The sequence below is a fragment of the Zoogloea ramigera genome (assembly GCF_006539865.1).
Lineage (GTDB): Bacteria > Pseudomonadota > Gammaproteobacteria > Burkholderiales > Rhodocyclaceae > Zoogloea > Zoogloea ramigera.
In genome coordinates this window covers 1-50428 of sequence record NZ_BJNV01000035.1, presented here as the reverse complement: position 1 = coordinate 50428, position 50428 = coordinate 1, and the positions used below count along the sequence as shown (strand labels likewise).

General features: G+C 69.6%; 40 protein-coding genes and 3 tRNA genes. 39 read left to right on the top strand and 4 right to left on the bottom strand.

From position 1 onward, the window contains the following. Positions 1 to 132 precede the first annotated feature (132 nt). The 27 genes from ZRA01_RS11060 (at position 133) to ZRA01_RS10935 (ending at position 29783) form a co-directional block, all read left to right on the top strand. Complete coding sequence (locus tag ZRA01_RS11060; protein WP_141352122.1) at positions 133 to 597, top strand: hypothetical protein; 465 nt, start codon at positions 133 to 135, stop codon at positions 595 to 597. A 488-nt stretch (positions 598 to 1085) separates the two neighbouring features. Beyond that, a complete protein-coding gene (locus ZRA01_RS11055) occupies positions 1086 to 2465 on the top strand; it encodes an AAA family ATPase (protein ID WP_141352120.1) in 1380 nt (459 codons plus the stop codon). Further along, the gene (locus tag ZRA01_RS11050) at positions 2462 to 3196 is read left to right on the top strand and encodes a retron system putative HNH endonuclease (protein WP_141352118.1); all 735 of its coding nucleotides are present in this window, start codon (positions 2462 to 2464) and stop codon (positions 3194 to 3196) included. Before ZRA01_RS11055 ends, ZRA01_RS11050 begins: the two co-directional genes overlap by 4 nt. 96 nt (positions 3197 to 3292) lie before the next feature. Continuing rightward, complete coding sequence (locus ZRA01_RS11045; protein ID WP_141352116.1) at positions 3293 to 4693, top strand: FAD-binding oxidoreductase; 1401 nt, start codon at positions 3293 to 3295, stop codon at positions 4691 to 4693. A 135-nt stretch (positions 4694 to 4828) separates the two neighbouring features. Next, positions 4829 to 5311, top strand: coding sequence for a DUF3015 family protein (locus ZRA01_RS11040; RefSeq protein WP_141352114.1), 483 nt, complete (start codon positions 4829 to 4831; stop codon positions 5309 to 5311). Positions 5312 to 5418: 107 nt separating this feature from the next. Beyond that, positions 5419 to 7317: an Lnb N-terminal periplasmic domain-containing protein gene (locus ZRA01_RS11035; RefSeq protein ID WP_141352112.1), complete on the top strand. Its 1899-nt coding sequence runs from the start codon at positions 5419 to 5421 to the stop codon at positions 7315 to 7317. A 101-nt stretch (positions 7318 to 7418) separates the two neighbouring features. Then, positions 7419 to 10988 (top strand): indolepyruvate ferredoxin oxidoreductase family protein, encoded by a 3570-nt coding sequence (locus ZRA01_RS11030; protein WP_141352110.1) that lies wholly within the window; start codon positions 7419 to 7421, stop codon positions 10986 to 10988. 399 nt (positions 10989 to 11387) lie between these two features. Further along, complete coding sequence (locus ZRA01_RS11025) at positions 11388 to 12899, top strand: hypothetical protein (protein WP_141352108.1); 1512 nt, start codon at positions 11388 to 11390, stop codon at positions 12897 to 12899. Positions 12900 to 12965: 66 nt separating this feature from the next. Beyond that, positions 12966 to 14411: a hypothetical protein gene (locus ZRA01_RS11020; RefSeq protein ID WP_141352106.1), complete on the top strand. Its 1446-nt coding sequence runs from the start codon at positions 12966 to 12968 to the stop codon at positions 14409 to 14411. A 52-nt stretch (positions 14412 to 14463) separates the two neighbouring features. Next, complete coding sequence (locus tag ZRA01_RS11015; protein WP_141352104.1) at positions 14464 to 14850, top strand: hypothetical protein; 387 nt, start codon at positions 14464 to 14466, stop codon at positions 14848 to 14850. Positions 14851 to 14932: 82 nt separating this feature from the next. Beyond that, positions 14933 to 15550 (top strand): PEP-CTERM sorting domain-containing protein, encoded by a 618-nt coding sequence (locus ZRA01_RS11010; RefSeq protein WP_170182950.1) that lies wholly within the window; start codon positions 14933 to 14935, stop codon positions 15548 to 15550. A gap of 88 nt (positions 15551 to 15638) precedes the next feature. Further along, entirely contained in the window at positions 15639 to 16427 is a 789-nt protein-coding gene (locus tag ZRA01_RS11005) for a class I SAM-dependent methyltransferase (protein WP_141352100.1), read from the top strand. A 123-nt stretch (positions 16428 to 16550) separates the two neighbouring features. Then, positions 16551 to 17237 (top strand): P-loop NTPase family protein, encoded by a 687-nt coding sequence (locus ZRA01_RS11000; protein ID WP_141352098.1) that lies wholly within the window; start codon positions 16551 to 16553, stop codon positions 17235 to 17237. A gap of 130 nt (positions 17238 to 17367) precedes the next feature. Continuing rightward, on the top strand, positions 17368 to 17982 hold the full coding sequence (gene ccmA / locus ZRA01_RS10995; protein WP_141352096.1) for a cytochrome c biogenesis heme-transporting ATPase CcmA: 615 nt from the start codon (positions 17368 to 17370) through the stop codon (positions 17980 to 17982). Beyond that, entirely contained in the window at positions 17979 to 18644 is a 666-nt protein-coding gene (ccmB, locus tag ZRA01_RS10990) for a heme exporter protein CcmB (protein WP_141352094.1), read from the top strand. The genes ccmA and ccmB overlap by 4 nt, the downstream gene beginning before the upstream one ends. Positions 18645 to 18693: 49 nt before the next feature. Further along, a complete protein-coding gene (gene ccmC / locus ZRA01_RS10985; protein WP_141352092.1) occupies positions 18694 to 19431 on the top strand; it encodes a heme ABC transporter permease CcmC in 738 nt (245 codons plus the stop codon). Then, a complete protein-coding gene (gene ccmD / locus ZRA01_RS10980) occupies positions 19428 to 19631 on the top strand; it encodes a heme exporter protein CcmD (RefSeq protein WP_141352090.1) in 204 nt (67 codons plus the stop codon). Before ccmC ends, ccmD begins: the two co-directional genes overlap by 4 nt. Before the next feature lie 36 nt (positions 19632 to 19667). Next, a complete protein-coding gene (ccmE, locus tag ZRA01_RS10975) occupies positions 19668 to 20108 on the top strand; it encodes a cytochrome c maturation protein CcmE (protein WP_141352088.1) in 441 nt (146 codons plus the stop codon). 43 nt (positions 20109 to 20151) lie between these two features. Beyond that, positions 20152 to 22107: a heme lyase CcmF/NrfE family subunit gene (locus ZRA01_RS10970; protein WP_141352086.1), complete on the top strand. Its 1956-nt coding sequence runs from the start codon at positions 20152 to 20154 to the stop codon at positions 22105 to 22107. After that, positions 22104 to 22694, top strand: a complete 591-nt coding sequence (locus ZRA01_RS10965; RefSeq protein WP_141352084.1) for a DsbE family thiol:disulfide interchange protein — start codon at positions 22104 to 22106, stop codon at positions 22692 to 22694. Before ZRA01_RS10970 ends, ZRA01_RS10965 begins: the two co-directional genes overlap by 4 nt. Then, positions 22691 to 23185: a cytochrome c-type biogenesis protein gene (locus ZRA01_RS10960; RefSeq protein ID WP_141352082.1), complete on the top strand. Its 495-nt coding sequence runs from the start codon at positions 22691 to 22693 to the stop codon at positions 23183 to 23185. The genes ZRA01_RS10965 and ZRA01_RS10960 overlap by 4 nt, the downstream gene beginning before the upstream one ends. Then, a complete protein-coding gene (gene ccmI, locus ZRA01_RS10955; RefSeq protein ID WP_141352080.1) occupies positions 23182 to 24420 on the top strand; it encodes a c-type cytochrome biogenesis protein CcmI in 1239 nt (412 codons plus the stop codon). Before ZRA01_RS10960 ends, ccmI begins: the two co-directional genes overlap by 4 nt. A 279-nt stretch (positions 24421 to 24699) precedes the next feature. Further along, positions 24700 to 25017: a cupin domain-containing protein gene (locus tag ZRA01_RS10950; RefSeq protein ID WP_141352078.1), complete on the top strand. Its 318-nt coding sequence runs from the start codon at positions 24700 to 24702 to the stop codon at positions 25015 to 25017. 58 nt (positions 25018 to 25075) lie between these two features. Continuing rightward, complete coding sequence (locus ZRA01_RS10945; RefSeq protein WP_246093640.1) at positions 25076 to 25855, top strand: MBL fold metallo-hydrolase; 780 nt, start codon at positions 25076 to 25078, stop codon at positions 25853 to 25855. Continuing rightward, positions 25856 to 26050, top strand: a complete 195-nt coding sequence (locus ZRA01_RS21025; RefSeq protein ID WP_246093639.1) for a hypothetical protein — start codon at positions 25856 to 25858, stop codon at positions 26048 to 26050. It begins immediately after the preceding gene. Positions 26051 to 26148: 98 nt separating this feature from the next. Then, on the top strand, positions 26149 to 28410 hold the full coding sequence (locus ZRA01_RS10940) for a hypothetical protein (protein WP_141352076.1): 2262 nt from the start codon (positions 26149 to 26151) through the stop codon (positions 28408 to 28410). A 14-nt stretch (positions 28411 to 28424) separates the two neighbouring features. Next, the gene (locus ZRA01_RS10935; RefSeq protein ID WP_141352074.1) at positions 28425 to 29783 is read left to right on the top strand and encodes a metallophosphoesterase family protein; all 1359 of its coding nucleotides are present in this window, start codon (positions 28425 to 28427) and stop codon (positions 29781 to 29783) included. A 15-nt stretch (positions 29784 to 29798) separates the two neighbouring features. On the opposite strand, the gene metK is transcribed toward ZRA01_RS10935, so the two are convergent. Continuing rightward, positions 29799 to 30965 carry a methionine adenosyltransferase gene (metK, locus tag ZRA01_RS10930; protein WP_141352072.1) on the bottom strand — a complete coding sequence of 389 codons (1167 nt, stop codon included), beginning with the start codon at positions 30963 to 30965 and terminating at the stop codon, positions 29799 to 29801. A 258-nt stretch (positions 30966 to 31223) separates the two neighbouring features. On the opposite strand from metK, the gene ZRA01_RS10925 reads away from it, so the two are divergent. Beyond that, positions 31224 to 32117: a lysophospholipid acyltransferase family protein gene (locus tag ZRA01_RS10925; protein ID WP_141352070.1), complete on the top strand. Its 894-nt coding sequence runs from the start codon at positions 31224 to 31226 to the stop codon at positions 32115 to 32117. Next, positions 32114 to 32986: an LpxL/LpxP family acyltransferase gene (locus ZRA01_RS10920; protein ID WP_141352068.1), complete on the top strand. Its 873-nt coding sequence runs from the start codon at positions 32114 to 32116 to the stop codon at positions 32984 to 32986. The genes ZRA01_RS10925 and ZRA01_RS10920 overlap by 4 nt, the downstream gene beginning before the upstream one ends. Here ZRA01_RS10920 and ZRA01_RS10915 read toward each other — a convergent pair. Beyond that, positions 32980 to 34038, bottom strand: coding sequence for an RNA methyltransferase (locus ZRA01_RS10915; RefSeq protein ID WP_141352066.1), 1059 nt, complete (start codon positions 34036 to 34038; stop codon positions 32980 to 32982). The two genes, ZRA01_RS10920 and ZRA01_RS10915, sit on opposite strands and share 7 nt — an antisense overlap. Positions 34039 to 34209: 171 nt before the next feature. Between ZRA01_RS10915 and ZRA01_RS10910 the strand changes: the two genes are divergently transcribed. The 3 genes from ZRA01_RS10910 to ZRA01_RS10900 all read left to right on the top strand — a co-directional run bounded on the left by ZRA01_RS10910 (position 34210) and on the right by ZRA01_RS10900 (position 39512). Further along, positions 34210 to 34701, top strand: a complete 492-nt coding sequence (locus ZRA01_RS10910) for an SRPBCC family protein (RefSeq protein ID WP_170182949.1) — start codon at positions 34210 to 34212, stop codon at positions 34699 to 34701. Between the two features lie 76 nt (positions 34702 to 34777). Further along, positions 34778 to 36001 (top strand): glycosyltransferase family 4 protein, encoded by a 1224-nt coding sequence (locus ZRA01_RS10905; RefSeq protein ID WP_141352062.1) that lies wholly within the window; start codon positions 34778 to 34780, stop codon positions 35999 to 36001. A gap of 112 nt (positions 36002 to 36113) precedes the next feature. Further along, the gene (locus tag ZRA01_RS10900; RefSeq protein WP_141352060.1) at positions 36114 to 39512 is read left to right on the top strand and encodes an ATP-binding protein; all 3399 of its coding nucleotides are present in this window, start codon (positions 36114 to 36116) and stop codon (positions 39510 to 39512) included. Between the two features lie 37 nt (positions 39513 to 39549). Here ZRA01_RS10900 and ZRA01_RS10895 read toward each other — a convergent pair whose 3' ends face one another. Further along, positions 39550 to 40662: an NADH:flavin oxidoreductase/NADH oxidase gene (locus ZRA01_RS10895; RefSeq protein ID WP_141352058.1), complete on the bottom strand. Its 1113-nt coding sequence runs from the start codon at positions 40660 to 40662 to the stop codon at positions 39550 to 39552. Positions 40663 to 41076: 414 nt separating this feature from the next. Between ZRA01_RS10895 and ZRA01_RS10890 the strand changes: the two genes are divergently transcribed. The 7 genes from ZRA01_RS10890 (at position 41077) to ZRA01_RS10860 (ending at position 49813) form a co-directional block, all read left to right on the top strand. Next, positions 41077 to 43863: a response regulator gene (locus tag ZRA01_RS10890; RefSeq protein WP_170182948.1), complete on the top strand. Its 2787-nt coding sequence runs from the start codon at positions 41077 to 41079 to the stop codon at positions 43861 to 43863. Between the two features lie 13 nt (positions 43864 to 43876). Beyond that, positions 43877 to 44716: a PstS family phosphate ABC transporter substrate-binding protein gene (locus ZRA01_RS10885; RefSeq protein WP_141352054.1), complete on the top strand. Its 840-nt coding sequence runs from the start codon at positions 43877 to 43879 to the stop codon at positions 44714 to 44716. Further along, the gene (locus ZRA01_RS10880) at positions 44713 to 47220 is read left to right on the top strand and encodes a hybrid sensor histidine kinase/response regulator (protein WP_141352052.1); all 2508 of its coding nucleotides are present in this window, start codon (positions 44713 to 44715) and stop codon (positions 47218 to 47220) included. Before ZRA01_RS10885 ends, ZRA01_RS10880 begins: the two co-directional genes overlap by 4 nt. Before the next feature lie 144 nt (positions 47221 to 47364). After that, entirely contained in the window at positions 47365 to 49305 is a 1941-nt protein-coding gene (locus ZRA01_RS10875) for a GGDEF domain-containing response regulator (RefSeq protein ID WP_246093638.1), read from the top strand. A 217-nt stretch (positions 49306 to 49522) separates the two neighbouring features. Further along, a tRNA-Gly gene (locus ZRA01_RS10870) sits at positions 49523 to 49598 on the top strand. A 50-nt stretch (positions 49599 to 49648) separates the two neighbouring features. Beyond that, a tRNA-Met gene (locus ZRA01_RS10865) sits at positions 49649 to 49725 on the top strand. Between the two features lie 11 nt (positions 49726 to 49736). Next, positions 49737 to 49813, top strand: a tRNA-Val gene (locus ZRA01_RS10860). A gap of 164 nt (positions 49814 to 49977) precedes the next feature. On the opposite strand, the gene ZRA01_RS10855 is transcribed toward ZRA01_RS10860, so the two are convergent. Beyond that, a partial coding sequence (locus ZRA01_RS10855; RefSeq protein WP_141352050.1) for an outer membrane lipoprotein occupies positions 49978 to 50428 on the bottom strand: 451 nt, incomplete at its 5' end.

The following is a 50428-nucleotide window of genomic DNA, read 5'->3' as shown; positions in this document are numbered from 1 at the left end:
GACCCGACCCGACCCGACCCGACCCGACCCGACCCGCAGATTACCCAAAAAGCTTAGCATTAAGTAATATTCTCCTGCGCGCCAGAACCGCCGCATTCCAAGCCCTTCCATTCCAAATTCAGGAGCACCGCCATGGCCCAGAACCTCATCTCCCTCGACCTCACCGATGAATTGCCCAAGTTCGATGCCGCGCTCGACGCCATCGAGCAGCTGATGGACATCTTCGTCTCCCTCACCCCGGAGCAAATGCGGCGGCTCACCAAGATCGGAGAGCGGAGCGAGACTTTCTGCCGGCAGACCACGGCGATCCTCGAGCAGAACCAGCAGGCGCTGCCGCCGGGCTTCGACCTGAAAGAGCTGAAGCGCGATCTGGCCGCCTACGACGCGCTGCGCCCGCGGCTGCTGCGCCTGCAGGCCCTGACGGCCAAGTGCGCCGACACCCGGGTGGCCCTCGGCAGCGACATCCAGACCGCGTGCTACGACGGCTATGACCTGCTCAAGAAGTACGGCAAGGCCGACAACGTGGCGCCGCTACAGGAGAGCATGCGCTCCAACGTGCGCCGCAGCAGCCCGGCCAAGGTCGACGACGCGGCCTGAACCCGGCCCGGGCGTCTCCCCGGCGGGGGGGTGATTGTTGATCGACGGAGGGTCCGGCCGACCCTCCATCGCCTCATTTTGAGGCGGTGCTGCCTCATTATTAGGCGACGCCGCCTAAACTTTAGGCAGCGTCGCCTAAACTTTAGGCAAGCGAGGGTCCCCGCCACCCTCGGCCGCCTCATTTTTAGGCGATGTCGCCTCATTTTTAGGCGCCCGAGGGTCCGCGGGAGGGTCGGTCGCCTCATTTTTAGGCGGCAGAGGGTCAGCGGGACCCTCGGCTGCCTCATTTCCAGGCAACATCGCCTCAAAATGAGGCGACCGAGGGTTCCCCCAAGCCGCCAGTGCCACGCCCACCCTGTCTCCTCCAACGGCTGATAGTCAACGCCTGGAGCCGGCGGGCCTGGTCGAGATTTCCGTCTACGTCCTTCATACTCCGCAGCCTTGGTTCAAGAAATTTGAACGACTTACTCCGCAGGGAGCCATGCGCCATGCACCTGAAGCAACTGACCCTTGGCAATTACCGCTGTTTCGAATCCTTGCAGATCGACTTTCACCCCGAACTGACCGTCCTGATCGCCCCCAACGGCAGTGGCAAGACCACGGTGCTGGATGCGGCGCGGGTTGCTCTGTGGCCCTATGTGAAGGGCTTCGACCTGGGAAGCCAAGCAGGCAAGAGTGCCACGATTCAGATCGCAGACGTTCGCCTGGCGCCGCAAGCCGATGGCAACATGGAGCCGCAACTCCCGAGCAGGATCGAAGCCATCGGCACCTGGGAGACAGACTCCACCGAACGCACATGGGTGCAAAGCCGGGAACGCGTAAAACCCGGCACCAACACTCTGGCTGACGCCGGCGCCAAGCAACTGACCGCCTTCGCCAACCAGCTTGAGCAGCAGCTGCGCGGCGCCAATAACACTGTCACGCTGCCCCTCGTCAGCTACCTCGGCACATCACGCCTGTGGTTTGAAGGGCGCTTCACCTCGACCGCCGAGGATGTCGTGCTCAACACTAGCGATTACTCCCGCAGTTCGGGCTATCTGAATTGCCTCGCTTACTCGTCGAGCTTCAAGGCCTTCACCGCATGGTATGGCTGGATCTTTCGCAGTTATCGTGAAGAGCAGATCCGGGCGCTTGAACAAGGCCGCCCGCTGGACGAGACCGGGCAGCGTTTCGCGACGATCATCGACGTCATCACGCGCGCCGTCGATACGCTCGTCAGCGAAACTACCGGCTGGCATGGGCTGGAATACAAGGCCAGCCAGCATCAGCAGCTGGTCATGCACCACGCACAGTTCGGCAGCATGCCGGTGGACATGCTGAGCGACGGTGTGCGCAACGCCATCGCGATGGTGGCCGACCTGGCTTATCGTGCCTACAAGCTCAATCCACATCTGGGGGCCGATGCGGCCCTCGAGACACCCGGGGTCGCGCTGATCGACGAGGTCGACATGTTTCTGCATCCATCCTGGCAGCAGACCATCGCCGGTGCCTTGCGTAGGGCTTTTCCACGACTGCAGTTCATCGTCACCACCCACAGCCCGCAGGTGCTCAGCACGGTCCGCCGCGAGAACATCCGGGTTCTAGGGCCCGATCCGAGCGGCAACATCATCGCCACGGAACCCTTGGCTCACACCTACGGCGAGCCCAGCGGCGATGTGATGCAGAGTGTGATGCTCGTCGACCCCCAGCCGCCGGTCGCCGAGAAGGCAGATTTGCAGCGCCTGACCGAATGGGTGGATCAGGGCCGTTATCAGGATGACGCCGCCGTCAGTCTCCTGAGCCAGCTCACCCAGGCGCTGGGCGAACAGCACCCTCAGCTTCAGCGCCTCCGCCGCAGCATCCAGCGGCAGGAGGCTTTGAGGCGATGAGGGCGATTCAAAAACAAGGCTCGGGTGGTTTTCACCTCAAGCAGTCGAACACCAATCCGCCCCAAACACCCGATCAAGCAAAAAGTCGCTGGAAGAACTTTCACCACAAGGACGAAGTGCTGCAGCACCTGCTCGCCGAGCAGTTTCATCTGTGCTGCTACAGCGAACTGCGCGCTGACGAGGAAGGGCTGGGCTATCACATCGAGCACGTCGAGAACAAAGCGCAGAATCCGCTTCGCACCCTCGACTACGCGAACCTTGCTGCAAGTGCCCTGCACAGCACCAATGACCTGGGCACATTCAAGGCTAAGGGCGACGAACTCTTTGGCGGCCATGCCCCCGGCAAACAAGACGAGCAGCGCCCGGTGGACATGCATCGCTTCATTTCACCGCATCAACCCGACAGCGGTCGCTTCTTCGCCTACCTGTCCGATGGGCGCGTGACACCGACCGATGATCTCGATGCCCCGGCACGGGATCGTGCTCAGTACACCATCGACACACTCAACCTCAACAGCCCTTTCCTCGTCACCCGGCGGCGCCAGTGGTGGGACGAACTCGACGAATTGTTTATTGAGCACACCGAGAGAGGCTGGAGTCTTCCCGATCTGGTCGCGGTTGACCTTGTGCCATCCTCAGGCCGGCTCAGCCGCTTCTTTTCCCTGACCCGACAGTTCTTTGGCCCGGTGGCCGAGGAAACGCTGCAACGGCAGGCGCCCGCGCTCCGATGACCCCGACCTGCGGGGCACCCCGGATGGAGATCAGCGGCGAAGCGCGCTAACCTGACGCCCACTCCCCACTCCCCACTCCCCACTCCCCACTCCGCCATGCCCCTGCCCACGCCCTTCACCGCCGCCCTCGCCGAGCGTTTCGGCAAGCGTTTCTCCACCGCCGAGGCGGTGCGCACCCACCACGGCCACGACGAATCCCACTTCTCGGATGCGCTGCCCGACGGCGTGGTGTGGGCCCACTCCACCGCCGAGGTGGTCGAGATCGTGAACCTGTGCCGCGAGCACCGGGTGCCGCTGATCCCCTACGGCGCCGGCAGCTCGCTGGAGGGCCACATCCTGGCGGTCAATGGCGGGCTGTGCCTCGATCTCTCCGAGATGAACCAGATCGTCGCCATCCACGGCGAGGACATGGACGCCGTGGTGCAGCCCGGCGTGTCGCGCAAGACGCTCAACGCGGCGCTGCATGGCACGGGCCTGTTCTTCCCGATCGACCCGGGCGCTGACGCGTCGCTGGGCGGCATGGTGTCGACCCGCGCCTCGGGCACCAACGCCGTGCGCTACGGCACGATGCGCGAGAACACCCTGGGCCTCGAAGTGGTGATGGCCGACGGGCGGGTGATCCGCACCGGCGGGCGGGCCCGCAAGTCGTCCGCCGGCTACGACCTGACCCGCCTGTTCGTCGGCTCGGAGGGCACGCTGGGCGTCATCACCGAGGTCACCGTGCGCCTGCACCCGCTGCCCGAGGCCATGTCGAGCGCCACCTGCGCCTTCCCCGACGTGGCGAGCGCGGTGCAGACGGTGATCCAGACCATCCAGCTCGGCGTGCCGGTGGCGCGCATCGAGCTGCTCGACGCCCTCACCGTGCACGCCGTCAACCGCTACAGCAAGACCACCCTGCGCGAGGCGCCGATGCTGTTCTTCGAGTTCCACGGCTCGCCCACCGGCGTCGAGGAGCAGGCGCAAACCGTGCAGGAGATCGCCCGCGACAACGGCGGCGAGGGCTTCGAGTGGGCCACCCGCCAGGAAGACCGCAACCGCCTGTGGCAGGCCCGCCACCAGGTGCTGCACGCCAGCATCAACCTGGTGCCCGACTGCAAGGCCATCTCCACCGACGTCTGCGTGCCCATCTCGCGCCTCGCCGAGGCGATCACCGGCACGCAAGACGACATCGCCGCCAGCGGCCTGATCGCCCCCATCGTCGGCCACGTGGGCGACGGCAACTTCCACGTGGTGATCCTCACCCACCCCGACCAGCCCGAGCAGGTGGAGGCCGCCGAGGCGCTCGGCCGGCGCATCGTCGAGCGGGCGCTGGCCCTCGACGGCACCTGCACCGGCGAGCACGGCATCGGCATCGGCAAGCAGGACTTCCTGCTCGCCGAGCACGGCGACGCGGTGGCGGTGATGGCCAGCCTCAAGGCCACCCTCGACCCGCTCAACCTCCTAAACCCCGGCAAGGTGCTGCCGCCGGGCGTGGTGCAGGCGGCCTACCGGGCGTGATGCCCCCGGAAGCCGGGCGTGCGCGAAAGCAACACGCCCGCGCACCGCGCTGGCAAGCCGCACGAATTGGGTTAAGATCGCATTGGCATTGCACCGGCAGTGCCCGAACAGGAACACAACCTTGAGGATCGGATAATGAAAAAAATTCTTCTCGCAGCGCTCGTGTCTCTCCCTGTCACCGCCTTCGCCGCGGCCAACAACGTCGGCTCCTGCGGCCTCGGCTCCAAGGTTTTCGAAGGCCAGAACGGCATCGCGCCGCAGGTGCTCGCCGTCACCACCAACGGCACCTTCGGCAACCAGACCTTCGGCATCACCTCCGGCACCCTGGGCTGTACCCAGGACGGCGTGGTCAGCTCCAACTGGAAGACCGCCCTGTTCATCGACGGCAACAAGGCCCAGCTGGCCCGCGACGCCGCCTCCGGCCAAGGCGAAACCCTGGATGCGCTGGCTGCGCTGCTGAAGGTCGACGCCGCCGACAAGGCCGCCTTCGTCAGCCTCACCAAGGCCCGCCACGCCGAGATCTTCGCCTCGGTCGAGTCCGCCGACAGCATCGCCGCCCGCCTGAAGGCCGCCCTGCAGTCCGACGCCCGCCTCGCCAAGTACGCCGAAGCCGTCTGATTGCCGCAGCATTGCGGGCCCTGGCCAGCCCACGGCCCGCAGCAAGCCATAGCCCTGTGCCCGCACAGGGCTTTTTAACGCCCGCCGGCCGCTCCCGCCTTCATCCCATGCGAACACTGCTCGCCCTCGGCGCCACCCTGTGCCTGTCCACGGCCGCCCTCCCGGCCCGGGCCGACGGCCCCGGCGACCTCCAGGCCCAGGCCCGCAGCCTGCACCTCGCCGACGACCCGGCCTGGGCTGACCTGCTCCAGTACGAAGCCCACCCGCTCACCCGCCGGCTGCGCAGCCTGGCCGACGACCCGGGCTTCTTCAACGCCCCGGACGGCGCCAGCAACCCGGCCGCCGAACTCGACGCGACCCTCGCCCGCCTGTTCGACCCGGCCCGCCCCGACGACCCCGACAGCCACCCCCAGTGCCGCTTTCCGGCCCGCGTGCACTGGCTGCGCACGCGCCTCGGCATGAGCACCGCCACCCTGCCGGCCCAGCCCTGCCCGCGGCTCGAGGCCTGGATGGCGGCGATCAACCCGGCCGGCGCCACCCTGGTCTTCCCGTCGGCCTACGTGAACAGCCCGGCCTCGATGTTCGGCCACACCCTGCTGCGCATCGACGCCGTCGGCCAGACCGAGGCCACCCGGCTGCTCGCCTACACCATCAACTACGCCGCCAAGGCCGACGCCAGCGACGGCTTCAGCTTCGCCCTCAAGGGCCTCACCGGGCTCTACCCCGGCATGCTTTCCAGCTCGCCCTACTACGTGAAGGTGCGCGAATACAGCGACATGGAAAGCCGCGACGTGTGGGAATACCAGCTCAACCTGAGCACCGCCGAAACCCGCCAGCTGCTGCGCCACGCCTGGGAGATCGGCGCCACGCGCTTCGACTACTGGTTCTTCGACGAGAACTGCTCGTACATGATGCTGCGCCTGCTCGACGTGGCGCGGCCGGGCCTGCGCCTCTCGCAGCAGTTTTTCTGGACGGCGATCCCGGTGGACACCGTCAAGGGCGTGGTGGCCGCCACGCCGGGGCTGGTCACCGACATCCACTTCCGCGCCTCGGCGGGCACCGAACTCGCCCACCGCGCCGGCCGCCTCGCGCCGGCCCAGCTGGAAGCCGCCATCGCCGTGGCCGACGGCGGCACCACGCCGGAGAGCCTGGGCGACAGCCCGCTGGCCATCGAGCAGCTCGAGTTCGCCGACCGCCTGGTGTCCTTCCGCGGCCACGGTGGCAAGCTCGGGCAGGACGAGGCCCTCGCCCGTCTGAAGGCCATCCAGACCCGCCGCAGCACGCTTCCGGCCATCGACACTGGCACCGTCCCCGTGCCCGAGCGCCCCGAGAGCGGCCACGCCTCGGCACGCGCCGGCCTCGCCGCCGGCAGCCTGGCGGGCGACGCGGCGCTGTTCCTCGAGCTCCGCCCGGCCTACCACGATCTCCTCGACCCCGAACGCGGCTACGCCCGCGGCGCCCAGATCCGCTTCGGCGACCTGGCCGCCAGCCAGCGCGAAGGCCGGGGCTGGCAGCTCGACCGCCTCCTGCCGGTCGACATCGTCTCGGTGGCGCCGCGCCGAGCGTGGTCCCAGCCGCTGTCGTGGAAGGTGCGCTTCGGCTGGGAGCGCAGCCTGGGCGCCACCCGCCCCATCGCCCCGATGCTCGCCGGCGGCCCCGGCGCAGCGTGGGAATGGAAGCTTGGCCAGAGGCCGCTGCTGGGCTACGTGTTCCTAGAAAACCAGCTCCTCAGCCACGCCGGCCTGCAGAAGAACTGGGCCATCGGCACCGGCCCGCTGGTCGGCGTGCTGCGCGACCTGGGCGAGCACAGCCGGGTGCAGATCGAGGCCGGCCGCCAGTGGTACATCGACCGGCGCCTCGAGCGCAGCAGCTTCCGCGCCCGCCTGCGCAGCCGCGTGGGCCCGCACAGCAACCTGGTGGCCGGCTACGAGTGGACGCAGCTTGAACTGCCCGACACACGGAGCACCGAACGCAGCATCCAGCTGGGCTGGCAACTGTATTTTTGAGGAACCCGCGCGCCGCTGCCGCCTCAAACAGGGCAGGCAGCGGCGCGCGGCGGCAGGCTTGTCGCGCAGATCGATCCACCGATTTTTGCGAGGGCAACACCATGGCCGAGCAGGATCCCCGCCCCGTCCGCAGCGCAAGCCTGGACGACAAATACACCACCGAATCCGGCCGGGTTTATCTCACCGGCTACCAGGCGCTGGTGCGCCTCTTGATGATCCAGCGCGAGCGCGACCGGGCCGCCGGGCTCAACACCGCCGGCTTCGTGTCGGGCTACCGGGGCTCGCCGCTGGGCGGGCTGGACCTCAGCCTGTGGAAGGCCGCCGAGCACCTGGCCGAGCACGACATCGTGTTCCAGCCGGGCATCAACGAAGACCTGGCCGCCACCGCGGTGTGGGGCACCCAGCAGCTGGCCCTGTCGCCCAAGGCGCGGGTGCAGGGCGTGTTTGCGATGTGGTACGGCAAGGGGCCGGGGGTCGACCGCTGCGGCGACGTGTTCCGCCACGCCAACGCCGCCGGCAGCAGCAGGTTTGGCGGTGTGCTGGCGATCGCCGGCGACGACCACGCGGCCAAGTCATCCACCCTGCCCCACCAGACCGACCACTTCTTCAAGTCGATGATGATGCCGGTGCTGGCCCCGGCCGGGGTGCAGGAATACCTCGACTTCGGCGTGCATGGCTGGGCCCTGTCGCGCTGGTCGGGCTGCTGGGTGGCCTTCAAGGCGCTGGCCGACACCGTCGAGACGTCGGCGTCGGTGGATGTGGACCCGATGCGCGTGGTCACCCGCGAGCCCACCGACTTCGTGCTGCCCGACGGCGGCCTCAACCTGCGCTGGCCCGACCCGCCGCTGGTGCAGGAGAAACGCCTGCTCCACCAAAAGCTCTACGCCGCGCTGGCCTACTGCCGCGCCAACGGGCTCAACCGGGTGGTCATCGACTCGCCCCAGCCGCGGCTGGGCATCATCACCGCCGGCAAGAGCTACCTGGATGTGCGCCAGGCCCTCGACGACCTGGGCATCGACGAGGCCCTCGCCGCCGAGATCGGCATCCGGCTCTACAAGGTGGGCATGGTGTGGCCACTTGAGGCCGACGGCGTGCGGCGCTTCGCCGAGGGCCTCGACGAGATCCTGGTGGTGGAGGAAAAACGCCAGCTCATCGAATACCAGCTCAAGGAAGAGCTCTACAACTGGCGCGAGGACGTGCGCCCGCGGGTGGTGGGCAAGTTCGACGAGAAGGGCGAGTGGGCGATGCTCCGCAGCACCGGCGCCGATGGCCGCAGCTGCGTGGACCACGGCGACTGGCTGCTGCCGGCGGCCGGCGAGCTCACCCCGGCGATGATCGCCCGGGTGATCGCCGGGCGCATCGGGCGCTTCTTCACGTCGGAGCACATCGAGCAGCGGCTGGCCTTCCTGCAGGCCAAGGAGGCCCTGCTCGGCCACCGGGTGTTCGCCATCGACCGGGTGCCCACCTTCTGCCCCGGCTGCCCCCACAACACCTCGACCCACGTGCCCGACGGCAGCCGCGCGCTGGCCGGCATCGGCTGCCACTACATGGCCAGCTTCATGCCCGACCGGCGCACCGCCACCTTCAGCCACATGGGCGGCGAGGGCGTGCCGTGGGTGGGCCAGGCGCCCTTCACCGACGAGCGCCACATCTTCGCCAACCTGGGCGACGGCACCTATTTTCATTCCGGCATCCTGGCCATCCGCCAGGCGGTGGCGGCCTTCAACCGACCCCGCCACCACCGCCAGCCGACCAGCGGCATCACCTACAAGATCCTCTTCAACGACGCGGTGGCGATGACCGGCGGCCAGCCGGTGGATGGCGAGCTGACGGTGCCGCGGCTGCTGCACCAGCTGCAGGCCGAAGGCGTGGGCAACATCGTGCTCGTCACCGACGGCAGCGACACGCCCTGGCGGGTGGCCGACATCCCCCACGGGGTCAGCGTGCGCCACCGGGACGAGATGGACGTGATCCAGCGCGAACTGCGCACCCTGCCCGGCGTGTCGATGATCGTCTATCACCAGACCTGCGCCGCCGAGAAGCGCCGCCGCCGCAAACGCGGCACCTACCCCGACCCGCAGACCCGCGTGTACATCAACGAGGCGGTGTGCGAAGGCTGCGGCGACTGCGGCCGCGAGTCCAACTGCATGGCCATCCTGCCCGTCGAGACCGAGTTCGGCCGCAAGCGCCAGATCGACCAGTCGGCCTGCAACAAGGATTATTCGTGCATGAACGGCTTCTGCCCGAGCTTCGTCACCGTCGAGGGCGGCCGCCTGCGCCACGGCCGCGCCCAGGCCGGCAAGGGCGAGCGCTTCGGCCCGCTGCCGGCGCCGCGGCTGCCCGCCACCGGCAAGCCGTGGGGCATCCTCGTCACCGGCGTCGGTGGCACCGGCGTCGTCACCATCGGCGCGCTGATCGGTATGGCCGCCCACCTCGACGGCAAGGGCGTCACGGTGCTCGACATGACCGGCCTGGCCCAGAAGGGCGGCTCGGTGTTCAGCCACATCCGCATCGCCGACCGGCCCGAGGATCTCCACGCGGTACGCATCGCCACCGGCGAGGCCAACGCGGTGATCGGTGGCGACCTGGTCGTCACCGCAAGCGTCGACGCCCTCGCCAAGATGGCGGTGGGCACCACCCACGGCGTCGTTAACTGCTTCGAAACCCCCACCTCGGAGTTCACCCGCAACCCCGACTGGGCCTTCCCCCAGGACAAAATGCAGGCCGCCATCGTGGAGGCCGTCGGCAAGAAGAACTTTGATTTCCTCGACGCCGGTAGCCTGGCCACCAAGCTGCTCGGCGACGCCATCGCCACCAACCTGTTCCTGCTCGGCTACGCCTGGCAGCGGGGCTGGGTGCCGGTGAGCGAGGCCAGCCTCGACAAGGCCATCGAGCTCAACGGCGCCGCCGTCGAGATGAACCGCCAGGCCCTGCTGTGGGGCCGCCGCGCCGCCGTCGACCTGGCCGCCGTGCAACGCGCGGTGAGCCCGGCGCCGGTGATCCGCCTGCGCCCCGAAAGCCTCGACGAGCGCATCGCTCGCCGCACCTTTGAACTCACCGCCTACCAGGACGCCGCCTACGCCCGCCGCTACACCGACTTCGTCGCCCGCGTGCGCGCCGCCGAGGCCCCGCTGGGCAGCGAGGCCCTCACCGACGCGGTGGCCCGCAATTACTTCAAGCTGCTGGCCTACAAGGACGAATACGAAGTCGCCCGCCTATTCGCCGACCCGGCCTTCCGTGCCGGCCTCGACGCCCGCTTCGAGGGCGGTTACACGCTGCGCTTCCACCTCGCCCCCACCTTCCTGGCCCGCCCCGACCCGGACAGCGGGCGCATCAAGAAGATCGTCTTCGGCCCCTGGATGGAAAAGGCCTTTAGCTGGCTGGCCCGCCTGCGCCGCCTCCGCGGCACGCCCTTCGACCCCTTCGGCTACCACCCGGAACGCAAGGCCGAGCGGGCCCTCATCGCCCAGTACGAGGCCGACATCGGCGCGCTCCTCGACGGCCTCGACGCGGCGCGCCTGCCCCGCGCCATCGCCCTCGCCCGGCTGCCGGAAGACATCCGCGGCTTCGGGCACGTGAAGGCCTGGTCGATGAAGAAGGCCGCCGAGAAGCGGGCCGCCCTGGTGGCCCCCGCCAGACCGGGCCACCAGGGCGGGGCGCAGGTGGCTTGAAGCGGCAGCGCCAGTTCAATGCCCGTGGAGCCCCGGCTCCGGCTGCACGTGCGTCGTCACGCCGTTGCGGGCGACGGAGGCCGCCGCTGAGCGCCCCCAGGGCCGGGCTCCACCCAGCCCAGCCCCCGTGGGGACAAGGAAACTTCGGGCTGCCCTGCGTTTCCAGGAGAGGCTGCCTTGGGTCGCCCAGGCACATCGACGCGTTTCAGCCCCGCAGACGATGACAAAAGGGAAAATTGAAAGGCATACGCTATGAATTTTTATATATAATTTTATACAGCTATCGGCCACATGCTCTGCCAGCCCCGCCACCCGGGCTGCTGGCACGCCGATTGCACGAGCCGTGCAGCCACAAAGGCTGGCGCGGCCGATGAATCGACGAACCCCGGAGCCCGAGAGATGCCCGACAGCCACGCCGCAGCGCCCCCCGAATCCAATCCGTCCTCCTCCCCCGGCGACACGCCGCCGCCCACCGCGGACAAGGCCGGCCCTCGCATCTTCGGCCGCAAGCCCCACGGTCACATCTCGCCCACCTACATCCGGCTGAGCCTATGGGCCCTTGTGCTGGCCGGGGCGTTCAAGATCCTGGTCGAGGGCTCGAACAGCGACTTTTTTGTCTTCCGGCTTTTGGTCTTTCTCCTGAAGCCGGTCGTGGGCTACCCCTGGATCGCAGCCTGCATCAACTTCGCGCTGATGAGCGTGGCGGTGAGCTGGAACCTTTTCGGTGGCAAGGGCTTCGTGGCGGGCCTCGCCGCCTGGCTGCTGGTCGCCGGCGCGATCTGGGGGCCCTACAGGTTCTCCATGCCTCGCAAGCTGCATGCTCCTGTCGGCGAAGACGCTGTCTGGGCCGCCGCCCGGGGCACCGACCTGCCGGCCTTCCAGCGGGCCGTAGACGGCTGCGGGCTCGACTGCAGCCCGGCCATGATCCAGACGCTCTACAACGTCCTCGCCATGCGCGGCAACATCGCCTTCGTCCGCGACCTGCAGGCCCGCTCGCCAACTCACCTATCGTCCCTCGCCGAAGCCTCCCACCACCGCGCCCGCCTGGAGGCCGGCCGCCTGCTCTACTGCGCCACCGGCGCCCGGGTCGGCCACCACCTCGACGGGATGACCGCCGCACTGTTCGGCCCACTGCCGGCGCTCCGGCAGCTCATGCTCGACTACGCCGCCCCCCATGAGCTCTACAACGGCCTGCATTACGCCATCCGCGCCGACGCGCCCGAGCGCGTGGCCGAGCTGTTGCAGCGGGGCGCCTCCCTCGAACGGGCCGTGCTCATGTCCTACGACAACCACCGCCTGCAAGCCCCGCGCGCCTCCCGGCTGGCCCTGGTCGAGCTCCTCATCGAAGCCCGGGCCGCCCACGTGCTCAAGTGGTTCCTCACCGACGGCCGCGCCCATCTCGACGCGCTGGATGCCACCCGCAACAAGGGCGAAGCCGACGCCCTGCACCTGTGGGCCCGCGCCGCCAGCCAGCACGAGGCGCGCTTCGGCACACTCGACAGCCACCTGCCGGTACTCGACGGGCTGCTCGCCGAACCCGCCTTCCGGGATACAGCCCCCCTCGATCCCCAGGCCTGCCGCGACAACTGCCAGCCGGCCGGTTTCAAGACACCCAAGTCGATCTACATGCAGGTCGAAGAGCGCTGCCTGCAATGCGGGCCGGTCGAGCTCGCCTGGGGCGCAGGGGGCGTGGGCAGCGTCAAGGCCCTGATCGACCGCGGTCTGCCCATCTCGTCCGACCACAAACGACGCAAGCTCATCCTTGCCGCCCTGCAGGCCCCCACCGATCCGGAAGTGGGCAAAGCCCAGCAGATGCGGCTGCGCTCCTATCAAGGCGAAGCCGCCACGCCTGACGCCAACTGCCTGGATGCCTTCCTGGCCGAACAGGCCGCCGGGCCGCAACAGCGCTGAGCCTCCCAGGCATGGCCAGACGCACCTGCACAAAGCACACCCGATAAACCACAGGAAAGATCAGGCATGCCCATGAACGACACAGACCCGCAAGACACGTTGCTGACGCCCTATGAGGGCCGAAGCATCCTCGCCGTACCGATTGCCCTGCTGATTGCCATCCCCCTTTACCGGGTTGTCGGCAGCCTTGCCGGGGGCCTCAGCCTCGCAGGGATCTTCTCCGTCTGGTGGCTGGCCATCCCGACGTTGCTGGTAGTCGCAGCGATCCTGAACTTCATCGTGATGACCATCCGCCGGGCCGATAGCTCATATCCGTCGAGGGGGTTTTGGGCTGCGCTCCTGATCTGGATACTCATTTTCTCCGTCGCCCGCTACATCAGCACCGCCGACGAGCGGCGCGCTGCCGCCGCAGCACAGCGTACCGAAGCAATAAAGCTCGCCGCCGACGGCGACGACCTGCAAGCCTTCCAAACTGCCGTCAAAAATTGCCGGCTGCATTGTGACCGCTACTACACGCTCGAAGTGCTCTACAACCAGCTTGCCATTCGCGGCAAGACGAGTTTCGTCGAGGCGCTGCAGTCCGGCGCACCGGGCCACCTTGGCGCCATAGCCCCGTACCCGGCAAGCCGGGACGATCCGAAGCAAAAGTCCCTCTACTACTGCGCGACCGGCACCCGGGTACAGCACGACGTCAATGGCCTGACCGCAGCCCTGTTCGGCCTGGACCCTGCCCTTCGGCAGGTCATGCTCGACTACGCCAAGCCAGATGAGCTCAATCATGGGCTCCACTACGCCATCCGCGCCGATGCCCCGGAGCGGGTGAGCGAGCTGCTGAAACGGGGCGCGTCCCTTGAGCAAGCGATGCTCATCCACTACAGAGGCAGCCACCGGCGCTTCCAGGAGCGCTCCGACATGGCCCTGCTCGACCTCCTGATCGATGCTAAGGCCGTCAAGGTCCTGAAATGGCTCCTCACCGACGGCCGCACCCACTTCGACGCCCTGCCGACCACCCGTGACCAGGGCAAGGGAAACGCCCTGCACCTGTGGGCCCAGTCCGCCGGCCGGAATGAAGCAGCGCTCGGGACGCTGGACGGCTACCTGCCGATGCTCGACCTCTTGCTCTCAGACCCGTCCCTTCGCACCGCTACCCCGATCGACGCAGAAGCGTGCCGCACCGAATGCGAGCCACCAGTAATGCGAGTTTTCCGTCCATCCATCGTTTCACCCCTCGAGAGCTGCAAGCAATGCGGCCCCGTCGAGATCGCCTGGGGCACCGGCGCGGTGGGCAGCGTCAAGGCCCTGCTCGACCGGGGCGTCCCCATCACCCAGGACCGGCGGCGGGAAAGGATGATCCGTGCCACGCTGAAGAAACCCGTCGACGCGGCAATCCTTGAGGCGCAAGAGACGAGCCAGGGCTACCGCCGCGGCGACTACGCCAAGCCCGGCGAGCCCAAACCCCGTTGCCTGGACGCCTATCTGGCAGAACAGGCCGCCGGGCCGCAGAAGGACTGAAGGCCGCCGCAAACCCCAGCCCGGAAACAAGCACAAAGGCCACCCCATGCCCATGAGCGAAAAAAACCTGCGGGACATGATGATGCCCCCGGAGGACAGACGAACCCCTACCAGCCCCCACGACGCAGATCCCGTTCTTTCCAGGGCACGGCGATCCGACAAGGATTGGCGGCCCACCCGCTACGAGGCCTGGAGCACTCTCGCGCCGCTGCTCACCGCCGGCCTGACCCTCTTGCTCGCCAAGGCCACCGGAATCAGCGGTGGCTTTGGCGGGATCATCATCTTCAACGAGTGGGTAGCAGCCGGGCTCATCCTGCTGGCCGTCACCATCCTGAACTTCATCATCATGACGATCACGTGGGCACCACGGGTCTATGGTGTAAAAGGATTTCTCGGTGTCATGCTGCTCTGGATACTCCTCGCCAACCTTGGTCACTAGCCCTGAAAACGTACACCGGGCACGTCCCCGGATGCGCCCGAAACGGAGTCTTGCGCACGGCGACAAAGCCAGGCTGCGGCCCATGGCCGCATCGGTTGGCCTCAAGTTCAAGGACTGCATCGGAAGCGGACACATCCTGTTCAAGGAATACCTCGTCGCCGGAACGGCCGCAACAGCGCTCAACGAGTTCCGGATGTTCCCCCAGGAGAACACCTGCGGACTCGACATCTGGGATCTCACCTTGAGCGAGGCGCAGCAGGTCTCGTCCAGCAATGGCGTCTCGGTGTTCTCCACCGTTTACGACGGCGGCTTCGCCGGCCTCCTCAATGCACCCGCCAGCTACGCCCTGTGGACCGTCAGCGGCACCGGCACCGCCACGGTCGACGCGACGAACAACAGCGTTAACACGGTGATGGACCTCGTCGGCATCAACCTCGCCGACCTGTCGATGGTCGAGCGCCTGCTGCTGGGCTTCAACATGCGCTACGCCGCCACCCCGACGGGCAACGAATGCTTCGAGTGGGTCAGCCAACCCTGCACGTCCTACGACTACCTGGGCGGTGACCTCGCCTACGGCCCCGCCTCCAGCCATGCCGGAGCCCTTCGCGTCGAAGTCGTCTCCGAGCCTGCCACCGGCATGCTGCTCGCCACCGGCCTCGCCGGTCTGGCCGCGCTTCGCCAGCGCCGCAAACCGCGCTGACACCGCACCGGGCGGACACCAGCAAGGGGCTCGCCCGAAAGCACGCGAGCGCATCCTCAGGGGCATGGCCACGGGTTAAACTCGCGCCATGCCCCCCGCCCTCAAAGCCCTCCTCGCCCAGCTGGCCGGCTGCCTGCTGGCTTTAGGTGCCGCCCGCAGCGGCCTGCTGCCGGCAGGGCTGTGGCCGCTGGTCGCGGTGCAGGCCGTGGGCGCCGCGGGTGCGGCCATCGCCCTCCGGAGCGCCCCGTGGTGGCGTTGGATCCACCTGGGTTTCATCCCGCTAGTGGTCGGTGCGCTGCAACTGGGCATCGCACCGGGCTGGTATCTCGCCGCCTTCGTGGCTTTTGCGCTGGTGTATTGGAGCAGCTTCCGCACCCAGGTACCGCTGTTCCTGTCCAACCCCCAGACCGCCGCGGCGGTGGCCGAGCTGCTCCCGCGTGACTACCCGACCCGCCTGCTCGACCTGGGCAGCGGCACCGGCGCACTGCTGCGCCCCCTCGCCCGCCTGCGCCCCGACTGCCGCTGCGAGGGCATCGAAGCGGCCCCCGCGCCCTACCTGCTGTCCTGCCTGCTGTCCCGCCGGCAACCCAACATCGCGCTGGCCCGGGGCGACTTCTGGAAGCTGCCCTGGGCCGACTACGACCTGGTGTATGCCTTCCTGTCGCCAGTACCGATGGCGGAGGTGTGGCGCAAGGCCACCGAAGAGCTCCGCCCCGGCAGCCTGCTGGTCAGCAACAGCTTCCCGATCGAGGGCGTCACCCCCGACGCGGTGATCGAGGTGCCCGACCGCCGCCGCACCCGGCTCTACCTCTACCGCCCCGCCGGCCCGGCGCCCAAGCTACGCACCACGGCCTGGGCCCCGCGCCCCGCGGCTTGAAGCAAGTGCTTGCCAGGAAAAAGAAATTGAGCCGCAATCCGCCCTCAATTCAGCCCCTCTGCCTGCCGTAACAAGGCAGATAATCATGTCATCGTGCCCGGCATCCAGCGAGAGGTAACCCGCATGTCCCAGATCATCTGCATCATCGGCAACAAGGGCGGCACCGGCAAGACGACCCTGTCCCACATGCTTTGCCAGGGCTTCGGGCTGCTCGGCCAGCGCTCCGCCTGCGTGCTCACCGACACCTCCCGCGAGCCGCTCTCGCCCGACGGCCGCCGTTACGTCACCGCCGACGCCCGCACGCCGGAAGCCCTCCACAAGGTCGCCGGCAAGCTGCGCAGCATGCAGGGCTGGATCGGCGTGATCGACGGCGGCGGCAACCGCTCCGAGGTCGACCGCCAGCTCGACGGCCTCTGTGATCTCGTGCTGCTGCCCTTCCGCGACTCCCACGAAGACCTGCGCACCGTGCTGCGCGACCTCGAAACCTTCCCCCACGCCTACGCCCTGCCCTCCCAGTGGCCCACCAACGCCTGGCAACGCGACGCCGCCGACCGCAACGTGGCCCAGATCCTCGGCGAACACCGCCACCGCCTGCTGCATCCGGTGGCCAGCCTGTCGGCCTCCAAGCTCCTGCTGCAAAAGCACATCCCCGACGGTCTGCCCTCCAACCTCGGCAACGCCTGCCGGAGCCTGGCGCGGCAGGTGATGGAGATCATGGAGGTGGCCAGCCCGGCCGTCGAAGCAGAAGCCCCCGCCGTGCGCCCCGCCATCCAGACGCCCGATACCTACGCCGGCAGCCCCCATCACTGACGCCCCCGCCGTCACACCCAGGCACGCCGCCCCGCATCGCGGGGCGGTTTTCCTTGATCCATCCCCATTTACCCACCCCGCCCCCTCGGGCAGAATGCGCCGGACTTCGACTCTCCGGTTTCGCGCCCCAATGCTCCAAGCCCACGGCCTTGCCTGCGATCGCGGTGATCGCCGCCTGTTTTCCGGCGTGGACTTTGTCGTCCCGGCCGGCGAATGGCTGCAGGTCGAAGGCCCCAACGGGGCGGGCAAGACGAGCCTGCTGCGCATCGTGGCCGGGCTGGCCGGCGCCGCCGAGGGGCACCTCGAATGGGAGGGCCGGCCGGTGGCCGAGGCCCGCGACGAGTTCCACGCGCGCCTGCTCTACCTGGGCCACGCTCCGGCGATCAAGGACGACCTGTCGGCCCTCGAGAACCTGCAGATCGCCGCCGCGGTGGCCGGGCGGCCGCTGGACGAGGCCACCGCCCTCGCTGCCCTGCGCCGCATCGGCCTCGCCGGGCGTGAGGACCTGCCCAGCCGGGTGCTCTCCCAGGGCCAGAAGCGCCGCGTGGCGCTGGCCCGCCTGCTGTGCAGCCAGGCCCGGCTGTGGGTCCTCGACGAACCCTTCGTTGCCCTCGACGTGGCAGCGGTGGACCAACTGTGCAACATCCTCGACGAACACCTCGCCCGCGGCGGCCTGCTGCTGTTCACCAGCCACCAGGCGGTGCATTTGGCCGGCAGCGGCGGCAACCTGAGGCTGGGCCGATGAACGCCTTCATCGCCATCGTCCGCCGCGACCTGCTGCTCGCCGCCCGGCGCAAGAGCGAGGTGCTCACCGCGCTGTTCTTCTTCATGATCGTGGTCAGCCTGTTCCCCCTCGGGATCGGGCCCGAAACCGCGATGCTGCGGCGCATCGCCCCGGGCGTGCTGTGGGTCGCCGCGCTGCTGGCGGCCATGCTGTCCCTCGGTCGCCTGTTCGCCACCGACCACCAGGACGGAACTCTCGAGCAGATGGCCCTGTCTCCTACTCCGCTGGCCGTGCTGGTGAGCGGCAAGGTGCTCGCCCACTGGCTCACCTCGGGCCTGCCGCTGGTGCTGCTGGCACCGGTGCTGGGGCTGCAGTTCGACCTGTCGGCGCGGGCGCTGGGGGTGCTGATGCTCTCGCTCTTGCTGGGCACGCCCATCCTGTCGCTGATCGGCGCGATCGGCGCGGCGCTCACCCTGGGTGTGCGCGGCGGCGGTGTGCTGCTGTCGCTGCTGGTGCTGCCCCTGTATATTCCGGCGCTGATTTTTGGCGCCGGCGCGGTCGAGGCCGACGTGGCCGGCCTGGGCGCTGGCGGGCATTTGTCGCTGCTCGGCGCGCTGCTGGCGCTGGGTGTGTTCTTTGCCCCGTGGGCCGCCACCGCCGCGCTACGCATCGCCCTCGACTAGCCCCCTGACTTCCCATTTCCCACTCCCCACTACCACTCCCCATCACCCCATGATCAACTGGTTCAAGTTCGCCTCGCCGGCCAGCTTCTACCCCCTCGCCGGGAAGCTGTGGCCGTGGTTTGCCGCGCTGGCCACGGCCTTCTGCGCCGCCGGGCTGTGGATCAGCTTCTTCGTCGCACCCACCGATTTCCAGCAGGGCGAGGGCTACCGGATCATCTTCATCCACGTGCCGGCCTCGTGGATGTCGATGTTCATCTACTGCGTGATGGCCTTCTGGGCCGCCATCGGCATCACCTTCAACACCCGGCTGTCAGGCATGATGAGCGCCGCCCTGGCGCCCACCGGCGCACTGTTCGCCTTCCTGTCGCTATGGACTGGCGCCCTGTGGGGCAAGCCGATGTGGGGCGCCTGGTGGGTGTGGGACGCGCGCCTCACCTCCGAGCTGATCCTGTTCTTCCTCTACCTCGGCTACATCGCCCTCACCTCGGCCATCGACGACCCGCGCCGCGCAGACAAAGCCGGCGCCATCGTGGCGCTGGTGGGCGTGGTGAACGTGCCGATCATCTATTTCTCGGTGAAGTGGTGGAACACCCTGCACCAGGGCGCCTCGGTGTCCCTCACCAAGGCGCCCTCCATGGCCACCACCATGCTGTGGGGCATGCTGCTGATGGCGCTGGCCTTCTGGATGTACAGCATCGCGATGAGCCTGTACCGGGTGCGGGCGATCATCCTCGAACGCGAACACCACGCCGGCTGGGTGGCCGAGCTTCCGGAGATGCAGCGATGAACTGGGGCAGCGCCGCCGAATTCTTTGCGATGGGGGGCTACGGCCTCTATGTGTGGGGCAGCTTCGGCGTGACCTTTGCCGCCCTGCTGATCGAAACCCAGCTCGCCAGGAAGCGCTTTGCCGACACCCGCCGCCTGCTGCGCCGGGAACTCGCCGCCGACCGGGAGGCTCTCAATGAGCACGCCAGCCGCCGCCCCTGAGCCGGGCCGCGCCTCCAGATCACCCAGGGCCATTACATGAAACCCCGCCAGAAACGCCTCGCCATCGTCGTAGGCGGCCTCGCCGCCATCGGTATTGCCGCCGCGCTGATCCTCAACGCCTTCCAGAGCAACCTGGTGTTCTTCTTCACGCCGACCCAGGTGGCCAGCGGCGAGGCGCCCCAGGGGCGCCCCTTCCGCATCGGCGGGCTGGTGAAGGAGGGCAGCCTGCAACGCACCGACATCACCGCGCGCTTCGTCGTCACCGACACGGCCAAGGAGATCCCGGTGAGCTACAAGGGCATCCTGCCGGACCTCTTCAGCGAGGGCAAAGGCGTGGTCGCCCAGGGCAGCATCGGGCCCGACGGCCTGTTCACCGCCTCCGAGGTGCTCGCCAAGCACGACGAAAACTACATGCCGCCCGAGGCCCAGGCCGCTGTCGACAAGGCCCACGAGGCCTCCCGCACCCTGAAACAATAAGCCCCCTGATTTCCCACTCCCTACCTCCCACTCCCCACCGCCCATGATCCCGGAAATCGGCACCTTCGCCCTCGTCCTCGCCCTGCTGGTCGCCCTGGTGCAGGGCACGCTTCCGCTGATCGGCGCCCAGCGTGGGGTGGCGGCCTGGGTGGCGCTCGCGCGGCCGGCCTCGGCCACGCTGTTCCTGCTCATCGCGATCGCCTTCGGCTGCCTCACCGCGGCCTTCATCGGCAATGACTTCTCGGTGCTCTACGTGGCCCAGCACTCCAACTCGCGGCTGCCGCTCGAATACCGCATCGCCGGCGTGTGGGGTGGCCACGAGGGCTCGCTGCTCTTGTGGGTGCTGATGCTGTCCCTGTGGGGGATGGCGGTCGCGGCCTTCTCGCGCAGCCTGCCCGACGACATGGTGGCGCGGGTTGAGGGCGTGATGGGCCTGGTGGCGGCGGGCTTCCTGCTGTTCATCCTGCTCACCTCCAGCCCCTTCGAGCGCCTCCTGCCCGGCGCCGACGACGGCCGCGACCTCAACCCGCTGCTTCAAGACCCGGGCCTGATCTTCCACCCGCCGATGCTCTACATGGGCTACGTGGGCTTCTCGGTGGCGTTCGCCTTCGCCATCGCCGCGCTGCTGTCGGGCCGGCTCGATGCCGCCTGGGCGCGCTGGTCGCGGCCGTGGACGACCGCCGCGTGGATCTTCCTCACGCTGGGCATCGGCCTCGGCTCGATCTGGGCCTACTACGAGCTGGGCTGGGGCGGCTGGTGGTTCTGGGACCCGGTCGAGAACGCCTCCTTCATGCCCTGGCTGGTCGGCACCGCGCTCATCCACTCGCTGGCCGTCACCGAGAAGCGCGGCAGCTTCAAGAACTGGACGGTGCTGCTGGCCATCGGCGCGTTCTCGCTGTCGCTGCTGGGCACCTTCCTGGTCCGCTCGGGGGTGCTGAGCTCGGTGCATGCGTTTGCCTCCGACCCCAAGCGTGGCGTGTTCATCCTGATCTTCCTGGCGGTGGTGGTGGGCGCGTCCCTCACCCTGTTCGCCTGGCGCGCGCCCAAGGTGAGCATCGGCGGCGCCTTCGCGCTGGTGTCGCGGGAGACCCTGCTGCTCATCAACAACGTGCTGCTGCTGTGCGCGGCCGGCGCGGTGATGCTCGGCACGCTGTATCCGCTGGTGCTCGACGCCCTCAACCTGGGCAAGCTGTCGGTGGGCCCACCGTATTTCAACGCGGTGTTCGCGCCGCTGATGGTGCCGCTGCTGTTCCTGATGGCCGCCGGGCCGGTGGCGCGCTGGAAACAGGCCAGCCTCGCCGACATCATCCGCCCACTGCGCGTGGCGCTGGCCATCGCGGCGCTGGCCGGCGTGGCGCTGCCCTTCGCCGCCGGCGAGTGGTCGGCCGGGGTGGCGCTGGGCCTTGCGCTGGCGGTGTGGATCATCGGCGCCTCGCTGCTGCAGATCGCTGCGCGCCTCAAGTCGGGCCTGCCGCCGCTGGCCTTCTGGGGGATGCACGTGGCCCACATGGGCATCGCGGTGTGCGTGGTCGGCATCGTGATGGTCAAGCACTACGAAACCGAGCGCGACGTGCGCATGGCCCCCGGCGACACCGTGGCGGCCGGCCACTACACGATCCGCTTCCTGGGCGTCGAGGGCATCGAAGGCCCCAACTACAGCGCCGCCCGTGGCAACCTCGAGCTCCTCGAGGACGGCAAGCTGGTGATGCCGCTGCACCCCGAGAAACGCAAGTACCTCTCTTCCGCGATGCCGATGACCGAAGCCTTCATCGACCCCGGCCTGACCCGCGACATCTACGTCTCGCTGGGCGACCCGCTGGAAGGCGGCGACGGCGCCTGGAGCGTGCGCGTGTATTACAAACCCTTCGTCAGCTGGATCTGGGGCGGCGTGGTGATGATGGCCCTGGGCGGCCTCCTCGCCGCCGCCGACCGCCGCTACCGCCTCACCGCCAAGGCCGCCCGGGCTGCCCGCCTGGCCGGCCAGGGAGCCGCCTCTTGAAACGTTTCCTGATTCCCCTCGCTGTTTTCCTCGTCCTGGTGGTGTTCCTGGCCGTCGGCCTCAAGCGCGACCCGCGCGAGGTGCCCTCGCCGCTGGTCGGCAAGCCGGCCCCCGAGTTCCGCCTCGACACCCTCGCCCCGGGCAAGCAGTTCTCGCCCGCCGACATGCGCGGCCAGGTGTGGCTGCTCAACGTGTGGGCCTCGTGGTGCGTGTCGTGCCGGGCCGAGCACCCGCTGCTGGTGGCCTTCGCCAAGCAGGGCGGCCTGCCCATCGTCGGCCTCAACTACAAAGAGCTGCGCGGCGACGGCGAGATCGACATGAAGAAAGTCCCTGCCGGCGAAGAGCCCGCCCTGGTGCGCCAACGCGCCGGCGCCTGGCTGGCCCGCCACGGCGACCCCTACGCGCTGTCGGTGCTCGACATGGACGGCCGGGTCGGCATCGACTACGGCGTGTACGGCGTGCCTGAGACCTACCTGATCGACAAGAAAGGCATCATCCGCTTCAAGCAGATCGGCCCGATCACCCCCGAGGCGCTCGAACAGAAGATCCTCCCGCTCGCCAGGCAGCTCGCCGGGGAAGCCTCATGAAGCGCGCCCTCGCCTGCCTGCTGACGGCCGCCGTGCTCGGTACCGCCGGTGCCAGCCTCGCCGCCGACGCCACCCCGATGGCCGAAGACCCGGCCGTCGAAGCCCGCCTCGTCGTCATATCCGAAGAGCTGCGCTGCCTGGTGTGCCAGAACGAGAGCCTCGCCGCCTCCCGCGCCGAGCTGGCCGAAGACCTGCGCCGTGAAGTGCGCAAACTGATTCGCGACGGCAAGTCAGACCCGGAGATCAAGGACTACCTGGTCGCCCGCTACGGTGACTTCGTGCTCTACCGCCCGCCGGTCAAGCCGACCACCTGGCTCCTGTGGTTCGGCCCCTTCGTGCTGCTCGTCGGCGCCCTCGTCGGCCTCATCGCCTACCTGCGCCGGCGCAGCGCCGGCCTCGCCCCCACCGCGCTGACGGCCGCCGACAAGGCCGCCGCCAAAGCCCTCCTCGCCGACCCCGGCACCGACAACCCGCCCAAACACAACGCATGACCGCCTTCTGGATCAGCACCGGCCTGCTTACCCTCCTCGTCCTCGCCGTGCTGTGCTGGCCGCTGCTGCGCCGGCACGGTGGCGCGGGCGCCTCGCGCAAGGCCATCAACACCGCCATCTACCGCGACCAGCTCGCCGAGCTCGAGCGTGACCTGGCCAGCGGCGTGCTGTCCCAGGCCGACTATGGCAGCGCCCGCGACGAGCTCGAACGCCGGGTGCTCGAAGACGTCGCCGCCGCCGAGGTGGCCGACGCCGCGCCGCTGACCCCGCGCCGGCTGCCGCGCACCGCGCTGGCGCTGGCCGTCACGCTGCCGCTGGCCGCCGCCGTGCTGTACGTCGTGCTCGGCACGCCGGCCGCCCTCGACCCGGCGGCCCGCGAAGGCCAGCAGGCCTCCGCCGCCGAGATCGAAAAAATGGTCGACGCCCTCGCCGCCAAGCTCGAAAAAGACCCGGGCAATCTCGAAGGCTGGGCCATGCTCGGCCGCAGCTACATGGTGACCGGCCGCTTCGCCGACGCCGCCAAGGCCTTCGACAAGGCCGGCGCGGCGATGGAGGCCAGCTCCGAAATGATGCTCCAGGTGGCCGAACTGTCCGCCGAGCTCAACCAGGGGCGCGTCGAAGGCCGCGGGCGCGACCTCCTCCAGCGCGTGCTGAAGGACGAACCGCAAAACCCCCAGGCCCTGGTGCTGGCCGGCACCGACGCCTTCTTCCGCAGCAACTTCGCCGATGCGGTGCGCCACTGGGAGGCCGTGCTGGCGATGCTCCCGCCCGGCAGCCCCGACGCCCAGAACCTCGCCGCCGGCATCGAGAAGGCGAAGAGCCAGCTCGGCGCGGGCAAGGCCTCAGCAAGCCCCAATACCAGCCCCAAGGCCGGCACTGAGGCCGCAGCGGGTAAAACCGTGAGCGGCCGGGTCGAGCTGGCCCCGGCCCTCAAGGCCAAGGCCGCGCCCGACGACGTGGTATTCATCTTCGCCCGCGCCGCCGAAGGCCCGCGCATGCCGCTGGCCGTGGTGCGTACCCGCGTCGCCGACCTGCCACGGGAGTTCACCCTCGACGACAGCATGGCGCTCAGCCCCGAGTTCAAGCTCTCGTCGGCCGGCAGCCTGCGCATCGAGGCGCGGGTTTCCAGGTCGGGCGACGCCACCGCCAAGCCCGGCGACCTGCGCGGCGAGAGCGGCCCGGTGCAGCCCGGCGCCCGCAAGCTCAGCATCGTGATCGACAAGGTCGTCGAATAAGCGGCCAGCAAGGCTGTGCCAGTACAGCCATAGGCTGCGGCTATGCCACCAATGGCCATCTTCAATTGGCTTGCGGGCTCGAGCTCCCTTAACATTCTGGTTTGATTTGGTTCGGCTGCCGGAAGGCAAGGCGTCCGCCAAGTCGAGTCATCGTCCTTCCGCGGCGCGCCGGGGCACAAAAAAGCCCCCAATACCCAACAGAGATTTCATCCCGGCGCAGCCTTTTTCTTCAGCCTTTCTCCCCCGTATCCTGCTCGTCCTCGCCCCCGGAGCCGCCCGATGCGCGCTGCCAACCTGTTCGCCCAGATTCCCCCGCCGGCCGCAGAAGAGCACTTCGAGACACTCTTCACCAGGCCCGGCCTGCGCATCGAGCGCATCCTCTCCCATTTTCACGCCAGCCCGCCCGGCTTCTGGTACGCGCAGCCCGACGACGAATGGGTGCTGCTCGCCCAGGGCAGCGCCGAGCTCGAGTTTGGTGACGGCCGCCGCCAGGCCCTGGCGCCCGGCGACTGGCTGCTGATCCCCGCCGGCTGCCGCCACCGGGTCGCCGCCACCGGCCCCGACACCGTCTGGCTGGCGGTGCATGCCGGGCCCTGAAGCCCAACGACACCTGCCTGGCGTATCCTTGCGGCTCCCCTCAACCGGAGCCCAATCCATGATCCGTCGCACCCTGAGCGCCCTGGCCATCGCCGCCAGTCTCGTCCCGTTCTCGCCCGCCATCGGCACAGCCAACGCCGAAGCCGCCCCGCAGCACACCCAGGTGCCCGGCTACTACCGCATGGCGCTGGGCAATCTCGAGATCACCGCCCTCTACGACGGCTACGTCGACCTCGACGCCAAGCTGCTGCTGGGCGCCAGCAAGGCCGAGGTGCAGCGCCTGCTGGCGAGCAAGTTCCTGGCCGGCGACAAGGTCCAGACCGCCGTCAACGCCTACCTCATCAACGCCGGCGGCAAGCTGATCCTGGTGGACGCCGGTGCCGCCAAGGCCTTCGGCCCGACCCTCGGCTTCATCGGCGAGCAGCTCCGCGCCGCCGGCTACAGCCCCGACAAGGTCGACGTGGTGCTGCTCAACCACCTCCACGCCGACCACGTGGCCGGCGTCCTCGACGCCGCCGGCCAGCCGCTGTTCCCCAACGCCGAGATCCGTGTGGCCCAGACCGAGGCCGACTTCTGGCTGTCCGAGGCCAACGCCGCCAAGGCGCCGGACGGCTTCAAGCCCTTCTTCGAGATCGCCCGCAAGTCGGTTGCGCCTTACCAGGCCGCCGGCAAATTCAAGCCCTTCACGGGCGAGGTGGACCTCGGCGGCATCAAGGCCGTGGCCTCCAACGGCCACACCCCGGGCCACACCAGCTACCTCGTCGAATCCGCCGGCCAGCGCCTGCTGATCCTCGGCGACGCGGTGCACAGCCACGCGGTGCAGTTCGCCCGCCCCTAGGTGGCCATCGAGTTCGACAGCGACAAGAAGGCCGCAATCGCCGCCCGCAAGAAGCTCTTTGCCTGGGCCGCCAAGGACAAACAGCTGATCTCCGGCATGCACCTGCCCTTCCCCGGCGTCGGCCACGTGCGCGCCGAAGGCAAGGGCTTCGCCTGGGTTCCGGTGGAATACAGCCCGCTGCCCGGCAGCAAGTAAGCCAACGCCTCCGCCGGCTACTTTAAAGTTGCCGGCGGATGATCCACACTGAGTACATCAGCACCCACCGCGAGCAGGCAAACCGGGGAGGATCAAGCATGGGCACCCGCGAAACGCAGTTCCTGCGCCGGCTCGAACGGGATGACCTCCGCCTGCGGATCCAGCTCAAGGAGGCCTGGGCCGAATTCACCGCCCTGAAGCAGGCGCTCCGCCAGGCCCTCGACCATGGCGATACCGCCCAGGCAAGGGCGCTCGTCGCACAGATCCGCGCCCTGATCGCCAGCCGTCCGCAGCCCTCCCGGAGCAAGCTCACGCTCACCCGCCCCAGCCTCGTCCTCAAACGGGCCCTGGCCGCAAAACCCGGGGCAGGGTTCGTGATCCTCGCCGCCCCCGGCCGGACCAAGCCGACACTGGCGCAACAGAACGCCAGGTTCCGCACGCCCGCCAGGCCGGTGCCGCCGCTGGTCATCCACATGCCATCGATCGGTGGAGACGCCGGGAAGGCACGATTCCAATCCACCGCCGTCACGTTGGCCACTCCGCGGTTACCAATACTCACCCACAACGCTCCTCACGCCGAAACGCAGCCACGTTTCAGCAAGAGCCTCGGTGGCGACCACCGCGGCTTCGCCTATATCCAGCAGGCCGACAGCAAGGCCTTCGACGAGATCCTGGCGCAGACCGCACTACCCGGCCACCGCGGACTGGCTTTCCAGCTCGATCTCGCCGACCTCGAGCACACCGCCCCCGAGCTGCCGGCGGCCGACACCTCCGCCGGCCCGCCGCCCACCGTTGACTTCCAGTTTCGCCTCGAAGGCACGGGCGCCCGCGGCAGCGCCGTCGCCCTCGGCGGCGAGGCCGACCTCGTCTTCTTCCTGGGCGCCCTGCGGGCCGACAGCCTCGCGGTGGCCTCCGGCGCGCAGCTCGAACAGGCCATCGAAAGCGGCGGCAGCCTCGGCGTGATGCTGGTGCCGGTCGGCTACGACCTCCGCGACGGCACGCCCTGCCGCCAGACCGCGCAGGTCGTCGAACGCCGCCTGGAGCCTGAGATCCGCTTTCCGCTGAAGGCGGGCCGGCTCATCAACCCCGCCGCCGGCGCCTGGGCCTACCTCGACCTCGACGGCGTGCAGCTCGGCAGCTTCTTCCTCGAACTCCCCATCGTCGCGGCCAACGCCCCGGTCGTCATGGCGGCCGAGGTGCGCCACATCGACCTCGACAGCGACGGCCAGCCGGTCGGCGCCCAGCTCGTGTTCCGCAGCCAGGGCGGCGCGCTGAATGTCAGCTACGCCAACAACGCGAGCGGCTACGGCGACACCTGCGCCCTCCCCACGCTGAGCCCGGCGAGCGTCGAGCAGGCGGTGGCGGTGTTCAAGAGCAGCGTCGACAGCGTCCCGAGCGACGCCCTGTGGTCCTACCTCACCGACCCCTTCCAGCAGCCGCCCACCTCGAACCAGCAGAAAAGCCTCGACGGCATGTTCCTGACCATCGCCCGGGCCGGCTGGGCGCTATGGGCGACCCTCACCGCCGACCCGGATCTGGCCAAATTCCTGCACGACATCAATGCCCTGCCAGCCAACTCGCGGGTGTCGGTGATCACCAACTCGATCTTCATCCCCTGGGAGATGATCTACCCCGAAAACCCCGACGCCCTGGCAGTCAAACCGGCCCTCCTGTGGGGCGCCCGCTACCTCTTCCACACCACGCTCCCCCAGGACTCGAACATCGCGCAGGACAAGAAGGCGCACCGCAATTCGACGCCCGGCGCCAGCCTGTGCGTCAATCCGGCCATCGACGATGATTTCGCCGGCGTCTCGCCCCTGCCGGCCGCGTCCCACCACGCCTGGGCCGCGCAGGCCCGGCTGCAGAACATCCCCTGCGACGAGGCCGACCCCGCGGCGGCCCGGGCCCTGCTGCTGGGCAACGGCGCAGCGCCATCCCGCAAGTGGATCTACCTGTTCTGCCACGGCCTGGGCGGCGCCGGCAACGCCATCGACCTGGGCGGAACCCCGCCCAACCTCATCCAGCCGGCCAGCCTTGCCGGCACGCCGCCCTTCGACGGCCGGCCCATCGTGTTCCTCAACTCCTGCGGCTCCGGCGCCCACAGCGCCCTGGCCCTCACCAACTTCTACACCGCCTTCCGGCGCGACAAGCAGGCCCTGGGCCTGGTGACCACCAGCTGCCCGGTGCCGGCGACCACCGCCGCCGCCATCGGCCAGCGGATCAGCAGCCTGTACCTGGACGGCAGCCACGACCTCGCCGCGGCCCTCCAGGCGGTACGCCTCGAACTCATCGCCCGAAACATCCCGATCGGGCTTTTCTACACCCTGCACGCCCCGGGCGACGTCCGGGCCCGGGCCTGACGAAGGAGCCTTCCATGAGCGCGAAACCCGTCGTGATCGTCATCAGCGACCTGCACTTGGGCGGCGGCGGCGCCGACAAGGGCGACGACCACGTGTTCGACCAGCAGCAGCTGGCCGGCTTCATCGACACCCTGCGGGCCTCCGACGACGGCCAGGCCGGCCGCATCGAGCTCTACATCAACGGGGATTTCCTCGAGTTCGCCCAGGTTGGCCAGCACCTCTACACCCTGCGCTCGGCCGACGCGTGGTGCTCGGAGGGCGAATCCCGCGCCAAGCTCAAGCTGATCCTCGACGGCCACCCGGAAGTCTTTGCCGCGCTGAAGGCCTTCAGCGCCGCCGGCAACCGGGTCACCCTCGCCGCCGGCAACCACGACGTGGATTTGTTCTGGGAAGGCGTCCAGGCCGACCTGCGCGCCGCCGCCGGGCCCATCGACTTCGTCCTCGGCGCCGACTGGACCAGCCGCTTCGACGGCCGCCTGCGCATCGCCCACGGCCATCAGCACGACCTGGCCAACCAGTTCAGGCACTGGGCCCACCCCTTCGTCAGCGGCCCCGGTGGCGAGCAGCGGCTCGAGATGTGCCCGGGCACCCTGTTCATGGTGAAGTTCGTGAACTGGCTGGAGGGCAACTACCCCTTCGCCGACAACATCAAACCGGTCAGCGCCCTGTGGCGCATCCTGGCCCGGGAGAACACCCTCGGCCTGGCCAGCATCGGCTGGATGTTCGCCCGCTTCGCCGCCCGCCACCCGGGCGTGACGCTGGGCGAGAAGGCCGACGCCCGCGCCCTGCCCCGAAAACTGGTGGAGATCATGCAGGCTGACGACGCCATCGGCGCCACGCTCCGCGGCTGGTACCGCAGCTACCTGGACGGCAGTGCCGACGACGAGAAGATCCACGCCACGCTCGCCGGCGACCCGGAGCGGCTGGAAGCCCTGATGATTGCGGTGATGGCCGGTGAGCCCCCGGGCGCCTGGGAAGCCGCGCTGGCCAAGGCGCCGGTGGGTGGCACCCTTGGCGCAGGCCAGGGCACGCTGCAACTGGCCGAATCCCAGAAGATGGACGACAAGCTGCTCTTCCGGGAGGTCGCGAAGGCCGAACTCACACGGGCCGGCAGCATCGCCGAGGTGGTCGTCCTCGGCCACACCCATTGCCCGGACGACTGGAGCGTGAGCGAGGCGCCCGGCAAGCGCTACTTCAACCCGGGCTCGTGGACGCGCTACGCCGAAATCGGCAAGCAGACCAAGCTGCGCCTGGCCGACCTGAAGAACGAAGCGGCTTTTCCCTACTCACTCAATTACGTCCGCATCTCCGCCGGCCCCGCCGGGCTGAATGCGCAGATGCTGACCCACGCCCGCTGCGCGGGCGGGCTGTGAGTCAGCGGCGGCGGATTAAAGACCCGCGTCGGCCCGCAGCGCCGCGGCCTTGTCGGTGGTTTCCCAGGTGAAATCCACCTCCTCGCGGCCGAAGTGGCCGTAGGCGGCGGTACGCGAGTAGATCGGGCGCAGCAGGTCGAGGGCGGCGATGATGCCCTTCGGGCGCAGGTCGAAGTGCCGCTGCACGAGTTCGACGATCTTCTCGTCGGACACCTTGCCGGTGCCGAAGGTTTCGACCATCAGGCTCACCGGCTTGGCGACGCCGATGGCGTAGGCCACCTGCACCTCGCAGCGGTCGGCGAGGCCCGCGGCGACGATGTTCTTCGCCACGTAACGACCCGCGTAGGCCGCCGAGCGGTCGACCTTCGACGGGTCCTTGCCCGAGAATGCGCCACCGCCGTGGTGGGCCGCGCCGCCGTAGGTGTCGACGATGATCTTGCGCCCGGTGAGGCCGCAGTCACCGGCCGGGCCGCCGATCACGAAGCGCCCGGTGGGGTTGATCAGGTAGCGGGTGTTGGCGGAGAGCATCTCCTTGGGCAGCACCGGCTTGATCACCTCTTCGATGACCGCCTCCTTGAGGTCGTCGTAGGAGATGTCCGGGTTGTGCTGGGTGGACACCACCACGGTGTCGATGGCCACCGGCTTGCCGTCAACATAGCGCACCGTGAGCTGGCTCTTGGCATCCGGGCGCAGGAAGGGCAGACGGCCGTCCTTACGCACCTCCGCCTGGCGCTGCATGATGCGGTGGGCGTAGTAGATCGGGAAGGGCATCAGGCTCGGCGTCTCGTTGCAGGCGTAGCCGAACATCAGGCCCTGGTCGCCGGCGCCCTGGTCGAGGTCGAGGCCTTCGCCCTCATTGACGCCCTGGGCGATGTCGGCGGACTGGCGGTTGATCGCGGTGAGCACCGCGCAGCTCTTATAGTCGAAGCCGATGTCGGAATCGTCGTAGCCGATGCGCCGCACGGTTTCGCGGGCGATGTCCATGTAGTTGATGTCGGCCTTGGTGGTGATCTCGCCGGAGATCACCACGAGGCCGGTGGACACCAGCGTCTCGCAAGCCACCCGGCCCCGCGGGTCCTTGGCGAGGATGGCGTCGAGAACCGCATCGGAGATCTGGTCGGCAACCTTGTCGGGGTGGCCTTCAGAAACGGATTCGGAGGTAAACAGGTATTCTTTGGCCATTGCATGCTCCTGAAACACAAAAACCCCCGGGTTACGGCGTTGCCGTCTCGGGGGTTTCGGAGCGGCGACGCTTTAGCAGTATTTGGACGGCGAGATATCGTGCTGACCCGATATCGGCCTCGAACCCGGTAAACCGTAGCCCGCTCCGCCCTGCAAGTTGTCGGATTAACTCGGCGGAATCACAATTATAACTTTGCTTTCCAGGCCGTCAATGCGGCCGCCCCACCGATTTCCCCACCTCGTCGACCACTCCCGCTGATGGCGTCCCTGATCTTCTCCCTCCTCGCCCGCCTGCCCCTCGGGCTGCTGCAGGCTTTTGGCGTGCTGGCCGGCTGGCTCACCTACGCCTTTTCGCCCACCTACCGGCGGCGCCTGCGCAGCAATCTCGAACACGCCCTGGGGCCCGATGAGGCCGCGCGGCTGTGGAAACAGGCGGTCGGCGAAATCGGCAAGCAGGCGCTCGAGCTGCCCTGGATGCTGCTGCGCCCCCAGCCCGACCTGGTCGCCCGGGTCGTCCGGGTGAGCGGCTGGGAGCACGTCGAGGCGGCCGAAGCCGCGGGCGGCGGCATCCTGTTCATCACGCCGCACCTGGGCTGCTTCGAGATCACCGCCCAGTATTTCTCCACCCACAAGCCCATCACGGTGCTCTACCGGGCGCCCAAGAAGGCCGTGCTGCAGCCGCTCATCAACGCCGGGCGCAGCCGCGGCAACATGCACATCGCCCCCGCCGACGTGGGCGGCGTGCGCCGGCTGATCAAGGCGCTGCGTGCCCGCGAGGCCGTCGGAATGCTGCCCGACCAGGTGCCCGGCAGCGGCGAGGGCGCCTGGCTGCCCTTCTTCGGCCGGCCGGCCTACACCATGACCCTCGCCGCCCGGCTCTCCGAGGTGGCCGGCGTGACGACCCTGTTTGCCTGGGCCGAGCGCCTGCCCGGCGGGGCCGGCTTCCACCTGCACCTGCGCCCGGCGCTGACGCCCCTGGCAGGCGACACCGAAGCCCGTGCCGCCGCGATCAACCGCGAGATGGAAGCTCAGATCCGCGAAAACCCGGCCCAGTACCTGTGGGGCTACAACCGCTACAAGCGCCCGTCGGGGGCGCCCGCCGCGCCTGCGCGCCAGGCCCACCAAGACCCAACCCGTCCGGACATCCCATGAGTCGAATCGTCGTCGCCCTGCTGTGGCTGCTCCACTGGCTGCCCCTGTCGCTGCAGGCGCCCATCGGCCGCGCCATCGGCCTGCTGCTTTACGTGATCATCGCGCCGCGCCGGCGGGTGGTGCATACCAATCTGCGCCTGTGCTTCCCGGAGCTCCCCGAGGCCGAGCGGCGGGCCCTCGCCCGGGAGCACTTCGCGCTGGCCGGGCGTAGCCTCGTCGAGCGCGGCCTTGCCTGGTTCGCCCCGGCCGAGCGCATCCGGCGCCTGGTCCGCATCGAGGGGGAAGAGCGGCTTCGACAGCTGGTGGACGCGCGCCAGCCGGTGATCCTGCTCACCCCCCACTTCCTCGGCCTCGACCTGGGCGGCACCCGGATGGCGATCTCCTTCGACTGCGTCAGCATCTACGCCCGCCAGAAGGACAAGGTCATCGACCGCTGGCTGTTCCACGGGCGCAGCCGCTTCGGCAGCCAGGTGCTGCTGCGGCGGGACGAGAGCGTGCGCGCCTCGATCAAGGCGATGAAAGAGATTCGCCCCTTTTATTACCTGCCCGACATGGACAACGGCCCCGAGGATTCGATCTTCGTGCCGTTTTTCGGGGTGCAGGCGGCCACCCTGTCGGCGCTGCCGCGGCTCGCCAGGCTGGGCGGCGCGGTGGTGGTGCCCTGCTTCACCCGCATGCTGCCGGGCGGCCAGGGCTACGTGGTGGAGCTGGGCGAGCCGTGGGGCGATTTCCCGGGCAGCAGCGTCGAGGCCGACACCCGCCGGATGAACGCCTGCATCGAGGAGGCCATCGGCACGATGCCGGCCCAGTACTACTGGGTGCATCGCCGCTTCAAGACCCGCCCGGCCGGCGAGCCCAAGCTTTACTGAGCGCCTGTCGGCGGCCGGCGCGCGAAGCGCAGCGGCGCCTCGGTGGTGGCGTCGCCCTGCAGGCTGCGGGCGCGCAGCTGGCCGCAACCGCCGTCCACATCCTGCCCGGCAGAGTTGCGCAGCTTGGTGAGGACGCCGCGGCGGTGCAGGCTGCGGGCGATCTCGGCGGCCTTCGCCCAGTCCGGGCGGCGGTAGGGAAGGTCGGGCACCGAGTTGTAGGGGATCATGTTCATGATCGCGTACTTGCCGGCGAGCAGCCTGACGATGCCGTCGAGCTCCTCCGGCGTGTCGTTGATGCCCTCGATCAGTGTCCATTGGTACTGGATCGGATAGCCGGTCGCGCGGGCGTAGGCCTCGCCCAGCTCGACGAGCTCGTCCGGCGTGATGCGTGGCGCCTTGGGCAGCAGCTCGGCGCGCAGCCCGGCGCGGCTGGTGTGCAGCGACAGGGCCAGCGCCGGCTTGACGCGCAGGCCGGGCAGGCGCTCGAAGACGCGGTGATCGCCCACCGTCGAGAACACCAGGTTCTTGTGCCCGATGCCGCCCTCTTCGCCGAGCAGCTGGATCGTCTCGAGCACTGCGTCCATGTTGTGGGCCGGCTCGCCCATGCCCATGAACACCACCTTCTTCACCGGCCGCCGGGCCCGCGCCAGCACCACCTGGGCCAGGATCTCGGCGCTCGTCAGCTGGCGCAGCAGGCCGTCGCGGCCGGTCATGCAGAAGGTGCAGCCCACCGCGCAGCCCACCTGGCTCGACACGCACAGGCCGTCGCGGGGCAGCAACACGCTCTCGACGGTCTGGCCGTCGGCGAGCTCGACCAGCAGGCGGGCCGAGCCGTCTTCGCCGGGGTGCTCGGAACGCACCCGGGCCAGCCCGGCCAGCTCGGCGGTGAGCGCCGGCAGGGCGTCGACGACCGCCCTGGGCAGCGCCGGGCCGCGCCGCGTGGGGCCGGCGTCGAGGGGCAGGGCGTGCAGCCAGGCGCGCAGCATGCGCTGCACATGCACGGGTTTGGCGCCCAGATCGGCGAGGCGCTGGCGGAGGGTTTCGATGCGCATGAGGGGGCGAATCCTAGCATTCGCGCGGGCGCCCGGGATAGCCGACGTGGCCCGCGGCGGCGCAAGGCACGCGAGGTCACAAAATCTTCCTTGCCGTGCAGCCCGGCTCACCCTAATTTATGGAGGTGCCCGTTTCGGGCAGTACCCACCTGCCCGCCAAGGAGAGTCACGATGATGCCGCCATCCCCCGACGGCGAGACCGCCGCCGGCCTGCAATTCACCCTCGTCCGCTACCTCGACGCCCCCCGGGAAAAGGTCTTCCGGATGTGGAGCGAACCCCAGCTGTTTCGCGCCTGGAGCGCGCCGACGGGCTTCCGCGTCTCCGTCGGGACCTCCGACTTCCGGCCCGGCGGCGCCTGGCACTGCCACATGGTGGCGCCCGACGGCACCGCCCACCGGGCCGGCGGCCTCTACCTGGACATCCTCGCGCCGGAATCCATCGTGATGAGCCACAGCTGGGAAGACGCGAACGGGCAGCGCAGCCCGGAGACCTGCCTCAGCGTGAGCCTGGACGCCCTGGGCGAACGCACCCGCCTCAGCCTGCACCAGGGCCTGTTCGCCGACGAGGCCGAGCGCGACGGCCACCAGGCCGGCTGGTCCGAATGCCTCGACGCCCTGGCCGACCAGCTGCACGCCCTCGCCGCCCAGGAAAGATCCGGCTGAACCGCACCCCGGCGGCGTCACCCGGGCATCACCTGCCCGTCACATCCGTGCAGCATCGCGCCCCGACACTGCCCGCATGGACCGCGCCGGACTCGTCTGCCACGAACTCGTCAAGCAACCCGCTTCCCTCCGGGTAGCGCTGGTGACCGAAACCTATCCGCCCGAAATCAACGGCGTCGCCATGAGCACCGGCCGGCTGGTGGAGGGGCTGGTCGCTGCCGGCCACCGGGTTGACCTGATCCGCCCACGCCAGCCCCACGAGGGCGGCGAACCCGGTGCCCGGGCCACTGACGGCCTCGAAGAGATGCTGTCCCGCGGCATCCCGCTCCCCAAGTACGCCCAGCTGCAGCTCGGCCTGCCGGCCCGCCAGCTCCTGCTGCGGCGCTGGTCGCGCCAGCGGCCGGACATCGTCCAGCTGGTCACCGAAGGCCCGCTCGGCTGGTCGGCGCTGGCCGCGGCGCGCAAGCTGCAGCTGCCGGTGATCAGCGAATTCCACACCAACTTCCACCGCTACACCGGCCATTACGGGGTGGGCTGGCTGAAAGCGCCGATCGCTGCCTACCTGCGCAGCTTCCACAAGCGGGCCGACCTGACCCTGGTGCCCACCCGGGCCCTCGGCAACGAGCTGCTGGCGCTGGGCATCCCGCGGATCGACGTGGTGTCCCGCGGTGTGGACACCGAGCTGTTCGCCCCCTACCGGCGCAACGCCGGGCTGCGCCGCCAGTGGGGGCTGGGCCCCGACGACCTGGCCGTGCTCTACGTGGGGCGGATCGCCCCCGAGAAGAACCTCGCCCTGCTCGAGAAGGCCTTCGCGGCGATCCACGCCCGCCACCCCCGCGCCCGCCTCGTGATGGTCGGCGGCGGGCCGGCCCTGGCCGCCCTGCGCAGCCGCCAGCCCCGGGCGGTGTTCGCCGGGATGCAGACCGGCACCGCGCTGGCCGAACACTACGCCAGCGGCGACCTGTTCCTGTTTCCCAGCCTCACCGAAACCTACGGCAACGTGGTGGCCGAAGCCCTCGCCAGCGGCCTGCCGGTGGTGGCCTACCGGGACGCCGCGGCGCTCGAGCTGATCCGCCACGACACCCACGGCTGGCTGGCCGAACCCGGCGACGAGGCCGCCTTCGTGGCCGGCGCGGTGAGCCTCGCCGACGCCCCGGCGCAGCGCGCCCGCCAGGCCCTGGCCGCGCGGGCGCGGGTCGCGGCGCTCGGCTGGCCGGCCGTCGTCGAGCGCCTGGTGGCGCTGCAGCGGCAGATCATCCTGTCATCCCCCGCAGCGCTGCCGACCGGCAACAAACGCTGACCCTGCGCCGCACCGCCCGGGCTGCAGGCGCTTCAGATTCCGGCTCGTCTGCCGTACACCAGGGAGTTATGAAATAGACTGACCACCTGCCAAGCCTGGCCCGAGCCGGACGATGAACGAGCCCTCCCCTGCCGCCGCCCGCGCCACCCCTGCCCCACGAGAGCGCATCACCTTGCTGCTCGGCGCCGTCGTCGTGCTGTGCAACCTGGCGGCCATCGCCCTCGGTGTGCTGAATCTCCAGCAAAGCCTTCACAACGTCGAGTCGCAGGCCCAGACCGCAACCCTCAACCTGGCCCATGTGCTCGACCAGAGCCTCTCCAGCAGCGCCCGCAGCATCGACGTGGCGCTGCAGGCCCTCGCCGACGAGTTCAGCCGCGAAGCCCAGGGCGGCAGCAAGTATCTGGACGAAAACGAAGTCCTCACCATGCTGGCCCGCTTCAAGGGCTGGCTGCCCGAAACCGAGAGCATCCGCGTGTTCGACGCCAAGGGGCAGCCCAGGTGGGCCAACCGCGGCAGCCCGGGGCTGGTTCAGGACGTCTGCCAGTGCTTCAAGCTGCTGCGCGACGATCCGGCCCGGGGTCTGGTCATCGGCCGCCCGGTCAACCGGCAGGGCAGCTCGGGCTGGCTGATCCCCTTCTCGCGACGCTTCAACCGGCCGGACGGCAGCTTCGGCGGCATCGTCTCGGTGATCGTGCCGCTGGAGCACTTCACCGAGCTGCTGTCCCGCCCGCAACTGGGTGAGGGCGGCACCGCGATCCTGCGCTTCGATGACTACAGCCTGATCACCCGCAGCCCGCCCGTCGCCGGCCCGGCCGGGACGACCGGCAACGTATGGGCGTCAAGCGACCTGCGCCGCCATCTCGAAGCCGGCCAGACGAGCTTCACCTACCGCAGCGCAGACACCTCCGACGGCGTCGAGCGGATCAATGCCGTGCGGCGGGTCGAAGGCCTGCCCTTCCTCCTCGTGGTGGGCCTCGCGCGGGACGCCTACCTCGCCCAGTGGCGGCACGACGCAACCCGCACCGCCATCATACTGGGGGTCTTCCTGCTCGTCTCGTCAGGCTCGGCGCTGGCCATCGGGCGGCTCTACCGGCGCCAGCGCGACGCAGCGGCCCGGGCCCTCGAGAGCAAGGCCCACCTCGAAACCACCCTCCACGAGCTGCGCAAGCGCGACCTCGCCCTCGACGCCGCCGAGCAGATCGGCCGGCTCGGCGCCTACTCCATCGACCTCGCCAGCGGCCAGGTGACCCACTCCCAGGCCTTCGACAGGGTCCTGGGTGTCGCCCCCGAGCGGCCGTTCTCCCACGACGACTGGCTGGGCCGGATCCACCCGGATGACCAGCCCGCCGCCCGCGAGCGCTTCGAGCAAGGCCTGCTCAAGGATGGCCAGCCCTACGACATGGTCTATCGCCTCCACATGCCCGACGGCACGCTGCGCTGGATACACGGCCTTGGCCGGGCCGAGCGGGACGCCGACGGCAGGCTGGTCGCGGTGTATGGCGCAGTGCAGGACATCAGCACCCGCAAGCAGGTCGAGCAATCCTTGCAGCAGGCCGTGGATGACTACCAGGGCTTGGTGGGCCGCATCCCGGTGGGGATCATCAAGTTCCGCCTCGACGCGGCCGGACAGCCCGGCTTCACCTACGTCAGCCCGCGCTTCTGCGCGCAGGTGGGGCAGACCGCCGAGGCCCTGCTGAACTCGGCCGAAGTCCTGCTCGACACCCTCGTCGAGGCCGACCGCCGCGCGCTGCGCGACACGATCGATACCCACATGGGGCAGGGGCAGGCCTTTGGCTGGGAGGGGCGGGTCCGGGTCGGTACCGAGCTGCGCTGGATCGCGGTGCTGGCCAGCGCGACCCTCCAGGGCGACGGCTCGGTGCTGTGGGACGGCGTGAGCACCGAGATCACCGACCGCAAGCTGGCCGAGCTGGCCCTGCGCGAGATCGAGGAACGCAACCGCCTGCTGCTCGAATACTCGCCGGTGGGCATCCTGCACTACACCCTCACGCTGCAGGTGAGCTACTGCAACCAGCAGTTCGCCCGCATCATGGGGGCGCCGTTGAGCTACATGAACGCCCTCGATTGCCGGAAGCTGAAGGACCAGCGGGTCATCCCGGGCATGCGCGCGGCCCTCGCCGGCGAGCTCGCCCAGTACGAGGGGCCATATCGCACCACTTACTCGGGCCGGGAGCTGGCGATCGCCATGACCTGCGCCCCGCTGCGCGACACCGCCGGCGAGATCGTCGGCGGCATCGCCATCCTGCAGGACATCACCGAACGGGTGCGCAAGGACGAAGAGCTGGCGCGCTACCAGGACAGCCTCGAGGCGCTCGTCTCCGCCCGCACCGCCGACCTCGAAACCGCCCGCGCCGAGGCCGTGCGGCTGGCCCGCGTGAAAAGTGAATTCCTCGCCAACATGAGCCATGAAATCCGCACCCCCCTAAACGGCGTGCTCGGGCTCGCGCGGATGGGCTTTCGCGACAACGCCGGGCGCGACGCCACGCAGGCCGTCTTCGCCCGCATCCTGGCCTCGGGGCGGCTCCTGCTGGGCATCATCAACGACATCCTCGACTACTCGAAGATCGAAGCCGGCAAGCTGCGCATCGAGGCCATCCCGATCGAGCCGGCCCGGGTCACCGGCGACGCCCTGCTGCTGATGGAAGAAGCCGCCTCCAGCAAGGGCCTGTGCCTGCAGCTCCGCCAGCGCTCGCCGCTGCCCGCGGTGTGCCTGTCCGACCCGCTGCGGATCGCCCAGATCCTGGTCAACCTGCTTTCGAACGCGGTCAAGTTCACCGAACGGGGCGGCATCACGCTGGAGGTCGGCCGGGAGGGCGAGAGCCTGGTGTTCAGCGTCATCGACACCGGCATCGGCATGACGACCGAGCAGCTCGCCACCGTCTTTGCCCCCTTCGAGCAGGCCGACAACTCCACCACCCGGCGCTTCGGCGGCACCGGACTGGGCCTCGCGATCACCCGCCGCATCGTCGAGCTGATGGGCGGCACCCTCAGCGCCGAGAGCCAGGCCGGCGCAGGCAGCCGTTTCGAGGTCCGGCTGCCCTGCATCGAAGTGGCGGCCGCCCAGCCCGCCGCCCCCGCCCTGGCAGCGCCCGGGCCGGGGCCCCGGCTGGCCGGGCTGCGCATCCTGGCCGCCGAGGACAACGAGGTGAATCAGCTCGTGCTCGAAGACAACCTGGTGAGCGAAGGCGCCGAGGTCACCCTCGCCATCAATGGCCAGGAGGCCGTCGACCACGTCAGGCAGCGCGGCGCCGACGGCTTCGACGTGGTGCTGATGGACGTGCAGATGCCGGTCATGGACGGCTACGAAGCCACCCGGCAGATCCGCGCCCTGGCCCCCGGCCTCCCCGTCATCGGCCAGACCGCCCACGCCCTCAATGAAGAACGCGCCACCTGCCTGGCCGCCGGCATGGTCGACCACCTGGCCAAGCCCCTCGACCCCGACCAGCTCATCGCCAGCATCCTCCGCCACGCCCGCCCCCGCCCCACCGCATGATGCGGCAGGGGCGCGCGGCGCGCCTCAGTGGCTCATCTCAGCGCCCGCCCACCTGCGCACCCGAGAACAGCTGGGCGTGCTCGCGGGGCAGGCAGCGCCAGTACTGGGGCGCCGCCGTCAAGCGGGCGCCCAGCCGGGCCGCGGCATGCCACGGCCAGCGCGGGTCGTAGAGCATGCAGCGGGCGACGCCCACCAGATCGGCCTGGCCCCTGGCGACGATCTCCTCGGCCTGCTCCGGCTCGGTGATCAGGCCCACCGCGATGGTCGGCATACCGGTCTCCTGACGGATGCGCACCGCAAACGGCAGCTGGTAGCCCGGCCCCGGCACCAGCTTCTGCTGGGGCGACAGGCCGCCGGTGGAGACATGCATGAACGCGCAGCCGCGGGCCTTCAGCGCCTGGGCCAGCACCACGCTCTGCTCCAGGTCCCAGCCGCCCTCAACCCAGTCGGTGGCCGAGATGCGCATCCCCACCGGCTTGCCCGCCGGAAAGGCCGCCCGCACCGCGTCGAACACCTCCAGCGGAAAGCGCATGCGGTTCTCGAGGCTGCCGCCGTAGGCATCGTCGCGCTGGTTGGAGAGCGGCGACAGGAACTGGTGCAGCAGATAGCCGTGGGCCCCGTGCAGCTCGATGCAGTCGATCCCGATCCGCGCCGCCCGCCGCGCCGCCGCCGCAAAAGCCTCGCGGATGCGCACCAGACTATCAGCATCGATGGCCCGCGGAGCCGGTTCGTGGGGCAGATGGGGCAGCGCCGACGGCCCCTGCGTCGGCCAGCCGCCCGCCTCCGGCGCCAACAGCTGCCCGCCCTGCCAGGGCAGCGCGCTGGAGGCCTTGCGGCCGGCGTGGCCGAGCTGGATCGCCAGCGGCATGTCCGAATACTTGCGGACGCCCTCGACCACCCGGCCGAGGGCCGCCTCGTTGGCATCCGACCACAGGCCGAGGCAGGCCGGCGTGATGCGCCCCTCCGGCTCGACGCCGGTGGCCTCGATGACCAGGAGCCCGGCGCCGGAGAGCGCCAGGTTGCCCAGGTGGATCAGGTGCCAGTCCTGGGCGTTGCCGTCCACCGCCGAGTACTGGCACATGGGCGCGATGACGATGCGGTTGGGGAGGCTGAGGCCGTCGAGGGCGAAGGGCGTGAACAAGGCCGACATGGAAGAACTCCTGGTTACGGGCAAGGACGTGGGTGTCGTGGCCAGAATAATCCCAGAAAGCGCGCCGCCGGGCCACCTGGCGACGGCGCCGCTCACACCCCGGTGGCCCCGCCGGCTTCACGCAGGCGCCGCCCCGCGGCAGCCGCCCCACCCCCCGATTCACGGCGGGCGCCACGCCGGCACTAAAGTCTGCGCGGCCCGCTGCCGCTATGCCTCGCATCCGTACACACGCCTACCCGGCGGGTGCGAATGGCAAACCACCGCCAGACACCTCCCAGCCCAACCAGCCCCTGCCATGCCTCGCAGCCATCTGCCCCCCACTCCCTGCGGAACGCCCGTCGTCGCCCAGCCCAGCCCGGCCGCCGAGGGCCGCAGGATATGTTTCAAGGCCGCCGCGGCCAGGCGGGTGACGCCATGAACTGGAAAGCCTCCTCCCTGCGCCGACGCCTGCTGCTGATGCTGGCCGGCATGGCCTTCGCGGTGCTCGCGCTGGCCCTGATCATCTTCACCGTCGCCGGCACCCTGCGCCAGCAGGGCTCGATGATGTCCCAGCTGCGCAGCCTGGCCCACGTGGTGGCCGCCAACGCCGAGGCGGCGGTGGTGTTCGGCGACGAGCAGGCCGCGGCGGTCAACCTGGCCAGCCTGCGCGAGCAACCCGAGGTGGTGGCGGCCCGCATCGTCCTGCCCGACGGGCGCCTGCTGGCCGCCTACCCCGCCGGCGTCGCCCCCGACGTCTTCGCGCAGCTCACGCCAAACGGCTTCGAACGCGGCCTGCCCTTGTCGACCCGCCCGCTGCGCTTCGACTACGTGCTGCGGCCCACCGCCGCCGGCATCGACGGTGCCGAGACCCTGGGGACCCTGTCGATGGTGGTCGACCCGTCCGAGATGTGGCGCCAGATCCGCCGGGACAGCCTCACCACGGCCGGGCTGGGCGTTCTGGTGCTGCTGCTGGCGGTGCTGGCCGCCCAGCGCCTGCAGCACCGCATCAGCGAGCCGGTGCTGCGCCTCGCCGCGGCCGCCCGCGAGGTGGCCGAAAGCCAGCGTTACGACCAGCACATCCCCCGCAGCGGCGAGGACGAGATCGGCAGGCTGGTGGACAGCTTCAACGACATGCTGGGCGAACTGCGGGCCCGCGACGCGAGCCTGCGCGAGCACCAGGAACACCTCGAGGAGCTCGTCGAAGGGCGCACCGCCGAGCTGCGCGCCGCCAAGGAGCAGGCCGAAGCCGCCAGCCAGGCCAAGAGCGAGTTCCTCGCCACCATGAGCCACGAGATCCGCACCCCGATGAACGGCGTGCTCGGCATGACCGAGCTGCTGCTGAGCTCCCGGCTCGACCCCACCCAGCAGCGCTACGCCGAGCTGGTCCAGCAGTCGGGGCGCCACCTGCTGGGCATCATCAACGACATCCTCGATTTCTCGAAGATCGAGTCGGGCTACATCGAGCTCGAAGCCACCGACTTCGACCTGGTCGAGCTCGTCGAGGACAGCGTGGAGATGTTCGCCCAGCCGGCCGCCGGGAAAGGCCTCGAGCTGGCCAGCCAGCTCAGCCCGCCCAACGTCGCCCTGCGCATGCGCGGCGACGCCTTCCGGCTGCGCCAGGTGCTGGCCAACCTGCTCAACAACGCCATCAAGTTCACCCGCCAGGGCGAGGTCGTGGTGCGCGCCCAGGTCGTGCCGGAGGGCGAGCACATGCAGGTGAGCCTGAGCGTCGAGGACACCGGCGTCGGCATCTCCGCCGCCGCCCGCGAGAAGATCTTCGAGCACTTCTCCCAGGCCGACGGCACCACCACCCGCGAGTTCGGCGGCACCGGGCTGGGGCTGGCGATCAGCCGGCGGCTGATCGAGCTGATGGGTGGCCGCATCGGCGTCGACAGCGAGGTGGGCAAGGGCTCCCGCTTCCACATCGACCTGCGCCTGCCCCGGGCGGCCAGCCCAGCGGATGCGCCCGAATCCGCCACCACCCGGCTCGAAGGCGCGCGGGTGCTGGTGGTGGACGACAACCTCACCAACCTCGACATCCTGCGCCTGCAGCTGGGCGGCTGGGGCATGCAGGTGCACTGCGCCGAGAGCGGCGCCCAGGCCCTCGAAGCCCTCCACGAAGCGGCCGGGCTCGGCCAGCCCTTCGATCTCGCCATCCTCGACATGCACATGCCCGGGATGGACGGCCTGCAGCTCGCCCAGGCCATCCACGCCGAGCCGGCCCTCGCCCCGACCCGGCTGATCATGCTCACCTCGACCTTCATCGCCGGCAACGCCCGCGAGCGCGAGGAGGCCGGCATCCTGCGCTGCGTGAGCAAGCCCGTACGCCAGGCCGAACTCCGCCACGTCGTCGGCTGGGCCCTGGGCGCCGGCAGCGCGGCGGTCGCGCCCCCGGCGGCGCCCACTGCCAGACCCGCCCCCGGCGGCCTGCTCCACGGCCATGTGCTGCTGGCCGAGGACAACCCGGTCAACCAGGAGCTCGCCCGCGCGATGCTGCAGAAGCTGGGCCTCACGGTGGCCATCGCCCAGCACGGCGAGGAAGCCCTCGCGCTGGCGGCCACGCAAGCCTTCGACGCCATCCTGATGGACTGCCAGATGCCGGTGATGGACGGCTACCAGGCCACCGCGCTGCTGCGCGCCCGGGAGGGTCAGGGCGGCCACCACCTGCCGGTGATCGCCCTCACCGCCAACGCCATGGAGGGCGACCGCAACCAGTGCCTCGCCGCCGGCATGGACGACTACCTCGCCAAGCCCTACACCACCGCCCAGCTCGAGGCCACCCTGCAGCGCTGGCTGCCAACCCGGCCGGCCCCCGCGGCAGATGCCGCCGCCCCGCCGCCCACCAGCACCAACGCCCCTAAGGGCGCCACGGCCATCGACCGCAAGGTGCTCGAACCCTACCGCGAACTCGACCCCGACGGCGGCTGGAGCCTCGCCCGGAGGCTGCTGGCGGTGTATCTCGAGAGCTCGACCGCGCTCATCCACAAGCTCGAAACCGCCATCCCCGCCGGGGATGCCAGCGCCGCCCGCGAAGCGGCCCACGCCCTCAAGTCCAGCAGTGCCAACATCGGCGGCCTGGCGGCAGCCGAACATTTCCGCGGGCTCGAAGCCCTCGCCAAGGCCGGCCAGCTGGATCAAGCCGCCCTCTCCATCGGCGAGGCCCGGGCCGCCTACGCCGCGCTCGTCGCCGACGTCCACGCCCTGCTCGACGAAACCGCCTGAACCCCGCCCCGCCATGCCCCACCACGCCACCCCGCGCCCGTCGATGGGCAAAGCCGCTGCCCTCCTGGCCCTCACCGCGCTCATCGCGCAGCCCGCCCTGGCCGAGCCGCTCCGGATCAGCGGCACCGGCTCGTCTGCGCCCCTCGTGACGGCGCTGTTCGAAGAATTCCGCAAACAACACCCCGACGCCGAGCTGCTGCAGCCCACCCCGCCGCTGGGCTCCAGCGGTGCCCTCAAGGCCCTGGCCGGCGGGCGCATCGACCTGGCGCTGCCGGGCCGGGCCCTCAAGCCCGACGAGGCCGCCCGGATCGGGCGACATTTCGTGCTGGCAACGACGCCGCTGGTCCTCGCCTCGGCGGGCGGCCAGAAGAAGAACGGCTTCACGCTGGATGAGCTGGCCGCCGTGTATGAAGGGCGGCAGACCCGCTGGGACAACGACCAGCCGATCCGGCTCGTGCTGCGCGCCAGCTTCGAGAGCGACACCCAAACCCTGAAATCCATGTCGCCGATGATGGCGAAGGCCGTCGACACCGCCGCCCGGCGCCCCGGCATGGCCCTGGGCCAGGACGACCTGGAAACCCTCACCCTGCTCACCCACAGCCCCGGCTCCCTCGGACCCACCACCCTGGGGCTGCTGCGCGCCAGCGGCGCCAGGCTCACCGTGTTCGAGATCAACGGCGTAGCACCGAGCCTGGCCACGCTCAAGGAGGGCCGCTACCCCTGGCGCAAGGAGATCAGCGTCGCCCTGCCGCGCCAGCCGAGCCCACTCGCCGACAAGTTCGCCGCCTTCCTGCAGAGCGACAAGGCCCACGCGGTGCTGCAGCGCAGCGCATATCTCCCGGCCGGGCGATGAACGAGTTCGTCCACCGCCGCGTCTCGCGCTTGGTCACGCGCCTGGCCGGCGTGCTGGCCCTGCTCCTGCTGGCCGGGCCGCTGTCCTTCTACGGCTGGTATGTGCATTCCGAATCGGCCCGCCAGATCGACGCAGACCTGCGCGACCGGGCCCGCCTCATCGAACAATTCATCCAGATTCAACCCGACTTCTGGGAAGACAACTCCAGCCGCCTCAACGTGCAGCTGGAGCCGATGATATTGTCGAATGAATATTTCCGGCTCACCGGCACGGGCGGGCAGCCCCTCCTCGAGGGCGGCCCGCCACCCGCCTGGTATGTGCAGCTGCACAGCACGCCGGTGCACGCCTTCGGCCAGCCGGTGGGCGAGATCACCATCGGCATCGATCACCGCCAGGAGCTGGCCCCCGGCTTGCTGATCCTGCTCACCAGCAGCGCCATCGCCTGGGCGATCTGGGGGCCGGGGCGGCGCATCCCGCTGGACGCCCTGCGCAACGCCGAGGCCCGCCTGCGCGAGCACCAGCGCCACCTTGAAGAAACCGTCCGCACCCGCACCGCCGAGCTGCACGCCGCCAAGGACCAAGCCGAGGCCGCCAACCAGGCCAAGAGCGAATTCCTCGCCACCATGAGCCACGAGATCCGCACCCCGATGAACGGTGTGCTGGGCATGACCGAGCTGCTCCTCGCGACCCGCCTCGACCCCACCCAGGAGCGCTATGCCCGCGTGGTCCAGCAGTCGGGCCACCACCTGCTGGGCATCATCAACGACATCCTCGATTTCTCGAAGATCGAGTCCGGCCACATGCACCTCGAAGCCATCGACTTCGACCTGGGCGAGCTCGTCGAGGACAGCGTGGCCATGTTCGCCGAGCCCGCCGCCCGGAAGGGCCTCGAACTGGCAAGCCAGCTGAGCCCGCCAGACCAGGCCCTGCAGGCCCACGGCGACCCCTTCCGGCTGCGCCAGGTGCTGGCCAACCTGCTCAGCAACGCCATCAAGTTCACCCATCAGGGCGAGGTGGTGGTGCACGCCGAAGTCGGCGCCGACGGCACCCTCGAACTGAGCGTGAAAGACACCGGCGTCGGCATCAGCCCCGAGGCGCAGCATAAGATCTTCGAGCACTTCTCCCAGGCCGACGGCTCCACCACCCGCGAGTTCGGCGGCACCGGCCTCGGGCTGGCGATCAGCAAACGCCTGGTCGAGCTGATGAGTGGCCGCCTCAGCGTCGACAGCGAAGCGGGCCAGGGCGCCTGCTTCCGCATCACGCTCCCCCTCGCCCGCCCGCAGGTTGCCACTCCGCCGCCCGCCGCACCGGCGCAGCTCGTGGGGCGGTGGGTGCTGGTGGTGGACGACAACCCGAGCACCCGGGGCATCCTGCACGCTCAGCTGGCCGCCTGGGGCGCACAGGTGCACTGCGCCGCCAGCGCCGCGGAAGCCCTGGCCACGCTGCGCACCGCCGCGGCGGGTGGGAGCCCGGTCGCGCTGGCCCTCGTCGACCGGCACCTGCCCGGGATGGACGGCATGCAGCTCGCCGCCGCCATCCACGCCGACCCAGCCCTCGCCCAGACCCGGAGCGTGCTGCTGAGCTCCACCCTCGACACCGACGACACCGACCAACACGCCCGGGCCGGCATCGTCCAGCGGGTCAACAAACCAGTACGTCGGGCCGAGCTCCAGGCGGCCGTGGGCCGGGCACTCGGCGGCGCGGCACCGGCCAGCGCCCCTGCGCCGGGCGGCACCGGCACTCCGCCCCGCCCCCGGCTACAGGGCCACGTGCTGCTGGCCGAAGACAATCTGGTCAACCAGGAGCTGGCCGCCGCCATGCTCAAAAAACTCGGCCTCCAGGTCACGATCGCCTGCAACGGCGTCGAGGCGCTGGCCCGGCTCGACGCCCGGGCCTTCGACCTCGTGCTGATGGACTGCCAGATGCCGGTGATGAACGGCTACGAAGCCACCGCCGCACTGCGCGCCCGCGAGCCCGCCGGCGGACCTCGGCTGCCGGTGATCGCCCTGACCGCCAACGCGCTGGAAGGCGACCGTGACCAGTGCCTAGCCGCGGGCATGGACGACTACCTCGCCAAGCCCTACACCAAGGCCCGGCTCGCGGAGGCCCTGCGCCGCTGGCTCCCCGCAAATGCCGCCGCAGCCCTGCCGGAGGCCATCGACCCCCAGGTGCTCGCTGCCTACCGGGAGCTCGACCCGACCGGCGAGAGGGGCTTCGTCCAGCGCCTGCTGCGCAGCTACCTGCAGGCCTCCGGCCCGCTCATCGACAGCCTCGGGCAGGCGGTGGCCACCGGCGATGCCGACAGCCTCGCCGCCGCCGCCCACACCCTCGGCTCGAGCAGCGCCAACATCGGCGCCAACCGGCTGGCCGAGCAGGTCGAAACCCTCGCCAGCCTGGGCAAGGCCGGCCGCCACGAGGCCGCCCACCGCCTCTTCGGCGAGGCCCAGGGCGAGCACCAGCGGGTCCTGGCCGAAATCGAGACGCTGCTCGCCGACTTCGCCTGACCCACGCCCCCTCGGGCCAGGTCAAAAAAATCCGGCCGGCCGACTGAATTTTTAAGAAATAAAACCGATATAAATAAAAAGAGAGCCGCCAGGCGTCGCGGCCCACCCCATCACCGCAGGGCCGACCGCTCCTGAGGTAAACCCATGACAACCTCCTCCCCCGAACCTGACCAGCCCCACCGCATGCCGATAGAACAACTGCGCTTCAGCGGCCAGTTGCCGAGCCCCAAGGGCGTGGCACTGGCGATCATGGAAATCTGCCGCCGGGACGATGCCCGCATCGACGAGATCGCCCGCGTCGTACAGACCGATCCGGCCCTCAGCAGCCGCCTCCTGCAGCTCGCCAACACCGCAGCGGCCAACACCACCGGGCGCCCCTTCGTGGCCGTCTCCGAGGCAGTGATGCGCCTCGGAATGAGCACCGTGCGTCAGCTCGCGGTGGGGTTTTCGCTGGTGGACCAATACCAGAGCGGCCCCTGCGAAGCCTTCGACTACGCCCACTTCTGGTCCCACGCCCTGCTGATGGCGGTGGCCTGCCAGGCCCTGGCGAGCCAGAGCCGCATCGGCTCCCCGGACGAGCTTTTTGCCTGCGGCCTGATGGCGCGCATCGGCTGCCTCGCGCTGGCGACGGTGCACCCCGTCGACTACGGCTGCCTGCTCGAGGAGTGCGAGGACGACAGCCAGCTCGCAGCACTCGAGCAGGCCCGCCTGCAGACCGACCACAACGCCTTCACCGCCGCCATTCTCGCCGACAGCGGCATCCCGAAAGCCCTCGCCGAGCCCGTCTGCCACCACGAGGCCCCCGACCAGGCCGGCTTCGCCGAAGGCTCGCGGCCCTACCAGCTGGTCCGCCTGTTCCACCACGCCCGGCGCATTGCCGACATGGGGCTGGCCCCCGAGGACAAACGCGGCGGGCTCATCGCCGAACTCTTCCTGCTGGGCGGCCGGCTAGGCCTGGACGGCACCGAAGTCGGCGAGCTCGTCGACCGCATCCTGGCCCGCTGGCGCGAGTGGAGCGAGCTCCTCAAGGTACCCGCCCGCCGCCTGCCCCCCTTCACCACCATGGCGGAAGCCCCGGCCCCCAAGGCCGCCGAGCTCAAGACCATGGCGATGCGGGTGCTGCTGGTGGAGGACGAGCCCACCTCCCGGGTCATCATCGAAGCCCAGCTGCGCAGCCTCGCCGGGCCCGACGTGTATTGCGCCGCCAACGGCGAGGAGGCCCTGGCGTTGGCGCTCAAGGTGATGCCCCACATCGTCGTCACCGACTGGATGATGCCGGTGATGAACGGCCTGGAGTTCTGCCGGGCCCTGCGCGCCACCGAATGGGGCCAGTCGATGTACGTGATCATGCTCACCGGCATGGACGCCGAGGACGAGATCGTCGAAGCCTTCGAGGCCGGCGTCGACGACTATGTGACCAAGCCCGTCAAGATGCGCGCCCTGTCGGCGCGTATGCGGGCGGCCCTGCACTACGTGCAGCTCCTCGAGAGCTGGGAACGCGACCGGGCCCAGCTCAAGCAGTTCGCCTCCGAGCTGGCCATCAGCAACCGCAAGCTCGAACACTACGCCCTCACCGACCTGCTCACCGGCCTGCCCAACCGCCGCGCCGGCATGGAGATCCTCGGGCAGGCCTGGAGCGCCACCTCCCGCTCGCGGCAGGGGCTGGCGGTGATGATGATCGACATCGACCGCTTCAAGGCCATCAACGACACCCACGGCCACGCCGTGGGCGACCGGGTGCTGGTCGAGGTCGGCCAGCGGCTGCGCGGCACCGCCCGCAAGGACGACCACGTCATCCGGATGGGCGGCGAGGAATTCCTGGTGATCTGCCAGAACGGCGACCTCCGCGCCGCCCTCCAGGCCGCCGAACGGCTGCGCCTGAGCGTGCGGGACGCGCCGATCCGGGTCGGCGAGCGGGTGATCAACACCAGCATCAGCGTCGGCATCTCCAGCCGGGAGCCCTCGACACCCAACGAGGACAACCTCATCGCCACCGCCGACCAGGCCCTCTACGCCGCCAAACGCAGCGGACGGGACCGTTGCTGCGTGATCTCGAACGGGCGGATCCTCGGCGGCACGGGCTGATCCCGCCCCTGCGCCCGATCACACTGTTCGTGCCCACCGCGGCCCTTTACGTGCTTGCCAAGCCAGGGCGCGACAGCCCCCTTCCCCCTCGGTAGGGCCGCCCTCCCGCCGGGCCACACAAAAAAACGCAAAAGGCTATTGCAAACACTGCCGCCCGACGTATAATTCGCGCCCTTCCCGAGGTGTTCCAGACACCACGCGGAAGTTCCGGAACAAAGCGGCAGTAGCTCAGTTGGTAGAGCGCAACCTTGCCAAGGTTGAGGTCGAGAGTTCGAGACTCTTCTGCCGCTCCAACGCCCCTCGGGGTGAGTTTCCGGAAAGTGTAAGTCGCAGCACACACGGACGCGGGGTGGAGCAGTCTGGCAGCTCGTCGGGCTCATAACCCGAAGGTCGCAGGTTCAAATCCTGCCCCCGCAACCAACCCTCCGGATGCGTCCTTAGCTCAGCTGGTTAGAGCGCCACGTTGACATCGTGGAGGTCGGCGGTTCGATTCCGTCAGGACGCACCAACAGTTTTACTGCCTGGCCCTCAAGGCCCACGCAGCGCCAAGCCCGCCTCCCCGGCGGGTTTTTGCTTTGTGGCCATGGCTTTCACGCACGCTCTCAAAGAAAACGCCGGGCTGCCCCAAAGTTTCCTTGCCCCCACGGGGGCGGAGCCCGGCCCTGGGGGTGCTCAGAAAGCCGAGCTTCCCGCCGTCGGCGCCCTGCCGCCGGCCACGACCCCGCCGTTTTCCACGCGCACCGTGTCACCCCGCTGCCAGGCCGGCGCATTCTGCTGCTCGACGACCCGGTAGCTGCCGTCGTCCATCCGCACGCCGATGCGGTAGTGGCTGATCGCCCGGTAGCGCTTTTCGGCCTCGTTACCGGCCAGGCCGCCGAGCACGGCCCCGCCGATGCGTGCGATCTGCTTGCCGGAGCCCTCGCCCACCTGGTGGCCGAGCACGCCGCCGAGGATCGCCCCACCCACCGCACCGAGGCCCGAGCCTTCACCCTTCTGCTGGACCGCCTCGACGCTTTCGACCACCCCGCAGTCACGGCAGGCGGCGGGCGGCACGTCGGCGACCCGGCGCGGGGCGGCCTCCGCCCGCGGCGGCGCAGGCACGGCATCGGCCGGCGGCAGGCTG

Bases quoted from the DNA above. Each gene is read 5' to 3' on its own strand.
- ZRA01_RS11060 (WP_141352122.1), top strand. From the start codon at position 133: ATGGCCCAGAACCTCATCTCCCTCGACCTCACCGATGAATTGCCCAAG.
- ZRA01_RS11055 (WP_141352120.1), top strand. From the start codon at position 1,086: ATGCACCTGAAGCAACTGACCCTTGGCAATTACCGCTGTTTCGAATCC.
- ZRA01_RS11050 (WP_141352118.1), top strand. From the start codon at position 2,462: ATGAGGGCGATTCAAAAACAAGGCTCGGGTGGTTTTCACCTCAAGCAG.
- ZRA01_RS11045 (WP_141352116.1), top strand. From the start codon at position 3,293: ATGCCCCTGCCCACGCCCTTCACCGCCGCCCTCGCCGAGCGTTTCGGC.
- ZRA01_RS11040 (WP_141352114.1), top strand. From the start codon at position 4,829: ATGAAAAAAATTCTTCTCGCAGCGCTCGTGTCTCTCCCTGTCACCGCC.
- ZRA01_RS11035 (WP_141352112.1), top strand. From the start codon at position 5,419: ATGCGAACACTGCTCGCCCTCGGCGCCACCCTGTGCCTGTCCACGGCC.
- ZRA01_RS11030 (WP_141352110.1), top strand. From the start codon at position 7,419: ATGGCCGAGCAGGATCCCCGCCCCGTCCGCAGCGCAAGCCTGGACGAC.
- ZRA01_RS11025 (WP_141352108.1), top strand. From the start codon at position 11,388: ATGCCCGACAGCCACGCCGCAGCGCCCCCCGAATCCAATCCGTCCTCC.
- ZRA01_RS11020 (WP_141352106.1), top strand. From the start codon at position 12,966: ATGCCCATGAACGACACAGACCCGCAAGACACGTTGCTGACGCCCTAT.
- ZRA01_RS11015 (WP_141352104.1), top strand. From the start codon at position 14,464: ATGAGCGAAAAAAACCTGCGGGACATGATGATGCCCCCGGAGGACAGA.
- ZRA01_RS11010 (WP_170182950.1), top strand. From the start codon at position 14,933: ATGGCCGCATCGGTTGGCCTCAAGTTCAAGGACTGCATCGGAAGCGGA.
- ZRA01_RS11005 (WP_141352100.1), top strand. From the start codon at position 15,639: ATGCCCCCCGCCCTCAAAGCCCTCCTCGCCCAGCTGGCCGGCTGCCTG.
- ZRA01_RS11000 (WP_141352098.1), top strand. From the start codon at position 16,551: ATGTCCCAGATCATCTGCATCATCGGCAACAAGGGCGGCACCGGCAAG.
- ccmA (WP_141352096.1), top strand. From the start codon at position 17,368: ATGCTCCAAGCCCACGGCCTTGCCTGCGATCGCGGTGATCGCCGCCTG.
- ccmB (WP_141352094.1), top strand. From the start codon at position 17,979: ATGAACGCCTTCATCGCCATCGTCCGCCGCGACCTGCTGCTCGCCGCC.
- ccmC (WP_141352092.1), top strand. From the start codon at position 18,694: ATGATCAACTGGTTCAAGTTCGCCTCGCCGGCCAGCTTCTACCCCCTC.
- ccmD (WP_141352090.1), top strand. From the start codon at position 19,428: ATGAACTGGGGCAGCGCCGCCGAATTCTTTGCGATGGGGGGCTACGGC.
- ccmE (WP_141352088.1), top strand. From the start codon at position 19,668: ATGAAACCCCGCCAGAAACGCCTCGCCATCGTCGTAGGCGGCCTCGCC.
- ZRA01_RS10970 (WP_141352086.1), top strand. From the start codon at position 20,152: ATGATCCCGGAAATCGGCACCTTCGCCCTCGTCCTCGCCCTGCTGGTC.
- ZRA01_RS10960 (WP_141352082.1), top strand. From the start codon at position 22,691: ATGAAGCGCGCCCTCGCCTGCCTGCTGACGGCCGCCGTGCTCGGTACC.
- ccmI (WP_141352080.1), top strand. From the start codon at position 23,182: ATGACCGCCTTCTGGATCAGCACCGGCCTGCTTACCCTCCTCGTCCTC.
- ZRA01_RS10950 (WP_141352078.1), top strand. From the start codon at position 24,700: ATGCGCGCTGCCAACCTGTTCGCCCAGATTCCCCCGCCGGCCGCAGAA.
- ZRA01_RS10945 (WP_246093640.1), top strand. From the start codon at position 25,076: ATGATCCGTCGCACCCTGAGCGCCCTGGCCATCGCCGCCAGTCTCGTC.
- ZRA01_RS10940 (WP_141352076.1), top strand. From the start codon at position 26,149: ATGGGCACCCGCGAAACGCAGTTCCTGCGCCGGCTCGAACGGGATGAC.
- ZRA01_RS10935 (WP_141352074.1), top strand. From the start codon at position 28,425: ATGAGCGCGAAACCCGTCGTGATCGTCATCAGCGACCTGCACTTGGGC.
- metK (WP_141352072.1), bottom strand. From the start codon at position 30,965: ATGGCCAAAGAATACCTGTTTACCTCCGAATCCGTTTCTGAAGGCCAC.
- ZRA01_RS10925 (WP_141352070.1), top strand. From the start codon at position 31,224: ATGGCGTCCCTGATCTTCTCCCTCCTCGCCCGCCTGCCCCTCGGGCTG.
- ZRA01_RS10920 (WP_141352068.1), top strand. From the start codon at position 32,114: ATGAGTCGAATCGTCGTCGCCCTGCTGTGGCTGCTCCACTGGCTGCCC.
- ZRA01_RS10915 (WP_141352066.1), bottom strand. From the start codon at position 34,038: ATGCGCATCGAAACCCTCCGCCAGCGCCTCGCCGATCTGGGCGCCAAA.
- ZRA01_RS10910 (WP_170182949.1), top strand. From the start codon at position 34,210: ATGATGCCGCCATCCCCCGACGGCGAGACCGCCGCCGGCCTGCAATTC.
- ZRA01_RS10905 (WP_141352062.1), top strand. From the start codon at position 34,778: ATGGACCGCGCCGGACTCGTCTGCCACGAACTCGTCAAGCAACCCGCT.
- ZRA01_RS10900 (WP_141352060.1), top strand. From the start codon at position 36,114: ATGAACGAGCCCTCCCCTGCCGCCGCCCGCGCCACCCCTGCCCCACGA.
- ZRA01_RS10895 (WP_141352058.1), bottom strand. From the start codon at position 40,662: ATGTCGGCCTTGTTCACGCCCTTCGCCCTCGACGGCCTCAGCCTCCCC.
- ZRA01_RS10890 (WP_170182948.1), top strand. From the start codon at position 41,077: ATGAACTGGAAAGCCTCCTCCCTGCGCCGACGCCTGCTGCTGATGCTG.
- ZRA01_RS10885 (WP_141352054.1), top strand. From the start codon at position 43,877: ATGCCCCACCACGCCACCCCGCGCCCGTCGATGGGCAAAGCCGCTGCC.
- ZRA01_RS10880 (WP_141352052.1), top strand. From the start codon at position 44,713: ATGAACGAGTTCGTCCACCGCCGCGTCTCGCGCTTGGTCACGCGCCTG.
- ZRA01_RS10875 (WP_246093638.1), top strand. From the start codon at position 47,365: ATGACAACCTCCTCCCCCGAACCTGACCAGCCCCACCGCATGCCGATA.